The organism is Rhizobium sp. BR 314 (assembly GCF_047445805.1).
Taxonomy (GTDB): Bacteria; Pseudomonadota; Alphaproteobacteria; order Rhizobiales; family Rhizobiaceae; genus Rhizobium; species Rhizobium lusitanum_B.
The window spans coordinates 114,621-169,895 of sequence record NZ_JARWLA010000013.1 but is presented as its reverse complement, the minus strand read 5'-3'; the positions used below and the strand labels follow the sequence as shown (position 1 = coordinate 169,895).

At 57.9% G+C, this 55,275-nt stretch carries 56 protein-coding genes and 2 pseudogenes (1 of these 58 cut by a window edge); 26 read left to right on the top strand and 32 right to left on the bottom strand.

The genetic code is table 11. The features are described 5' to 3' along the window. The 3 genes from QD461_RS18280 to QD461_RS18270 all read left to right on the top strand — a co-directional run. Window positions 1-615: flagellin (locus QD461_RS18280; RefSeq protein WP_414089019.1), on the top strand; the 615-nt coding region annotated here is incomplete at its 5' end. A gap of 251 nt (window positions 616-866) precedes the next feature. Further along, entirely contained in the window at window positions 867-1,994 is a 1,128-nt protein-coding gene (locus QD461_RS18275) for a GNAT family N-acetyltransferase (protein WP_414089018.1), read from the top strand. Then, on the top strand, window positions 1,991-2,983 hold the full coding sequence (locus QD461_RS18270; protein ID WP_414089017.1) for a Rieske 2Fe-2S domain-containing protein: 993 nt from the start codon (window positions 1,991-1,993) through the stop codon (window positions 2,981-2,983). The genes QD461_RS18275 and QD461_RS18270 overlap by 4 nt, the downstream gene beginning before the upstream one ends. A 10-nt stretch (window positions 2,984-2,993) precedes the next feature. Here QD461_RS18270 and QD461_RS18265 read toward each other — a convergent pair whose 3' ends face one another. The 6 genes from QD461_RS18265 to QD461_RS18240 form a co-directional block, all read right to left on the bottom strand. Next, entirely contained in the window at window positions 2,994-4,145 is a 1,152-nt protein-coding gene (locus QD461_RS18265) for a hypothetical protein (RefSeq protein ID WP_414089016.1), read from the bottom strand. Then, window positions 4,142-5,440 carry a F390 synthetase-related protein gene (locus tag QD461_RS18260; protein ID WP_414089015.1) on the bottom strand — a complete coding sequence of 433 codons (1,299 nt, stop codon included), beginning with the start codon at window positions 5,438-5,440 and terminating at the stop codon, window positions 4,142-4,144. Before QD461_RS18260 ends, QD461_RS18265 begins: the two co-directional genes overlap by 4 nt. Next, window positions 5,437-6,261, bottom strand: a complete 825-nt coding sequence (locus QD461_RS18255) for an MBL fold metallo-hydrolase (RefSeq protein WP_414089014.1) — start codon at window positions 6,259-6,261, stop codon at window positions 5,437-5,439. Before QD461_RS18255 ends, QD461_RS18260 begins: the two co-directional genes overlap by 4 nt. Continuing rightward, window positions 6,258-7,241, bottom strand: coding sequence for an NAD-dependent epimerase/dehydratase family protein (locus QD461_RS18250; RefSeq protein WP_414089013.1), 984 nt, complete (start codon window positions 7,239-7,241; stop codon window positions 6,258-6,260). Before QD461_RS18250 ends, QD461_RS18255 begins: the two co-directional genes overlap by 4 nt. 5 nt (window positions 7,242-7,246) lie before the next feature. Next, entirely contained in the window at window positions 7,247-8,185 is a 939-nt protein-coding gene (locus QD461_RS18245) for a 3-oxoacyl-[acyl-carrier-protein] synthase III C-terminal domain-containing protein (RefSeq protein ID WP_414089012.1), read from the bottom strand. A 571-nt stretch (window positions 8,186-8,756) separates the two neighbouring features. Continuing rightward, window positions 8,757-9,155 carry a winged helix-turn-helix transcriptional regulator gene (locus tag QD461_RS18240; protein ID WP_414089025.1) on the bottom strand — a complete coding sequence of 133 codons (399 nt, stop codon included), beginning with the start codon at window positions 9,153-9,155 and terminating at the stop codon, window positions 8,757-8,759. Window positions 9,156-9,197: 42 nt separating this feature from the next. Between QD461_RS18240 and QD461_RS18235 the strand changes: the two genes are divergently transcribed. Further along, a complete protein-coding gene (locus QD461_RS18235) occupies window positions 9,198-10,172 on the top strand; it encodes an NmrA/HSCARG family protein (protein ID WP_414089011.1) in 975 nt (324 codons plus the stop codon). Window positions 10,173-11,164: 992 nt separating this feature from the next. After that, complete coding sequence (locus QD461_RS18230; RefSeq protein ID WP_414089010.1) at window positions 11,165-12,523, top strand: hypothetical protein; 1,359 nt, start codon at window positions 11,165-11,167, stop codon at window positions 12,521-12,523. Window positions 12,524-12,571: 48 nt separating this feature from the next. Here QD461_RS18230 and QD461_RS18225 read toward each other — a convergent pair whose 3' ends face one another. From QD461_RS18225 to QD461_RS18190, 8 genes are all read right to left on the bottom strand, one after another. Continuing rightward, on the bottom strand, window positions 12,572-13,144 hold the full coding sequence (locus tag QD461_RS18225; RefSeq protein ID WP_414089009.1) for a hypothetical protein: 573 nt from the start codon (window positions 13,142-13,144) through the stop codon (window positions 12,572-12,574). Further along, window positions 13,134-13,697 (bottom strand): hypothetical protein, encoded by a 564-nt coding sequence (locus QD461_RS18220; protein WP_414089008.1) that lies wholly within the window; start codon window positions 13,695-13,697, stop codon window positions 13,134-13,136. Before QD461_RS18220 ends, QD461_RS18225 begins: the two co-directional genes overlap by 11 nt. After that, on the bottom strand, window positions 13,694-14,287 hold the full coding sequence (locus QD461_RS18215) for a hypothetical protein (protein WP_414089007.1): 594 nt from the start codon (window positions 14,285-14,287) through the stop codon (window positions 13,694-13,696). The genes QD461_RS18220 and QD461_RS18215 overlap by 4 nt, the downstream gene beginning before the upstream one ends. 157 nt (window positions 14,288-14,444) lie before the next feature. Beyond that, on the bottom strand, window positions 14,445-15,176 hold the full coding sequence (locus tag QD461_RS18210; RefSeq protein ID WP_414089006.1) for an RNA polymerase sigma factor: 732 nt from the start codon (window positions 15,174-15,176) through the stop codon (window positions 14,445-14,447). Between the two features lie 37 nt (window positions 15,177-15,213). Continuing rightward, window positions 15,214-15,537 carry an amicyanin gene (locus tag QD461_RS18205; protein ID WP_414089005.1) on the bottom strand — a complete coding sequence of 108 codons (324 nt, stop codon included), beginning with the start codon at window positions 15,535-15,537 and terminating at the stop codon, window positions 15,214-15,216. A 7-nt stretch (window positions 15,538-15,544) separates the two neighbouring features. Next, window positions 15,545-16,063, bottom strand: a complete 519-nt coding sequence (locus QD461_RS18200) for a DUF4142 domain-containing protein (protein WP_414089004.1) — start codon at window positions 16,061-16,063, stop codon at window positions 15,545-15,547. Window positions 16,064-16,255: 192 nt separating this feature from the next. Continuing rightward, the gene (locus QD461_RS18195) at window positions 16,256-17,104 is read right to left on the bottom strand and encodes an EamA family transporter (RefSeq protein ID WP_414089003.1); all 849 of its coding nucleotides are present in this window, start codon (window positions 17,102-17,104) and stop codon (window positions 16,256-16,258) included. After that, window positions 17,101-17,715 carry a nitroreductase family protein gene (locus tag QD461_RS18190; RefSeq protein ID WP_414089002.1) on the bottom strand — a complete coding sequence of 205 codons (615 nt, stop codon included), beginning with the start codon at window positions 17,713-17,715 and terminating at the stop codon, window positions 17,101-17,103. The genes QD461_RS18195 and QD461_RS18190 overlap by 4 nt, the downstream gene beginning before the upstream one ends. Window positions 17,716-17,822: 107 nt before the next feature. Here QD461_RS18190 and QD461_RS18185 point away from each other — a divergent pair, with 107 nt between their 5' ends. Continuing rightward, on the top strand, window positions 17,823-18,761 hold the full coding sequence (locus QD461_RS18185; protein WP_414089001.1) for a LysR family transcriptional regulator: 939 nt from the start codon (window positions 17,823-17,825) through the stop codon (window positions 18,759-18,761). A 166-nt stretch (window positions 18,762-18,927) separates the two neighbouring features. After that, window positions 18,928-19,326, top strand: a complete 399-nt coding sequence (locus QD461_RS18180) for a DUF1236 domain-containing protein (protein ID WP_414089000.1) — start codon at window positions 18,928-18,930, stop codon at window positions 19,324-19,326. Between the two features lie 196 nt (window positions 19,327-19,522). On the opposite strand, the gene arr is transcribed toward QD461_RS18180, so the two are convergent. From arr to QD461_RS18155, 5 genes and pseudogenes are all read right to left on the bottom strand, one after another. Continuing rightward, entirely contained in the window at window positions 19,523-19,945 is a 423-nt protein-coding gene (arr, locus tag QD461_RS18175; protein ID WP_414088999.1) for an NAD(+)--rifampin ADP-ribosyltransferase, read from the bottom strand. A gap of 204 nt (window positions 19,946-20,149) precedes the next feature. After that, window positions 20,150-20,566 (bottom strand): type II toxin-antitoxin system VapC family toxin, encoded by a 417-nt coding sequence (locus QD461_RS18170; RefSeq protein WP_414088998.1) that lies wholly within the window; start codon window positions 20,564-20,566, stop codon window positions 20,150-20,152. Continuing rightward, entirely contained in the window at window positions 20,563-20,805 is a 243-nt protein-coding gene (locus QD461_RS18165) for a type II toxin-antitoxin system VapB family antitoxin (protein ID WP_184710316.1), read from the bottom strand. The genes QD461_RS18170 and QD461_RS18165 overlap by 4 nt, the downstream gene beginning before the upstream one ends. A 280-nt stretch (window positions 20,806-21,085) precedes the next feature. Continuing rightward, a pseudogene (locus tag QD461_RS18160) lies at window positions 21,086-21,760 on the bottom strand (hypothetical protein). A gap of 49 nt (window positions 21,761-21,809) precedes the next feature. Continuing rightward, window positions 21,810-21,923 (bottom strand): annotated as a pseudogene (locus QD461_RS18155) (hypothetical protein); the annotation flags it as partial. A 752-nt stretch (window positions 21,924-22,675) separates the two neighbouring features. Here QD461_RS18155 and hmpA point away from each other — a divergent pair. Both hmpA and QD461_RS18145 read left to right on the top strand, forming a co-directional pair. Continuing rightward, on the top strand, window positions 22,676-23,884 hold the full coding sequence (hmpA, locus tag QD461_RS18150) for an NO-inducible flavohemoprotein (protein ID WP_414088997.1): 1,209 nt from the start codon (window positions 22,676-22,678) through the stop codon (window positions 23,882-23,884). A 75-nt stretch (window positions 23,885-23,959) separates the two neighbouring features. Next, entirely contained in the window at window positions 23,960-24,433 is a 474-nt protein-coding gene (locus QD461_RS18145; protein ID WP_414088996.1) for an RrF2 family transcriptional regulator, read from the top strand. Between the two features lie 172 nt (window positions 24,434-24,605). Here the strand turns inward: QD461_RS18145 and QD461_RS18140 are convergent, their stop codons facing one another. The 3 genes from QD461_RS18140 to QD461_RS18130 all read right to left on the bottom strand — a co-directional run bounded on the left by QD461_RS18140 (window position 24,606) and on the right by QD461_RS18130 (window position 25,739). Further along, window positions 24,606-24,815, bottom strand: coding sequence for a hypothetical protein (locus QD461_RS18140; protein ID WP_414088995.1), 210 nt, complete (start codon window positions 24,813-24,815; stop codon window positions 24,606-24,608). Beyond that, complete coding sequence (gene rpsU / locus QD461_RS18135; RefSeq protein WP_184710306.1) at window positions 24,812-25,102, bottom strand: 30S ribosomal protein S21; 291 nt, start codon at window positions 25,100-25,102, stop codon at window positions 24,812-24,814. The genes QD461_RS18140 and rpsU overlap by 4 nt, the downstream gene beginning before the upstream one ends. Before the next feature lie 427 nt (window positions 25,103-25,529). Continuing rightward, window positions 25,530-25,739 (bottom strand): cold-shock protein, encoded by a 210-nt coding sequence (locus tag QD461_RS18130; protein WP_184710303.1) that lies wholly within the window; start codon window positions 25,737-25,739, stop codon window positions 25,530-25,532. Window positions 25,740-26,453: 714 nt separating this feature from the next. On the opposite strand from QD461_RS18130, the gene QD461_RS18125 reads away from it, so the two are divergent. The 3 genes from QD461_RS18125 to QD461_RS18115 are packed head-to-tail and all read left to right on the top strand — an operon-like array spanning window position 26,454 to window position 28,014. Continuing rightward, entirely contained in the window at window positions 26,454-26,783 is a 330-nt protein-coding gene (locus QD461_RS18125; RefSeq protein ID WP_184710301.1) for a PadR family transcriptional regulator, read from the top strand. 2 nt (window positions 26,784-26,785) lie between these two features. Then, window positions 26,786-27,169 carry a DUF1048 domain-containing protein gene (locus tag QD461_RS18120; protein ID WP_414088994.1) on the top strand — a complete coding sequence of 128 codons (384 nt, stop codon included), beginning with the start codon at window positions 26,786-26,788 and terminating at the stop codon, window positions 27,167-27,169. Beyond that, on the top strand, window positions 27,166-28,014 hold the full coding sequence (locus QD461_RS18115; RefSeq protein WP_414088992.1) for an alpha/beta fold hydrolase: 849 nt from the start codon (window positions 27,166-27,168) through the stop codon (window positions 28,012-28,014). The genes QD461_RS18120 and QD461_RS18115 overlap by 4 nt, the downstream gene beginning before the upstream one ends. Before the next feature lie 617 nt (window positions 28,015-28,631). On the opposite strand, the gene QD461_RS18110 is transcribed toward QD461_RS18115, so the two are convergent. After that, complete coding sequence (locus QD461_RS18110; RefSeq protein WP_414088991.1) at window positions 28,632-30,203, bottom strand: acid phosphatase; 1,572 nt, start codon at window positions 30,201-30,203, stop codon at window positions 28,632-28,634. 220 nt (window positions 30,204-30,423) lie between these two features. Between QD461_RS18110 and QD461_RS18105 the strand changes: the two genes are divergently transcribed. Further along, entirely contained in the window at window positions 30,424-31,608 is a 1,185-nt protein-coding gene (locus tag QD461_RS18105; RefSeq protein ID WP_414088990.1) for a cytochrome-c peroxidase, read from the top strand. On the opposite strand, the gene QD461_RS18100 is transcribed toward QD461_RS18105, so the two are convergent. Together QD461_RS18100 and QD461_RS18095 are read right to left on the bottom strand one after the other, a co-directional pair. Next, window positions 31,590-31,853, bottom strand: coding sequence for a hypothetical protein (locus tag QD461_RS18100; RefSeq protein ID WP_414088989.1), 264 nt, complete (start codon window positions 31,851-31,853; stop codon window positions 31,590-31,592). The genes QD461_RS18105 and QD461_RS18100 overlap by 19 nt on opposite strands. A gap of 433 nt (window positions 31,854-32,286) precedes the next feature. Continuing rightward, entirely contained in the window at window positions 32,287-32,598 is a 312-nt protein-coding gene (locus QD461_RS18095; protein ID WP_414088988.1) for an ArsR/SmtB family transcription factor, read from the bottom strand. 119 nt (window positions 32,599-32,717) lie between these two features. Here QD461_RS18095 and QD461_RS18090 point away from each other — a divergent pair, with 119 nt between their 5' ends. The 3 genes from QD461_RS18090 (at window position 32,718) to QD461_RS18080 (ending at window position 36,946) form a co-directional block, all read left to right on the top strand. Then, entirely contained in the window at window positions 32,718-34,133 is a 1,416-nt protein-coding gene (locus QD461_RS18090) for an MFS transporter (RefSeq protein ID WP_414088987.1), read from the top strand. A 479-nt stretch (window positions 34,134-34,612) separates the two neighbouring features. Continuing rightward, a complete protein-coding gene (locus QD461_RS18085) occupies window positions 34,613-35,941 on the top strand; it encodes an ABC transporter substrate-binding protein (protein ID WP_414088986.1) in 1,329 nt (442 codons plus the stop codon). 72 nt (window positions 35,942-36,013) lie between these two features. Next, window positions 36,014-36,946 (top strand): carbohydrate ABC transporter permease, encoded by a 933-nt coding sequence (locus tag QD461_RS18080; RefSeq protein WP_414088985.1) that lies wholly within the window; start codon window positions 36,014-36,016, stop codon window positions 36,944-36,946. A 91-nt stretch (window positions 36,947-37,037) separates the two neighbouring features. On the opposite strand, the gene QD461_RS18075 is transcribed toward QD461_RS18080, so the two are convergent. Beyond that, a complete protein-coding gene (locus QD461_RS18075) occupies window positions 37,038-37,163 on the bottom strand; it encodes a hypothetical protein (RefSeq protein WP_414088984.1) in 126 nt (41 codons plus the stop codon). On the opposite strand from QD461_RS18075, the gene QD461_RS18070 reads away from it, so the two are divergent. The 3 genes from QD461_RS18070 to QD461_RS18060 all read left to right on the top strand — a co-directional run bounded on the left by QD461_RS18070 (window position 37,162) and on the right by QD461_RS18060 (window position 40,645). Next, window positions 37,162-37,785 carry a carbohydrate ABC transporter permease gene (locus tag QD461_RS18070; protein WP_210325754.1) on the top strand — a complete coding sequence of 208 codons (624 nt, stop codon included), beginning with the start codon at window positions 37,162-37,164 and terminating at the stop codon, window positions 37,783-37,785. The genes QD461_RS18075 and QD461_RS18070 overlap by 2 nt on opposite strands. A 17-nt stretch (window positions 37,786-37,802) precedes the next feature. Next, complete coding sequence (locus QD461_RS18065; RefSeq protein ID WP_414088983.1) at window positions 37,803-39,569, top strand: glycoside hydrolase family 36 protein; 1,767 nt, start codon at window positions 37,803-37,805, stop codon at window positions 39,567-39,569. Between the two features lie 89 nt (window positions 39,570-39,658). Next, window positions 39,659-40,645 carry a LacI family DNA-binding transcriptional regulator gene (locus QD461_RS18060; RefSeq protein WP_414088982.1) on the top strand — a complete coding sequence of 329 codons (987 nt, stop codon included), beginning with the start codon at window positions 39,659-39,661 and terminating at the stop codon, window positions 40,643-40,645. A 662-nt stretch (window positions 40,646-41,307) separates the two neighbouring features. Here QD461_RS18060 and QD461_RS18055 read toward each other — a convergent pair. The 5 genes from QD461_RS18055 to alr form a co-directional block, all read right to left on the bottom strand. Continuing rightward, a complete protein-coding gene (locus QD461_RS18055; RefSeq protein ID WP_414088981.1) occupies window positions 41,308-42,378 on the bottom strand; it encodes an NAD-dependent epimerase/dehydratase family protein in 1,071 nt (356 codons plus the stop codon). Then, a complete protein-coding gene (locus QD461_RS18050) occupies window positions 42,321-43,532 on the bottom strand; it encodes a glycosyltransferase family 4 protein (RefSeq protein WP_414088980.1) in 1,212 nt (403 codons plus the stop codon). The genes QD461_RS18055 and QD461_RS18050 overlap by 58 nt, the downstream gene beginning before the upstream one ends. Window positions 43,533-43,957: 425 nt before the next feature. Further along, complete coding sequence (locus QD461_RS18045) at window positions 43,958-45,094, bottom strand: M20 family metallopeptidase (protein ID WP_414088979.1); 1,137 nt, start codon at window positions 45,092-45,094, stop codon at window positions 43,958-43,960. A 54-nt stretch (window positions 45,095-45,148) separates the two neighbouring features. Further along, the gene (locus QD461_RS18040; protein ID WP_414088978.1) at window positions 45,149-46,069 is read right to left on the bottom strand and encodes a DMT family transporter; all 921 of its coding nucleotides are present in this window, start codon (window positions 46,067-46,069) and stop codon (window positions 45,149-45,151) included. 97 nt (window positions 46,070-46,166) lie between these two features. Continuing rightward, window positions 46,167-47,327 carry an alanine racemase gene (alr, locus tag QD461_RS18035; protein WP_414088977.1) on the bottom strand — a complete coding sequence of 387 codons (1,161 nt, stop codon included), beginning with the start codon at window positions 47,325-47,327 and terminating at the stop codon, window positions 46,167-46,169. Between the two features lie 765 nt (window positions 47,328-48,092). Here alr and QD461_RS18030 point away from each other — a divergent pair. Genes QD461_RS18030 through QD461_RS18020 form a run of 3 tightly spaced genes read left to right on the top strand, consistent with a single transcriptional unit; the run spans window position 48,093 to window position 50,734 of the window. Then, window positions 48,093-49,070 carry an ABC transporter substrate-binding protein gene (locus QD461_RS18030; protein ID WP_414088976.1) on the top strand — a complete coding sequence of 326 codons (978 nt, stop codon included), beginning with the start codon at window positions 48,093-48,095 and terminating at the stop codon, window positions 49,068-49,070. 8 nt (window positions 49,071-49,078) lie between these two features. Beyond that, entirely contained in the window at window positions 49,079-49,951 is an 873-nt protein-coding gene (locus QD461_RS18025) for an ABC transporter permease (RefSeq protein WP_414088975.1), read from the top strand. Between the two features lie 9 nt (window positions 49,952-49,960). Then, entirely contained in the window at window positions 49,961-50,734 is a 774-nt protein-coding gene (locus tag QD461_RS18020) for an ABC transporter ATP-binding protein (protein ID WP_414088974.1), read from the top strand. A gap of 112 nt (window positions 50,735-50,846) precedes the next feature. Here QD461_RS18020 and QD461_RS18015 read toward each other — a convergent pair whose 3' ends face one another. Next, entirely contained in the window at window positions 50,847-51,692 is an 846-nt protein-coding gene (locus QD461_RS18015; RefSeq protein ID WP_184710265.1) for a LysR family transcriptional regulator, read from the bottom strand. A gap of 106 nt (window positions 51,693-51,798) precedes the next feature. Between QD461_RS18015 and QD461_RS18010 the strand changes: the two genes are divergently transcribed. The 4 genes in view from QD461_RS18010 to QD461_RS17995 are tightly spaced (at most 4 nt apart) and all read left to right on the top strand, a layout consistent with a single transcriptional unit that may run on beyond the window. Continuing rightward, window positions 51,799-52,956 carry a M20 family metallopeptidase gene (locus QD461_RS18010; RefSeq protein ID WP_414088973.1) on the top strand — a complete coding sequence of 386 codons (1,158 nt, stop codon included), beginning with the start codon at window positions 51,799-51,801 and terminating at the stop codon, window positions 52,954-52,956. Then, window positions 52,950-53,696, top strand: coding sequence for a gamma-glutamyl-gamma-aminobutyrate hydrolase family protein (locus QD461_RS18005; RefSeq protein ID WP_414088972.1), 747 nt, complete (start codon window positions 52,950-52,952; stop codon window positions 53,694-53,696). Before QD461_RS18010 ends, QD461_RS18005 begins: the two co-directional genes overlap by 7 nt. Further along, complete coding sequence (locus tag QD461_RS18000) at window positions 53,689-54,165, top strand: RidA family protein (RefSeq protein ID WP_414088971.1); 477 nt, start codon at window positions 53,689-53,691, stop codon at window positions 54,163-54,165. Before QD461_RS18005 ends, QD461_RS18000 begins: the two co-directional genes overlap by 8 nt. 4 nt (window positions 54,166-54,169) lie before the next feature. After that, window positions 54,170-55,275: the 5' portion of an FAD-dependent oxidoreductase gene (locus QD461_RS17995; RefSeq protein ID WP_414088970.1), read on the top strand. Its footprint extends 97 nt past the window's final position; only the first 1,106 of its 1,203 coding nucleotides appear in the window; its start codon is at window positions 54,170-54,172; its stop codon lies off the right edge, out of view.

Below are 55,275 nucleotides of genomic sequence, written 5' to 3'. Positions count from 1 at the left end.
GTTGACAAGAAGTCGGTTCAGGAAGAAATCGGCCAGCTGCAGCAGCAGCTGCAGAGCGTTGCCCAGTCGGCTTCGTTCAACGGCGAAAACTGGGTCATGGCTAAGAACGGTGGCTCGGCCTCGGTCGTCTCCTCCTTTATCCGCGGCACCAACGGCACGGTTTCGGTCAGCTCGACCAACTACAAGTTCGACACCGGCGCGACCGGTAACGTTCTGTTCGGCGCGAACAACGGTGCGATCGACACGGCATCGGGCATTCTCGGCAGCAAGACGTCCATTGGCGGCACCCAGTATTCGGTCTTCAGCCTTGACATCAGCAAGATGACCTCCGGCCAGATCTCCAGCGCCCTGAACATGGTTCAGACCGCTCTGAACTCGATCGTCAGCATGAACTCGCGCCTCGGCTCGATCTCGGCTCGTATCAACCTGCAGACGAGCTTCGCTTCCTCGCTCTCCGACTCGATCCAGTCGGGCGTTGGCAAGCTGGTCGATGCCAACATGGAACAGGAATCCAGCAAGCTGTCCGCTCTGCAGACGCAGCAGCAGCTCGCCGTTCAGTCCCTCTCGATCGCCAACTCCTCGAGCCAGTCGATCCTGTCGCTGTTCAAGGGCTGATGAGGAGCTTCGGCGTCTGCCGCCGAGTGACACGCAGAATAAAGATTTCACCGCGCCCTCCTCGAAGGCGCGGTTTTCTTTTTGGCTCTCATGATGATGGTCCAGGGCAAGTATGCTACAGAGTGAGCGAATACACGCTGGGTGTGCCACGCCATGATTCGGTCTTCGATCTTACTGCCAAGCTTGCCATTCTCAATCGATACCGCCCTCTTGCGATTGTTGATCGCGTGAGACAGTGACACAGTCCCGACATGGCCGCTATTTCCACGACGATGATCTCTACGCGCGCGACGGCATTTCAGGCTGAAGAGATGGTGCGGGCATTCAAGGCTCATCCGGCATCGGCATTGATCGGCAATCTGGATACGATCGTGACGATGGTCCGAGCCGGGTCGCAGCTCTTGCCACTCACGATCAATGATTGGCGACGGTCGCCAACCTGCTATCTTTGCTGTCCAAGCGTCGCCTATATCGACTATGCCCGCGAGGAGCTGCGCAATCTGGCCGAAAGCCCGGCCACGATGCAAATACTGAACGGCTTTCTGAGGCTTGCGATGCCCTTGATGCAAGCGACAGGGTTCGATCATCAGGTTCAGCCCAACAACTGGCTGATGGCAACCAACATCGGCTGCACTCTCGGTTGTCTCGAGATCCAGCAGGTGACACAGGAACTGCTCACGTCCCATCCGGGCAAGGCGATCGTCTGGCGCTCGCTGAACGACGTCAGCGATCGGCCAACAATTACCGACTTCCGTGCCTGCGGTTACGGGCTCTATCCAGCTCGGCAGGTCTACCTCTTTGACTGCCGCAAAGAGCAGGTGCGGGTCCACCGCGATGAAAGGCGCGACATGGCGCTTCTGATCCAGCACGACCTCACCGTCGTCGAGCACCAAGACATTGCGCCCGCGGATTTTCAGCGTATCGAGCTGCTTTACGCGAAGCTCTATCTCCAGAAATATACCAGCTTGAATCCTCAATACTCGGCCTTGTGGCTGCAACAGATGTATGAGGCTGGCATCCTGCAGTTTTGCGGTCTCCGCAATCGCGACGGGCAGCTCGACGGCATCATCGGCTTCTTCGATCGAGGTGACGTCATGTCGGCGCCGGTGGTCGGCTACGACACAACAATCGACGCGAAGGCTGGCCTCTATCGTCGCCTGATGGCGATCGGGTTGCAGCGCGCCAGGGAACATCGGCTGCTATACAACATGAGCGCTGGAGCGGCTTCATTCAAGCGGAACCGTGGCGGCGCTCCCGCGATCGAGTATAGTGCAATTTACAATCGACACTTGTCATGGAAGAGCCGTGGCGCCGCGGCAATTGTGCGGACCATACTGCAAAAAGTAGGCATCCCGATCATGAGGAACTACAGGCTTTGAGCGATCAGAAAATCGAAGGATGGGTCGCGATCGCCCAATCAAGGGCGGTCCGCAATAAGCCCCTGCGGGTATTGGTGGGGGGCAGGGCATTTGTCCTGTTCCGTGCGGATGGCAAGCTCCATTGTCTGGCGGATATCTGCCCGCATCGCTCAGCGCCTCTGTCGCATGGGCGTGTTGTCGATGGTGCAATCGAATGTCCCTATCACGGTTGGCGGTTCGATGGTGCCGGGGCATGCAAGGCCATGCCGGGCCTGGTCGGGGCGATCCCTCGGACACTTGTGCCATCCTATGGCGTTTGCGAGAAAGACGGGCTGGTCTTCTTTTCGGCACACGCCGTCGATGCGATCCCTTATACCACTGTGCTTGCTGCAGCCGATACGGTGTCGATGACGGTCGAAAGCCGGGTCACGTCGTCGCTGGCCGAAGTGGCTGAAAACATTCTGGACGCGACGCACACCCATTTCACGCATAGGGGGATTTTACGGGGGTTGAGCGCCAAACGTTACCGGGTGACCGTAACCGTGACCGGTGGCGACGGTTGGGTCGAGGCGCGCTATGTGGGCGAGCCGAAGCAAGAAGGGCTTGTCAGTCGGCTTCTTGAAGGCGAGCGCTCGATCAGCATCGGTCGTTTCCGCTATCCTGGCATCGCCGAGCTGGAATTCTGGGGTGCGAAGTCGATCAACCTGGCGACGACCTTTCACCTGCGTCAGGAAACCGACGACATGGTGCACGGCTTTGGTATTCTGTCTGGTCCGCGGCAGCGGAACTTCGGTTATCTGAAGGCGCTCTTATTCAAGCCGTTCTTCCGCATCGCCCTACGCCAGGACCAGCATATTCTTCACGCAGCTGAAAAGAACCGCAGGCTGTTTGGTCAACGCCGGCCGATGATTGGACCACTCGACATCATGCGCACGCATATCGATGCCATTCTCGCGGGACAGAGGCCTGACGTTGCTGAAAAGCCGACTGTATTGGTGATGGAACTCTAAGGCGGATCTTCTATCTGCCGAGTGGTTCGCCGTTCCATTCGATATCGGCAGTTGCTGCAGCTTTGAGCCCGGTGCGTCTGAGGGCTGCGACGCAGACTATTTCGGCCAGAGCCTGCAGTTGCGCTCGCAGCATCGATCGATCGCCGGGCCAGGCTGCGATATCGCCCATGCTGCGGAAATCGCCGAACCATCGCCGGAGCGCCCGGTCGCGTATAGCCGCCGGTAGACCGTAGCAAAGCATTGCGAGCGGCAGCGTCATCGCTCCGGTCAGCGACGCATTTGCCGAATGACCGGCAACAAGGGCTTCTGCGAGACCGTCCGCAGCGCCGAAATAGTGCAATCCGCTTGTCGCTCTTGGATTACACTCGATAACCGACAACCGGCCCTGGGCGTCATGACGGAAATCGAAGGAGATCTGGCCAGTCCACCCATTCGCGCCAACGAAGCCGGCCACGAAACGACGGATATGCGGGTTGCTAACAGGTTCGAAGGCAAGGCTTGCACCTTTACCGGCCCTATAGAGCGGCCGGTAAGCCTGCAGGGCCTGAATTTCTCCGTCTCTTGCCAGTGCCCAACAACACAGCTCTTCCCCCGGCAGGAAGGTCTGTGCCACCCAGGGATCGGTCCGCGAGGGCAGAATTCGGTCGAGTTCAGCGGATCTGGGCCTGATCAAGACGCGCTCTGCAAATCGCGACCAGACCGGTTTGAAGACAAGATCCTTACTTGCACTCCGACAGGCGTCAAGGTCGCTCGAATTGCGCAGCAGCGTTGTCTTCGGTGGATCTGCACCGAAGCCTGCCGCTATCATGGCAAAGCTATATTTGTCGTGCACGCGGGCGAGGAGTTGGAGGGGCGGTGCGACAAGCGGTATCACGGCGCCAATTTCGTCACGAGCAGCCGCCAGAAAGAAGATTTCCTCGCAGGTCGGAAGGACGAGATCGCAATCATAGTCTTTGACGACGCGTTCAACGGCCTTGGCATAGGTCTGAAGCGCATTGCGAGGCTCGGGCAGTCGAACGTAGGCGGCCTTGAAACGCGTCGCCCGCGCCATCGCAAAGCGATGGCTATCGGCAAGGATGACGCGATTGCCCGCCATGTGCAGCAGCCGCGCCCAGTGCAGAGCAACCGGTGCACGTGCGCCGGTAATCAGAACGGTCTTCATTCGCTGCTCCTTGGGGCATGCCACCGCCGCTCCACACGGCGCAGCTTAACGGCAGGCGGTAACAGGATCCGTTTCTCAGTCGAGATGTGCGGTTGGGTGCCGAGTTTCTGCAGGAGCCGCGCAAGCGCCATTTCTGCGGCAATGACAGCGCCCGGCGAGACCGTATCCGGCAATATCAACTGCAGCTCGTCAGGTCCGGTCTGGAGAAGGCGGAAATCGGTGATACTTCGATCTGAGTCCAGAATTGCGTTGCGAAGCACATCGGGCGTGACCGGAACAGACCTGGCACCCGGCGTCCGCGGAAGTTCGAAAATGTCATCGCAGCGGCCGATGACTTCGGCCACGGCACGCAGGGGCGAGCCACAGGAACAGGCTCCTGTCCGCATGCGCAACAGGTCGTTCATCCGGTAGCGGGCGACCACTTGTGTCCGGCGGGTAAAGTCGGAAACGACCGGTGACACGAGGTCACTATCCGGCACGGGCTGCAATTCGAAATGCATGACATCCTCGGCAAGATGCAAGGTGCCGTGAGCGCAGCTGGTCGCAAGCAGACCTTCAGTCGCCATGTAGATCTCACCGAGCTTTGTTCGGTAGCGTCTCTCGATGACTTCTCTGTCGACAGGATCCAGGATCTCGGCGGCGCTGAAGAGCCGTTTCGGCGCTAATGTGTGGTCCTGCTCAGCCAGCCAACGCAGAACTTTCGGCGGTGCAATGATGGTGTCCGGCGCAAAGCCGACAATCTCCGGCGCGATTGCTGCCACGCCTCGGCGCAGATCGAAAAATTCGAGATTGAGCCGCCTTGTCCGATTGGCTGAATCATAAAGCGCCGTGTGCAGCGGCAGGATCAGCGCGATCCGTGCCGTCTCGAAGGGAAAGGCGGGGAGCAGCTTGCCAAGCATCACGCCCAACCATTCGTATCGTTCGGCATTGGTGATGACGAACAGTCCGCGATTGCCGCTGGTTCCGGTGCTGGCGCCGATAATATATCCGTCTCGCTGTTGGTTGCTGTTGAATAGCCGCCAGCCTTCGGCACTTGACAATCCGGCGCTGTTGAACTGCTCGAACGCCGCCATCACGATCGATTTGTCGACGATCGGTAAGTCGTCGAGTTCGTCAACGTTTCGGTCGCGATAGTAGCCCGTCGAGCTCACGGTATGGCGCAGCCAGCTGCGGATGCGTCGTCGTTGCCATTCTTCGACGTCGGCCCGCGTCTTCATACGGCGCGTCAGCAGGCGCGTGCGCACAAATGACGCGATCAGCCGCAGAATGGGAACGGGCTGGCGGACAAGCCTCATGACCGCTCTCCGCCAAAGGCGGTGGGATTGGATGGTTCGTGGCAAAGTATGACCCTGCCGCCTTGCGCGGCGAAGCGTCTGACCTTCTCCATCGACACTGCCGCCGCATCGCGGTCGCTGTAGATCAGCCGCGCTGGCCCCGACGGAGCGCGCTCTTCGTTAACCGCACGAAGCAGCCATTGCGTATCGGTTGCGTAGAGCAATGCCGGCGACATGTTTGGCCAAAGCAATCCGAAATGGCCGAGTGCATGACCGGGCAGCGGCACGGCAAGACAAGAGCCATCCGCAAAGAGATCGTAGCCGTCCCCAAGAGCATAGGGGAGGGCGACCGATGGCCGGCTATCGACAGAGATCAACCGATCGCGAAAATCCGCGGGAAGCAACTCCGGAAAAAAGCCGTTATGCAATTGCTGCCGGTAAGTCATGGCGGACAGTCTCGCGTAGGCCGCTCCATCTGCGAGGAACCGAGCTCTGGGAAAATCACAAAGGGCGGCGATGTGGTCCGCATGAAAATGCGTGACGATGATATAGGTGACATCCTCCGGTCCGATCCCTTGGTTTCCCAGAGTGGCGACCGGGGAGGCCTCCTCGATAAGGCGAGGTCTCAGAATAGCGTTATAGAGCTTCATGGCCCGGGAGCGCTCGCGGCCCTCGGTGATGCGTTTGGTGTATCCCGTGTCGATCAGCACTGCTCCAAGCTGGGGATGGCGCCACAGTCCGTAGCGCACCGCGATGTCGATGAAGGTCCATCGTCCGCCACGCAGGACCAGTCGCTCGGGCGCGCGTATGACGGCACCGTTGATAAACAAGGGACCGCTCATCGCCCGGCACCTCCGCGGAAGGTTCGAGCCAGCCCTTCCGCAAAACGGATCTGCGGCCGAAAGCCGATTTCCCGCCGCGCCGCCGAAATATCGAGCGTCTGCGTGAAGGCGAGAATGCCAAGAGCATAGGCGGTAATGACCGGTTCCGGCCTGTTGCGCTGCAGCCGGGCTATCGCCTCCGCCAAGCGCGCCGCACTTAGCGCCAACGGCCAGGGGATGGTTTGCCACCGAACCGCAATTCCAGCCTTTGCCGCGACACTTTCGATGATGAGGCGCAAGGGCAGGGCTTCATCTCCAGCGATATTGTAGATCCGCCCGGCGATTTGTGGCGAGGCTTCTATCGCGCAGAGGATCGCCTGCGCGACATCGTCGACATGGGTGAGGTTGGTGGACGCGCGGCCACCACGCAGCAAAGGCAGCGGACCCTTTGCCGCCGCCCTGATCAGCCTTGGCAGTAGCGCTACGTCGCCAGGTCCGTAGATGGCGCGGGGCCGCAAGATGATCGGGGAGAGATCGGACGCCGCAAGCACATCGCTCTCGGCGATTTGTTTGCTGTGGGCATAGGCGTTGACAGGTTTGGGAAGCGGGGCGTCCTCGTGTAGGTCCGCCTGATCACAAAATCGGAAGGTGACGCTCGGCGACGAGATGAAGACGAAACGGCGTACACCTGCTGCCCGCGCCATCGCCATCGCATGGCGGGTGCCCGCAACATTTGCTTGCTGGAAAGCCTCTCTCAAACCCCAGGCCGACGAGAGCCCGGCCGCATGGACGAAGATATCGGCACTGCCGAGCTCATTCAGTACGGATTCACTTGGCGATTGAGTGACATCGACGCTGACAAACCGCGTTCCACCTGTCTCGAGATCACGACCCTTATCGGTATTTCGGCCAAGGCCGACCACGTCATGGCCAAGCTCCCGCAACAGGGTGCAAAGCCTGCCTCCCAGAAATCCCGTTGCGCCGCTGACGATCACCCGCATGGAAATCAAACGATCATGGCAAGGCCGCCGAGCGAAAGTCCTGCCGACGTGCCCAGCATGAGCATCTTCATGCCGTCGGTCAGCCGGCCCGATGAGCGAGCGATATCGAGGGCCGTCGGTATGGAGGCTGCGATTTGGTTGCCGTGGTCACGCATAATATTGACAATGCGCTGCTCACCGAAGCCACATCGATCGGCCAGATGCGCCAGGGCGATGGGACTTGCCTGGTGCGGAATGACAAGATCGACGTCGTCGCGTCGCCATCCGGCCGCAGCAAGCAGACGTTCGAGAAATTTCTCGAAATAGGAAATCGTATGGCGGAAGAGCGCGCGCCCATCCATCTCAAATACAGCATGGCGCGCGAAGGCCTCGGGATCCTTGTGAAAATCATATCGCGTCCCGCCTGCGCCCAACGCACAGTCTTCATAGCCGGATGGATAGGTTTCCATGCGAGCGGCGAGAATACCAGCAGGCCCGTCTCCCGGAGCGAACAGGGCAGCTGCGGCCCCATCCCCGAAAAGGGCCGCAACAAGCGGATCCGTCTGCCATGGCAGGCCACGGGAGGCTATTTCCGAGGAGACGACCAGGCAGCACTTGTAGCTGTCGCCGGCAAGGAATGAGGCCGCGATGTCGCTTGCCGTTAGAAAGCTAAGACAAGTCGAGTTGACGTCGAAGGCGGCGCAGGCCCCATCCGGGATGCCAAGCCGTCTCTGCAACAACGGCGCGGTTGCAGGGATGGACTGATAGGGAACGGCGGCCGCGAAAATCAAGAGGTCGACATCGCTCGCCGCATAGTTGGCAGCTGCCAGCGCTCGCTTAGCCGCCAATTCACCGAGGTCGATCTGGTCTTCGGTCTGACAGACGTGGCGTGATGCGATCCCGACATGCTGTTCGGTCCAGCCTGGAGCCTGTCCAAGACGGGCGTCGATCTCTGTCGACAGCAATCGCGCTTCCGGTACGGCGCACCCGGAGCCAACAATCTTCATTCCTCGAAATGTGGAGGGCATCCATCTCCTCGGTGTCAGCAATCAGGTTTCGTTGCTGTATCACATCTGTGCGGCCAAAACGCCCAATTTTCACCGCGTCCACAACTGCCGCAGGGATTGAGGACCTGAACTTGCTGAGCGACGATACCCATGCGGCCTGCTTGTCAAAACCAAGAAACATTGGTCAATCAGATGAAATGGGATCGGGCAACCCCGAGGGGCGACGCGGCGTTCGGTGGTCGCTTATGGGACTACGAAGTGCATCCTATTGATTTATCTAGGGCGCGATTGCGGTTTTCACCGCGTCGCTCGCCGGCTCCGAGCGTGGTTTTGAGGCCTGGTTTGGGTGAGACGATTGCTTCTCTTGTTGTGACCAGCTGTGTATCAACACGACTATGGTGACACGGTAGATCGCTGCGAGGACCTCCACATGGTCGGATAGGGCCGCCTATGCGAATATGCTTAAAAAGCGTCGGTCACCTCATGGGAGATCAAACCTCAAGCTCTCGCCGCGCACTCCGAAATCACTCTATCGTTGCTCGGCATCATCGTAGACGCGCCGATTTTCTTCAATTCTGGGCGAATTTTCCATGAGCCAGGAGTTGATACCCTCCAGGGCGCGTAACATTCCCGACCCCATATCGGTCAGTTCGTATTCGACTCGTGGCGGTACCTCAGGGAAGTAGTAACGGGCAACAAGGCCATCTCGCTCCAGATTTCGCAGCGCCAGCGTCAGCATGCGTTGCGTGATCCCGTCAATTTCTTTTTTGAGTGCGGAGAACCGAAGCCTCTCTGCGCCGGCACACGACAGATGCCAAAGAACTTGAACGGTCCATTTGTCCCCGAGCCGTCCGCAAATACTGTTCGATGGCAACGGCTTGAAACCGCGTCCACCCTCAGGCTGTTCGTCCGATGTAGCAATGACCATTTCTTCCAAAGCGTATCATCCTTGTGCCTGAGGCTACGAAATGTGCTGTCTTCCGATGCGAATCAATTCGTATATATGGATAGCCCTTGTTCTGAACGAGGGTATCCCATGACAAATCACAGACGTCCGATCCTGGTTTTGGGGGCGACGGGCCGGCAAGGCGGATCGGTTGCCAAGGCACTCCTAAAAGCGGGCTGGAATGTCCGCGCTCTTGTTCGTGATCCCATGCATCCTGTGTCGGCGTCGCTGCGGAAACAAGGTGTCGAACTGGTGCGCGGGTCGTTAGACGGCACCGACATATTGGCCGCTGCAATGAAGGATGCTTACGGCATCTTCAGCGTCCTGCCGTCCAATCTGTCAGCGGAAGACGAAGTCCGGTACGGAACATCCATCGCTGACTTGGCAGTAGCGAGCAATATCCATCACTTCATCTATTCCTCAGGGGCAAGCGTCGGCGACAAGCCGACCGGGGTTCCGCGTTTCGACGCCAAGCCACGTATTGAAGCGCATATCCGCACACTGCCGCTGATGGCGACCATTGTGCGACCGCCGATATTCATGGAAATGCTCGTTCGCCCCGGCTTCGGTCTGGATCAGGGCCGGCTGACGTCTCTGATCCGACCGGATCATTCGATGCAGCTGATCGCGGTGGATGACATCGGGAAAATTGTTGTCGCACTGTTTTCAGACAAATCGCGCTTCGTGGGGACTACTATAAGGATTGCTGGTGACCAGGTTACAGGAAACCAGCTCGGGGCTGCTTTGACTAAAGCCGCTGGCCGCCCTATCGCCTATGCACGGTTTCCAGATGAAGTATTGGCGGCCAACACTGACCTCGCACACATGGCGTCGAGCCTGGAGAATGGACCGCTCGCAGAGCCTGTCGATCTGAACCTCATGCGCGAACTTAATCCAGAACTACTCTCATTCAGCTCCTGGCTTACTGGCCTCGATCGTAAGACGCTCGATGCGGCGTTCGGAAGATATGGCGAGCTGGATCAGTCTACCCGGCTTTAGAGTCGTGGGCAGCTGAAAGCGCGCTTTGGCATCTCCTAACCTGCAAGCGGTAAGCGATCGGGCTTGCGCTAAATTGCGTTGCCAACCTTGAAATCCTGCAGGGCATAGTGAATTTGCTCGAAATTTGGACCAGCGAGCGCTGAAAATTTCTGGAGCTATGGCTCAATGCGGCGGGGTGTCGATGAGCCGTTCATGTGCGAAACCGGCACTTTTGCGGCTCGTGTAAGTAAATATGCGATTCTGCCGGCCTCAGACGCCACGTTGGAGAAAAACTTCACTCTCCATCAGACCAAGGTCCGTGTTCAACGCAGATTTATCCGGCTAGTGGGTGATCGCCCCGATCGCCGATACCACTGCCACCCGTCGGCGGTCCGCCCTGCCATCAGACTAACCTCTGATGGCAGGGCAAAAGCTTTAACGCTTGATCGCAGGCCTCATTTGTGCCGGCGATTGGCAACATAGTGGCCAGGTCTGGGTCGAGAGCCTTCTGGTATTGCCGGATTGTCCGGAAACCCGCCCCGCCGACTGTGTGCCCCCTCGCTGAGCAGGTCATTGTCTCAGCTAGGCCGAGTCAGAACTGGCGATAGTCCCAAGCACAGTGCGCTCGATCCGCTACACGTGCGAGGCAGTTGTCAGTTATGGTCGATAAAGCCAAGGCTTGCGTCTGAACGCGAGATGCACGCGCCTGCTCGACTTTAGTTGAGCCCGCCCCGTGGCTTTATGAATCAACTGCAGAGTTACTCAAGCGTGCTTCAATCGGCCTGAAATGGGATCACTATTTCGCGCCATTGATCGTATGAAAGCCTGATAGCGGGTTAAAGCATTGGAAGGCGCGGAGTTTGCGCTCTCAGCGTATCGAATCCTCGATCGGCCTCGGCGGCACCGGTCCAATGTTTGACCTGTAGATGCACGAGTTCCAATGGACACTTCTCTCGACCTGTAGATCACAGATTGACTTGGCGATCGGCGGTTCGATTGCTACTATCAGTTTTATGACGGCTCTCTCTCACGCCAGCCCGCTGATCCGGCCCCTGTTTCGGCTGCCATCGCTGACGTTGCAACTGTTATGGCGCTTCTGGCCGCAGCTGATGGCACTCTGGTTGCTTGGGCTGATCGGAAACGCACTTCTCAATGAACTTGCCGTCATGATCGGCCGGCTGAATGCATTGGCGGGTTTGTCTACCCTGGCTCTTGTCGTGCTTCTCAAACTAGTGATCATCGTCGGGCTTTTCGAAACCGTGCGGCCCGGATTACCGGCACTTGATGCTGCCTCGCGCGCCGCGGCCGCCCGACCCGAAGCTGAAACAGGAGAGACGGTCACAAAGCCGGGTTTTACGTCGATCCTTGCGCTGACGCTCGTGCCGTTCTTTGCTTACTACGCAGCCTGGGGATTCCTGGGTGATACGGTCAGAGAGTATTCCCGACTATCGCTCGACCTGATGCTGGCGGGAGAGGAGTACGCGCCGCTGAAATTCGGCAGTAGTGCCTGGTTGCTCATTTCGGTTGCAGTTGCCTGGGCAGTTCGGCGCTTCGCAAAGTTCATGCATACGCGATCAAAGGGTCCAATCTGGGCGATCGTCATTGTGGTTTGCGAGGCGAACTGGGCATTTATCGGTCTCTACGTTGTTTCCACCTGGGAGGGCGATATTCGCTCCTGGGTTGCCAGGCTTCCAGAAACGGTCGGACATTTCCTCGGCTTTCTCAACCCGGTTGGCGATGCCGCAGCGGCCACCGCTTTTCCACCAACTGCGGAAGCCGCTTCGATTTCTCTTTCCAAGCAAATGCGCGGGCTCTTCCTATACGCGCTCTATCCCGTCGTTTGGCTAACTCTTGCTGCCTTGGTCTACGGCTATGACATCAATGGAGAACGACCGCTGACGGAAGGTCGCATGGCGCGCGCCGTTTCGCGCTGGGAGGCGCTGCCGAAAGCAATACGCGACTTCATCTCGCACTTCATCGCGGGAACGGCAAAGCGCTATCGCGCCTTGGCCGAAGGGGTTGGCCTGACCCTGAATTCCGGAGTGGGACTGACGCTCAGCGTCATTTTGCTTTATCGGGTGCTGGATTGGGGGGCGGCATGGGCCTGGTATGGCATATCCCGATTGATCGGTCCTTATGATCTGCCTTTGTGGCAGATGATCGCCCAGGCCATCACGCTATTCTTCGGCACCCCAAGTTCGCCGGGTGATGGCGTTCTCATCATGCCGATCAAGATTTGCCTGCTTGCTGCTGCGCTGGAGATCGGTTTTGCGCAAGGACGACAATGGCGGCGAAGCGGCAACGGAACCACAGAGCCGGATGATTTCAACTCTTCCCGGCCCCAAGCGTCGAACCGTGCCGGAATAAACTAGGTAGAGGCCGATGCCCTTTGAAAGCCGCGCCCGCTTTGTGGCGTCGTGCTAGTGCGGGCGCAGTGGAAATGAGATGGCGTTTGGCCGTGTTGAGGCAAAGCTGAGCCGCACCGACAATAGGGGGATCACATCGGCCGGCACGACGAACTTTTCCTCGATGAGCGTGCCGGCTCCCTTGGCGGGAGGTTTGCGGGATGCCGCATCGCAGCCGTCGGCCAGCGTTGCCTGCGGATCGAGATCTCGGCTGATACTATCGGATAGAAGAAAGTTGAGCGGCAGCCATCGCCGCCCGCTCGGATCTGTGAGGGTCAGCTGGCACTCGCTCCAGGAACTGCCGATCTCTTCTTCGGCTTGTGCGGTCATCTGCAGGATCAAAAGCCGCATTTGCCCCGGGAAGGTGATTTTCGTGTCGCGACCGTCGCCGATCAATCTTGTCTGGCTGATGGACCACAGGGCTCCGGCATAAGCCTGTCCGCTGATGCTGCTGTGCACTTGCAACTCGTTTCGCCGAACATATTCCTTGGCATTGCGCCATGCATCCACGGCGTAATTGCCTGCCAGCAGCAAGGGCAGGCTCGCCACGGATACCAGCCAAAGCCGTCGTTCCCGTCTAGATACCATTGTCGCCAATCTCCGCCCGATCGCGCATCTCAACGGTGTCTTGATCGAGTTTTACGTGAATTTCGGAGGCCAGTTGCGGTGACGGCTGTTTGGAAACGATCAGTGTCATGTCATGCGCATCTTCTTCGGGCAGCTCGAATATCATTATGCCGGCGCTCGACAGCCCCGGCTGAAGCGTCTTGGTCGACGCGAGGCGAGGGGCACCATCGGCACGGTGGCTCTGTCGATAAAGACGCCCGGAAGCACCCTTGATCGCTGCAGCCTGGATCGTCATCGTTTCCCGTTTTGTCTGAAGCTCGACGCCGGCGATCACCCAGACGCCGTCGCTCTGTCGTTCAATCGGCCTTCCGTAGCGCGTGAACGCCAGTATCCTGGCGCGTATGATCTTGTCGACCTTGATGCTGAAGGTCCTGCTTGAGAGGGTATCCTTCTGCTGGCCCACCGTCTCGATCGGGCCTGTCAGAAGAGCATAACTTGGCGTCGTCGATTGCAGGAACGCCAGCAGCAGCGCGCTGAGGCCGATCAGCAACAGGGAAAGGAGCAGCCGCATCAAGGAGGCGCTCCTTTAGCGGCGACAGCAATCGGCAGATCGACACGCGCTTTGTTGGTGGGATTGAACCAACCGGGCGCGGCATAGAGGTTATCCTTGGGCTTATATGTCGTGCCGACGACGGTGACTTTCAGGACCTTGGGCAGTGCCTGTGTTGCCGGCAGCTCCCAAACCGCCTGAACGGTTTCAGGCATCATCGGTTGAAGATCCCAAAGCAGCTCGCGATCCCGAACGAGATAGAATTGTGGTATGGGTGCGTTCGGAATGTTGTCGAGTTTGATTGCATCGCGATAAAGGTTCGAGCTCTCTGCGGTCAGGTTCTCGAGCGTAAGATCGACCGTCAGCGCTTTCTTGCCATCAGATACACGGAGCCCAGCCATTGTCGTGGTGGCAAGGCTTGCGGAATTGAGCGTGACTTTCCACTGACCGCCATCGACGGCGGCGCCAACTGCTGTCTGCGGCACGTCTTCTCCCGTGCGGGTCTCGTAGATCGATAATCCCATGGACAGCGCACCGGCCAGAAGGCCACCGATCCCGGCGGCAACGCGTGCATAAAGCGCCTTGTTGGTCTTCCTGATGATCGATTGCTTCATCGCTGCATTCACTTGGAGCTTAAATATGCCACCAGGAATCGAAGATTTACCAGGCAACAATCTCTATGTGGCACATGCGTGCGATACGGCAAGGGTCAAGTCTGCAATCCGGTCCAATTCAAGAAGCTGGCGGTGCCTGCCGCAATTGCAGCGTTGCCTAATCCGTCGATAAAATCATGTTCGACCGCGTGTCTCTCAATTGCCTGACGACGCGGTCCGCCATCGCAGCGCATCGCGCTCCGTCGAACGGGAATAGCTGCGTGAACGCTCCCACCAACTGCTTTTCGATGGCGCCTCGCATCATCTTGCGCGCCCGGTGTAGTCGGGTCTTGGCAGTCTCCGGCTTGATGCCGAGATACGACGCGGCTTCTTCGGTGCTCATGCCCTCGACGTCCCGCAATACGAAGACCGCGCGGAATTCGTCAGGGAGCCCATCGATTGCCCGCTCAAGCAGACGGCGTGTCTCGCTGCGGGAAAATTCAGCCTCGGGGTCAGCGACGAAAAGCGAGGTCGGAAATTGCAACAGCTCGCCTCGCCGAGGTTCCGCAGTCATGTCGATCTCCTCCAAACCGACGCTTGGCCGGCGGCGTCGGACACGCCCGAGCGCCTCGTTGAGTGCGATCCGGGTGAGCCAAGTCGTAAATTGCGCCTCATCGCGAAACCTATCGAGGTGGGTAAAGGCATGGACATAGGTTGCCTGGACCACGTCCTCCGCTTCTGCATCATCGTGGACGATGGCGCGGGCCGTTCTAAACAGGCGACGATTGTGCCGTTGCACGAGGATGCGTATAGCCAGCTCGTCACCTGTTCTGGCATGGGCGACGACATCGGCATCTGATAGAGCTGCCATGTCCGGTATGTGCTGCGCCGCGGCGGGAATACGAACCATGGCCACTCCAACATAGTTCAGTGAATGCGAGACCAGCCTATGGCTGAACATCGAGCGTGCCCGTCATCATCGGATGAAAGCGGCAATAGAAATCCACTTTCCCCACCTGTTTGACCACCATGCTTTTTTGCGACTTCGGCGGCAGGTCGATATCGAAGCTCTTGTCACGCGCGGTTGCACTGTGGCGGAATATATCATCATTATGCCAGGTGATCACGTCGCCGATATGCAAAGGCGGCACCGTGCCGAATTGCATCTGGGCGATGATGATATCGTGATTGGCGGCTACCGCATTTGCGGGGCCTCCAACCACGAACCCTGCAAATGCCAAAACGGCCAAAGCGCGAAGCGTTGCGGGCATGGCGGGCCTACTTGACCATCGCTGCAAGATGCTCGGCATGCGCCTGATGCTCCTTGAAGAGCTTCAGGCCGGTCTGCAACAACGCTTTCAGCTCGCCATTCCGGGCTGATGGGATCAGCAGGGTCTCGAGCGCGCCATTGACCTCCTTGTGATAGGCGACTTCATTGTCGACATAGGCCTTGTCGAATGCGGCTCCATGGAGCTTGGAGAGGTTTGTCCGCTCAGCCTTGGCGGCAGACGATAGAGACTTGCTGGTATCGTTGTCTTCTGGCTTCACCTTCAATTTTTGCAGCAGGGCAAGCGCTTGTTTGTTCACGGCCGTATGGTCGCGTTCCATTGTCTCGGCGAACTGCCGAACCTCGGCGTTCTTGCTCATCTTGAGCGCCTGTTTGGCGGCGGCGATATCGATCTCACCTGCCGTATAGGCAATATGCGCGATCTGCGGATCCGTCGGCTTGTCAGCGGCGATGGCCGTGGTCGCGAGGGTTGCCGCCATCGCGGTTGCCGCTAGAAGTTTCTTGAACATGTTTGGCCTCCTATCTTCCATGGAATACTCCAGACGTTCCGGCGCCTGAAACAGCCATTAGATGCCGTGGCCAGCAGAAGGTTCCCGAAAATCTCTGCTGATCGCCATCACAGCGGCCTCTCACTCGTTAAATTCTGGCGATTTGTCTGGTCCTATGGACCGAGACATTCTTCCGCTGAGCGGCGCTGACCATCAGGCGCTTGCGCGCTGACTTAGCCAGATGCTTCCGATGACAAGCCCGATGCCAGCAATTTGAGGTGCGGTTAGGGTTTGCCCGAGGAATGCCCATCCGAGCAGGACAGCGGTCAGCGGGCTGAAGAACAGGAGAGAGGATGCGGCCGAAGGCGCTAGTCGTCCGAGCCCGCGGAACCACAAGACATAGGTCAATGCGGCCCCGATCAGCCCCAGCCAGACGAGCCCGAGCAAGTTGGAGGCCGTCGGGATGGGAATGGCGTGATCGAAGACGATAACAGCGGGAAGCAACAAAAGGCCACCGGCCGTCAGCTGCCAGGACGTAAAGGTGAGCGGCGACACCGGCGGTTGCCATTTGCGCGCCAAAGTGCCTCCCAAAGCCATGGAGGTTGCGCCCGCCAAACCGGCAGCGATGCCAATCGGATCCAAAGCAGCGTTGGGGGTCAGCACAAGCAAGGCCACGCCACCCATGCCAATTATGGCGCCGGCAATTGCGAGAGGTCGCAGCGGGCTCGACAGGATAAATGACGCCAGGAAGACGACAATCAACGGCTGAGCCGCGAGAACCGTGCCGGCGACACCGCCTGGAAGTCTGTAGGCTGCGACGAACAGCATGCTCAGGAAGATCGCGATGTTCAAGGCGCCAAGGACAAGGGAGCGCCACCACCAGTCTCCCCTGGGGAGCTCGCGTACGATGGCAAGCAGGATAAGTCCGGCTGGCAACGCTCTCAGCATGGCGACCGACATCGGTGAAAAACCCTGCAGAAATTGGGTGGTCACGAGATAGGTGCTGCCCCAGACAACCGGCGCAAGGGCGGTTGATGCGAGATCTGAAGTGTTGGTTTTCATGATAGCTGCAGAACCTCCGAGAGCGGACGGCGCGGCTTCTGGGGCCAGTTGCCGGAGGCCGCGCGCCCCACGGCAAGCAGCATCACCGGCGTCTCGCCAGGAGCCAGGCCAAATTCTCGGACGACGCCATCCGCATCAAAGCCGACCATCGGGCCCGTTGCGAGACCCAATGCTTCGGCAACATAGATCAAGGTCGCTGCACCGAGCGTGGCAGATCGGATAGCTTCATCTCGGGCCGCCTGCGGATCGGCATATTGCGCCCTTGCGGCGTCCTGCCATTTCAAAGCCATCGCCTCCGGCATGTGACCGGCTTCGACGAATGGCCGCAGCCTGCCGGGAAGCGAGGTGTCATCGGGGCGTTCTCCGCAGATGATGAAGGTGACGGCCGCATCCGAGACTTTTGCCTGGTCGAATGCCAATTTGCGAAGCCTGGCTTTCGCTCCGGGCTTTCGGACGGCGATAAAGCGCCAATTTTGAAGATTGTAAGCGGTTGGTGCGCGTGTCGCCAGGCGGACCAGATTCTCGATTTCCGCGTTCGTCAATGTGTGATGCGGATCGAAACGGTTGGCCGAGACACGACGCTCGATAAGATTGATGGTTGGGTTTGGCATTGCTTCGAACTCCGGGGAAAATTGCCTCCGCCCTTAGATATTGAGTTCGCTCTTGGATGATAATGCGGTAATTTTGAAAGAGATTGTTTGCCGGAGGAAAAGAATAAATGGATCGCTTTACCGCTCTTCAGGTCTTCAAGACTGTGGCGGACCTCGGAAGCTTCGCCGGAGCTGGGCGCAAGCTTGGTCTGACGCCACCGGCGATAAGTAAGAATGTCGCAGAATTGGAGGCCCATTTAGGGGTGCGCCTGATTAATCGGACGACGCGCCGTATGGCACTGACCGAAGAGGGAAAGATCTACCTTGAATATGTCACCCGAGGGCTTGAATCCTTGGCGGAGGGTGAGGCCACGCTTTCATCGGTCAAGTCATCCCCGTCCGGAACGTTACGCGTCAGTGCGCCCATGACGGTGGCACTTGTTCGCTTCTCCGAAGCCATTCCGGCCTTTCTCGCTCGTCATCCGCAATTGAAACTCGATCTTCATCTCGACGACCGCCGTGTCGACCTCGTCCGCGAGGGGTTCGACGTTGCAATCCGCGGCAGCAGTGCGCTTGATGATTCCAGCTTGATTGCCAGAAAGCTGGCAACGATGCCGCATGTCCTTTGCGCCGCGCCGGCCTATTTCGAGCGATACGGCAGGCCCAAGACGCCGTCAGACTTAAAAGCGCTGGATCAGATTCGCTTTCCATTCGGTGGGAATGCCGACGTCTGGGAGTTCAGCAAGGATGGGCGGACCGAACGGATTGCCGTCGATGCGCGCTACTCCGTCACATCGAGCCTTGCCGTCCGCGACGCGCTACGCGGCGGTTTCGGGGTAAGCCTGATCCCGCTCCCATATGTCGTGAATGACTTGAAGGCCGGAAGACTGCAATCGGCTTTGGATGATTGGACCACCGCCGAGACGACGCATTATGCGGTCTATCCCTCTCGTCAGCACCTTGCGCCGAAGATCCGTGTTTTCCTTGATTTTCTGACCGAACAGTTTGGTCGTGATCCCCAATCGGATCTCGAAGCCAACTCGCTTATGGGTATCGCCAATCTTTGACCGACCCTCCAAGCGATATCGGATGGAGCTTTAGTCCGAATTTTCGTGGGACCAACGCCCCAAGACATCCGACTGAAGCCCAAGCAAAGGAACAGATCGCGACGTAGTCCTGTTTCACTGACAGTTCCGTCGATGACGGACGAATAGAAGGTGAAAGGAAATTGTTATGAAAACGAAAGTACTTAGTATCGCTGCACTCTCGCTTGGCCTGGCCGCCGGCTGCGCCTTTGCCCAATCGTCGACCGTTACCGGCGCTGCTGGCGGCGCTGTCACTGGAGCCGTGGTTGGCGGACCTGTCGGAGCCGCTGTTGGCGGCGTAGCAGGGGCCATCGTCGGTACTGCCATCGATCCGCCGCCGCAGAAGGTCGTCACCTATGTCCGCGAGCAGCCGCTGCCTGAAGAAGGAACGGTTGTCCGCGAGCGGGTCGTTGTTGGCCAGCCTCTGCCGGGCGCGGTCATCGTGCGAACCGTTCCTGAGAATCCGCGATACGCCTATGCGGTTGTCAACCACCAGCGTGTGATCGTTGAGCCGTCATCGCGCAAGATTATCCAGATTCTCAACTAACAGCCACTTTTGGAGAGCGGAAAACCGCTCTCCAACCCCCTTTTAGGCATTCTGAACCTCGCTCTTAAATATGTCCGGTATGACCCAAAGTGGCTTTCACAGGATTGATCGGGACATGCCTGAGATTGCTGGCAAGTTGACCGTCTCCATCTAACAATCAGATCGCGTCGTGAGCACAAGTCCGTGTCGCCTCGTATCAGTTAATGATTTCGCCTCGTTGGTCTGAACGCAGTGCGCTCAGTCGTTCTCTCCATACCTGCAGTGCTTCAGGCGTCAATCTGGTCCAATAGGTAATTTCGCCAATGATCTTGAGCGCTGCGCTGCTCCGATACGATCGAGTAGGGTTGCCGGGAAATTTCTTGTCGGTCACGTTCGGGTCGTTCTCAAATGCCCCGGTTGGCTCTACGACGTAAACACGCGGGACTGCGCAGCCTTCGGTGAGTTCAGCAGCGATTTCAGCGGCAAGCCCGGCACCATCCACAATGCTAGTGAAGTAGATGTGGTTCATCACCACTTCAGGACGATAGTTCGACCGGTATCCTGCAGTGAGGAAATCACCCACACGCAAATCAGCGATTGTGCCATGAAAGAAAGGTCCCTCGTCCAGCACTTCGGCCATCGTGATCGTCCTTCTCTTGTGCGTCTGCTTCAAGTCAGAGAGCTAAGCGGTGCCGAAGTCCCCGTTGGTGTCGAGAGCGGCTTTCCACAAAGCAGATGAGGGATGTTCGCTTTCGGTGCACCCAGACCAAAGGCGCCTTGATGCCACGCCGAGTTTTCTCATAGAATTCACCGGAAATCGGTATGTGGCTCAGTTTGAGGCGGCTCAGCGCTCGTTGGACAACGCGCTCTTAAGATCGGTTTCAACAAAATCATGACCCTTGAACAGGATCGGCATGTTGAGAGTATCGGCACAGGCATAAGACAAGCAATCGGCAAAATTAAGCTGAGCGGGATGGCCTTTTCCCTTGCCGTAGAGGGCGAAAGCTTCGACTGCGCGCCTGGCGACCGCATCGGTAATCGGAGCCACAGTAATTTTGGCTGCTTGCAGAAAGGAGTCGAACATCTCTTGGGCATCCAGGACCTCCAGGCCGAGAATGCGCGCTAGGTTGATGGTGGCTTCGAGCCGAACATGCGCGCCGGTTTGTCGGCGTGTGGCGCCATCGATCGCGGTAAGGTAACTGTCGGCCTCCGGCTCGTCGGCGAGGATGGCGACGAACGCTGAGGTTTCGATGAACATCATTGACCCCAAAGTGCGTCGCGTTCTTCTTTCGTCAAGGGCGGGGCGGGCGGAAGCTTCGCCTTCGTCAGCGCGCGGGCACGGATTTCTGCGACGTGCTGCTTTAAGGGGACAGCTTCGTCAGCCCGCTCAATTTCGTGCTGCAATGCAAGCTTGATAGCCGCAGTGAGGTTGAGAGCGCCCCGTTTGCGCATGACGGTCTCCGCTAGGGTGCGAACTTCCTGATCCCTGATACTGAGCATGCTGTCCTCACTGTCATGACAGTCAGTGTATATACGCAGGTACACCATTTGTCCATACGCGGCGGGAGCCAGGTTCACGGTCGCTTCCCGCTGTCTGGTCCACTTGTGGGCTCCATCTTATCGTGCGATCAATCACAGCGGTCTCCGGAGGTCTGCATTGCCGTTGGACGGGTGTGCCGACCCCTTCCATAAGCCTGTCTTGTCGAGGATGAGCAGCGTGTCGGATGTCTCCTCATGGATCGTTCGGGCTGTTTGAGTTGCAAACCTGCCCTCGTCGCCCTCATGCGAATCTCAGCGCATCGACGGGATCGAGCCTAGCTGCGCGCCTGGCCGGAAAGAGGGTCGCGAGGAAAGAGAGGGTAAGCGACATCAGGACGATGGAGACAGTTTCGATTATGTCCATGCGCGCCGGCAATTGGTTCAGGAAATAGAGTTCCGGATTGAACAGTGTCGTCCTCGACAGCCACGAGAAGAACTGGTGGATACGTTCGACATTCATGCATACGATGACGCCAAGCATGACGCCCGCGATCGTGCCGGCGACGCCGATCGACGCTCCGGTTCCCCCACCGACCCGGCCGATTGCGAGCACCTGCCCCTCTGTCAGCGGAACTGCACGGCGCACGCCGGCAATGCCGTTGATGCGCACGGCAATCCCCGCTTAGTCATCGAGGCCGCTTTCGATCGGCTGTACGATCAGATGGCCGTTGATGCCGAGGAGGCGGTCGAGCAGCTCGGCGCGAAAGCCGTTCATGACAGCCATAACGATGATCAGCGTCATCACACCCAGCATGATGCCGATGAACGAGATGATCGAGATAATTGAGATTACGCGTTCCTTGCGCTTGGAGCGCAGAAAGCGCCACGCGACCATCCGATCGAAGGCCGAAAACGGCCTTGCGCCCTTGTTCCAGGCGGCTCTGCTCTGCGGAGGCTCGCTGAATGCTGACCGCATTTTCAAATGGTAAGGCGCGGCCGTCACCGTTTTTGCGGCTCTTGACCTCGACATAATTTGCGCCAAGGCCGCGCGGGCCGACAATCACTTGCCGTGGCAGGCCGATCAGGTCCACTCCGGTGAATTTGCCGCCGGCGCCGCCGTCCGTGTCGTCGCAGAGAATATCGCCACCGCTAGTCTGACGCTCGGTATAGATGCTGTTGCTGGCCCAATTTCAGTCAGAGGCGCCCAGTTTCGTGTTGACGAACGGTGCGGTCGACGCGGGCCAGATGATGCTGTTATCGTTGCGGCTCTTTCCGGATACCAAGGCATGGGCGGACGGGAGATCGCCAGAAGTCGCTGCTCCATTTCGATCGACTATCTTCAAAGTAGGTTGCACCTTCTTGTCACTCTGTCGTGCAACCATCCGCGGCATAGTGGATACTGACGTCGGTGGCAGCAATCCACGCGTGGAGATCGGCAAATGTACGCCAGCCCACGTTCCTGTGGTGTGGCGAATTGCCCGTTGGTGCTCTGGAGCGGCGGCAGAATGGATTTTCACCGGAGGAGGCTCTCAAGGATCTATTGCGTAAACAAGCAGGCTCGCGAGAGCCGTAAGTGGATGTCGTTAATTTACCCATGGTTCGCTCTCAACTGATTACCGAGACGCAACACAAGCGATATTCGACACAGGCCCGCATAGAAGCCATTCAGATGTGAAGCTACTGGACACGATATCGGGCTGCAATTGCGCTCGAGGGACCGGAGGCACGATTTCGAATTTTTCCAACTTGGTTCCGCGGTCTCAATGTCCCGCCGCAATGGTCTACGTGTGACAGAACCGCACAGGACAGGCTCGAGCCTAAAACATATATTGTGGATATATGTTTTAGGACATACATGAGTGCCGCCACCATCAAATCATGGAGATCGGAAATGGCTAGAGAATTGAGCGCAGCGACCAAGGCAATCGTGAAGGCCACGGTGCCGGCGCTAGCGGCGCATGGCACGGACATCACCGCTGCAATGTACCTGCTGCTTTTCAAGAATGAGGAGGTTCGCAAGCTATTCAATCAATCGAACCAGGGCGAGGGCGGCGGTCAGACGAAGGCGTTGGCGCAGGCGATCCTCGCCTATGCGCAGAATATTGATAACCTTGCCGTCCTCGGGCCCGCTGTCGAGCGGATCGCACAGAAGCATGTCGGTCTGCAGATTCAGCCACACCATTATCCCTATGTCGCCAATGCGCTGCTTGCCGCCATCAAACAGGTCCTGGGTGAGGCTGCGACCGACGAAGTACTCACGGCTTGGGGCGAGGCCTACTGGTTCTTGGCGGATATCTTGATCGGCAGAGAAAAGCAGGTCTATGAAGCGCTGAGCTCAGCGGAAGGTGGATGGAATGGCTGGCGCCGCTTCCGTATCATCGGCAAGCAACGCGAGAGCGATATCATCACCTCTTTCGTTCTGGAACCGGAAGACCATGAAGCGGTCGTCCGCCATCTCCCGGGCCAGTATTTGACCTTCCGAATCGCAGTGCCGAGAAAGGGAGAGTATCGCCGCAATTACAGCATCTCTTCTGCACCAAATGGCAAGACCTACAGAATTTCCGTCAAACGCGAGCCGTCAGGGGTCATTTCGAACTATCTGCATGACAGCGTGGTGGAGGGCGATGTGCTCGACGTTGCGCCACCGGCCGGTGATTTCTTCCTCAAGGAAGATACGACGCGGCCGATCGTTCTGCTGAGCGGCGGCGTCGGCCTGACGCCCATGATCAGTATGCTGGAGGCCATGGCGGCAAAAGACGGAAATGCGAGTGTTTACTACGTTCACGGTGCCGAGGATGGCAGGGTCCACGCGATGGGCGAGCATGTGCGCAAGCTCATCTTCGGTCGCGAAGGAATGAGATCGGCAATCTTCTATCGGACACCGCATTCCGAAGACCGGAAGGGCGTTCATTACGATCAGGAGGGCTTTGTCACTCTTGAGTGGCTCGCCGAAAACACGCCGCTGAAGGAGGCCGACATCTATCTCTGTGGGCCGAAGCCGTTCCTTGCCGTTTTCGTCAACGGATTGGCAAAGGCTGGTATCCCCAACGACAGGATCCACTACGAATTCTTCGGTCCTGCCGACAATCTGGCAGCGTAAGGCGAACATCAGGCGGTTGGAACTCGCCCCGCCGCCTGGTTGCCACTATGCTGCAATGGAATCGGGAGAGAATCCATGCGGCTGACAGTTTATTCGGACTATGCGTTGCGGTTGATGATGTATCTCGGCCTGCGCAAGGGCGGAAGCCTGTCGACAATCGACGAAGTGGCCGCAGCTTACCATATCTCGAAGGCCCATCTGATGAAGATCACCCATGAACTCGGCCAGAAGGGCTTGATCGAGACCATACGGGGACGCCAGGGAGGAATGCGTCTCGCCCGTGAGGCAACTGCGATCCGGGTCGGGGATATTGTCCGCGCCTGCGAGCCGGATTTCGCATTGGTTCCTTGCATGGAGCCTGAAGGCGGCAAGGGCTGCGTTGTCCTGCCCGCCTGTATTCTCAAGCGCGCGCTTGCAACGGCAGCCGCAGCCTTTCTCGAGGTCCTCGACGGCTACACGCTGGCAGACCTTGTCGGGCCTGCTATCGCGCTCCGGCAACTTCTGGGCATTGAGAATTCCGGCGCTCTGGGGAGTGCGCTGAAACCGTGAATAGTCCCGGTTTGCAGTCCTGCCTCTATTGATCGGCAATTGTCATTGGTTCGAAGGCTGCTGTGACAAGCGCTCACCGCGGCCTTTGTGGCCCTAATGGCCAAATATGGCGCCGTCCTTGGTTACAGCTTTCAGCGAGCGATTGACTTGCCAAACTCCGGCATCCGACCGGCTATACCTTCTTGCCTGTCTTTTTTGTTTTTGGCGCTGGCGAAGGCTCTGCCTCTTGCGCCAACCGGAGCGCACGAAGCCTGTCTGTCTTCTTTTGCCGAGCAGACGCCTCGTCGGCCAGGATATCCTTGGCAATCGACGTCGTCTGCTCGGACTTCGCCTGTGCTGACAGCTTTTCAGGCTTGAACAGATTGTCTTGCGTCTTTGTCATGTTTCCTCTTTGTTAGCGGAAGCACTTGCAAGCGACGGCGGGCGTCCACGACCCAGCCCCATGACTTTCTTCTTAGGCGCGGGTAACAGGCCTTCGCGCTGAGCCTGCTTGCGGGCAAGCTTTCGGGCGCGGCGGATTGCTTCGCTCTTTTCACGGGCGCGCTTTTCGGATGGCTTTTCATAGGCGCTGCGTGCCTTCATTTCCCGGAACACGCCTTCGCGTTGTAACTTCTTTTTCAGGACGCGGAGCGCCTGTTCAACGTTGTTGTCTCTGACCAGAACCTGCAAAGTTTCTCCTTACTCAGCTCGCGCTGCGCCAATTTCTTTGTACGGATTGAAGTTGAGTTGATCCAACTCGATTTGAATACTGGTGGTGCTTCGGCTTGCTCTCGCTAAAGCGATTATGGCGACGCATGCAAGTCGATATGGTCCTGACGGATATTCCGCTCGTAACTCTCATTTTGGAAGCGGACACGGTAGTGAACAACGTCTTATGTGGGCGGCAGGACAGACACAATAGTTCCGGCGTCAGTCGGTTGGGCGTTTCCAGAAAATCCAGGCTTCAAAACGACGCCGCCGCCCGGCTGGTAACGACCGTGTCTCAAGTCGTTCTCCGTTCGGAATGAAACATAAAAGGCCGGGACGTATCCCGACCTTCCTCGGTCACGATTTCAGCGCGCACGTATATCAACGGTTGCGCGAAGCCGTCAAAAACTTATACGGCCCGAAGATTGTCAGCCGAGCTCTTGCCAGATCTGCGATCCTGCACGATGTCGTAAGAGATCTTCTGGCCGTCGTTGAGCGAGCGCATGCCGGCACGCTCTACCGCGGAAATATGGACAAAAACGTCCGTGCTGCCATCATCAGGCTGAATGAAGCCGAAGCCTTTTGTGGAGTTAAACCACTTTACAGTACCAGTGTTCATAACGATTTCCTTTCGTAGTAACCGTTGTTGCTCCCGCGATACCTTGCGGGGATTGATCGATTATTTGAGAGGAATCCGTCGAAGGCGCCAAGGCTCCTCGACGACGTCACAAGCAATGGTCGATGCCTCTGATATAGGTTTAATTTAAATTTTGGCAACAGCAATTTCGCAGAAGGTTCTTGCCGGCGGCAAGGTTTGTCGGGCCGCAGCACGTCCGGCGGCTGATGCTAGGTTGGGTGGCGTGGCTATGGCTCTCTGTCGATCAACGTCCGACAGGCGACTACGTCTTCACCCTCGCTGACTTCGGCCGCCATGTGTTGAACGAAAGCGTGTCGCCGAGTTCGATGAAAAGAGCAGTCTCTCCACTGGAGCTCTTGCAGCGAAGAAGGGCAGGGGAAGCGGGTGAATTATCTGGCCAGCATCGCCTTGGTTGTCCGTCTTGCCAGTGGCCCGAACGCTCGCGACGGGACGACGCTGCGCCGACGCCGCGCCGCATGATTAACGCCAGAGGTAAAGCCCGATCCTTCTGGCGAGTGGCAGCTATCTGCCCGTTGCGACGCGATGCCTTCGTCCGTCCTTGCCGATTCCAATGGCATTCGCTTTTGCAACGGATTGCTGAAGAAATCCGGACAGCTTTTGCAGGCTTGACGTTGCTACATAGTAACGCTATATACTGGTACTCAGTCACGCTGAATAGTCATCTAAGGAGATGCCATGAGCAAGCAAATGACAGAGATGCTCAAGGGTACGCTGGAGGGCATGGTGCTCGCCATTCTGTCTGGCCGTCAGGCGTACGGCTACGAGATTACGACATGGCTGCGGGAGCAAGGTTTCTCCGATATCGCCGAAGGAACCGTCTACGCGCTGCTTGTCAGGATAGAGCAGCGTGGTCTCGTCGAGGTGGAGAAGGTTCCATCCGAGAAGGGGCCGCCGCGCAAGGTGTACTCCCTCAATGTCGAGGGGCGGAAATATCTCGAAGAGTTCTGGAGGAACTGGCGGTTCCTCGCAGATCGACTGGAACAGCTCCATGAAGGAGGAAGATAGACATGGCTGCAGGATGGATAGAGCTCATCACCGGAACGCTCGAACAAAAGAAGCAATACCAGCGGTCCAAAGCGAGGATCAGCGCGCTACCCGCGAACTATCGGGCGGCCGCCGAGGCGCTGGAGCGGTATCTGATGTACGTTGGAGGGATCGCCAAAGGCGAGGTCGCGGCGCGGATGTATCACGATCTTGCCGACCTGTTCGAGCAGAGCGTAGCGAACGGCACGCCGGTCCGAGATATCGTTGGAGCAGACCCGGTTGAATTCGCGGAGACGTTCATCGCGAACTACTCGGATGGCCAATGGGTCAAGAAGGAGCGTGATCGGCTGACTATGGCTATCGATCATGCGGCCGCAGGAACGACGTTCCATACGGATGACGAATGATGATCCAACCATCCTTCGCTGAGGGCCGCACTTGGCGACCAAATGTGACAGCGGAATGGACAGGTTTGCTTCCAGTTGAAGATACAGCCTTGGCCGTCTCCGACCTCGGCGGCCATAGCGTACCTGTAGTTTATCTCAATGGCTCATTTGCCGACCAGTCGCGATGGCGCAAGGTCGTGGCCGACCTCGGACCCAACTGGCGGCATATCCTGTATGATGAGCGCGCACGTGGCCGTTCCAAGCGTTCTGCAGATTATTCCTTCGAGGCGTGCATTCGCGACCTCGATGCCGTCCTGGGTGCCAGAGGTGTGAATCGCGCGCTGCTGGTGGGGTGGTCCTATGGGGCATATATCGGCGTGCAATGGGCAGCTCGGAACCCGGATCGCGCTTTGGGCGTCGTGGCAGTGGAGGGTGCGTTTCCTTGGGGCTGGATCGAGGCAGCCGGGCACGAGAGGATCCGCACTTTGTTTCGGTGGATGCGGTTATTGTTGCCAATAGCCAGTCGACTGGGCGTTGCGGCGCACATGAGCGCCGAACAGCATGCCGAGATCACCATTGAGAATCATAAGGTTGCTGCCGCCTTCGATCCGGTGCTCGACGATATAAGAGTGCCCGTCCGATACGTGCTTGCCACCGGTGCCAGTCTCTGCGGTTGTGAAGAGGAATTCAGGGCGATGCGCGAAAGCATCATCCCTGCGCTCGCCCGCAATCGGTACCTTAAGGTTAGTGCGAAGGTCGCCAGCAATCACCGGACGATCCTGCACAAAGACTTTCGCGCAATCGCCGAGGCCGTGCGTGAGATTGCTTCAATGCCACCCATTGGGGCCTTTGGCGCCAGCCGCTAAACAGTTGACGATGAGATCGGATCCAGCATCATGGGCCTTGATGGCAAACTTGATGCTGAAGGCGTTAAGCATTGCGGAAGGAAGGCAAGCGATGCGATGGTACTTCCAATCGGCGCGGTGCTTCCACGCGGCCAATTGAAACTTGCCGCCCTTTATGGCCTTGACCACCATGCTCAGCTTTTCATGGCGGGTTGCCCATCGGTGGGCAGAGCATGCTGTGCGAGCTGTTCCAGCAATAGGAATTGCTGATGGAGCGCGGCGATGGGTTCCGATTCAATTGGCGGGTCGCCACGACGCTTCTGACGGCGGAAAATAGCCAAATCCAACGGTGGCGCATCGACGAACTATCGTGGATACTTTAGCATCCCAACGTGACTTTCGTTTCGGATGGGGAGTTGTCTGTGGCCGCTACCGCGATGATCCGACGCCTGAACATCTCCGTCTATTAGTATCACCCCATTGTGGTGGCGCAGCCGTGATCGCCGAGATCAAATCACTCGCATGGACTTCAAGCGGAAAGCACTGCTGCTTGCAGTAGCGACAGTAGAGCGGCGGAGGCGATATGGTCACGCCTCCTTCCGCCGCTCACACCACATATGCTGTGCCGATACCCGGTCTTACTTGTCCTTCAGTACGAGCGCGCTGGTCAAGTCGCCGAGCGGCTTTTGTTTATGGGCAGCGACGGAAGCGTCTCGAACGGTGATGCCGCGGAGGGTCGGCAACTCGTAGCGGCGTGTGATGAAGCGCAGGATGGAGGTCGTGTCCATCGGCGTGTGATCGACATAGCCGTGGCGTGCATAGGGCGAGACGATAATGGCCGGAATACGCGAACCGGGACCCCAACGGTCACCCTTGGGCGGCGCGACATGATCCCAGAGTCCACCATTCTCGTCATAGGTGACGACGACAAGCATATGCGGCCATTGCGGGCTCTTCTCAAGATGCCCGATCAAGTCGGCAATATGGGCGTCACCAGCATCGATATTGGTGTAGCCTGAGTGTTCGTTAAGATTGCCCTGAGGCTTGTAGAACGACACTTGCGGTAGCGTTCCGGCGTCGATTGCCTTGATGAACTCAGCCCCGGCGAGACCGCCATCCCTCAGATGCTCGGCTCGGGCAGGCGTGCCGGGGGCGAAGTTGGCATAATAGTTGAATGGTTGATGGTGATATTGAAAGCTCGGCACCGGGTCCTTGTTGCCATGGTCAAGCACATCCTGCCAGGCACCTCCGTACCAGGCCCACGTCACATGCTTGAGACTAAGCATGTCGCCGATGGTGGGCTCGGTCTGCGCCGGTAAGGTCGTTGGCTTGCCCGGATCGGCAAGCGCCTTGTCTCCATCCGCAGCAGGACCATTTCCGCTAGGTTGATAAGGAGGCTGCATGGTGTTGACGGCATAGAAATCGGGTGTGAGATTGCCATCGCTGACAAATTTCGGGATGCCATCGATTGCCGATTTCGGTGAGTTGGGGGCGGCCTTCAACGTTACCCCATCTGCCTCAACCGCCGCAATGGAAGGTTTGGCAGCACTTGTGTCGGCATTCGCGTAATATGGCGCGCAGGCGCAGATCAGCCATTGATGGTTGAAGAAGGAGCCGCCGAAAGCGCCCATGAAGAAGTTGTCGGCCAGTACGTATTTCTGCGCGACCTTCCACATAGGCATCTTCGAGCCATCCCAGAGGCTCATCGTCAATGCGCCTGAATCGGCATAGGCGACGAACTTGTCGTTTCGGCCGCCGTTGATCTGCATCTGGTTCTGGTAGTAGCGGTGCCATAGATCGCGCGTGATCGTATTCATGGCGATGTTAAAGCCCTTGGGATCATCCGCGCGGAATGGGCGATTGGGCAGGTGCTCGGTCGCAGCCTGTGTTATTGGTGGCGTCACGCCTTTGGCAGTGAGGCCCTCCCAGATCGGTGGTAGTTCCTTAAACGGCTTGCCGTCCCGGTCGCGCTGGATCCGTGCGCTTGCCGGCGCCTTCGAGACACCGTTAGCGCCTGGGAAGTTGCCATAGAGATTGTCGAAACTGCGGTTTTCCGCATAGATCACGACGACGGTGTCGATCAGCTTCAGGTCACTGGCGGCTTTCCCGTTTGGTCCGGTCTTTGTGTCAGAACTTCCGGCAAAAGCAGGGCCAAAAACGGCCACGGAAAGACCTAACGCACTGATGGCTGCAGCAGTGATCGACTTCATTTGGATTTTCCTCTCCAGGATTTCGGTGGATGCGCCTCCACCTCAATGAGGCAGCATATTCTGGCGGGTAGCCAAGGCAAGTGCTAATTGAAACAGGTCCAAAACCCGGCTAACGATGACGGCCGGATGATATGTGACATTGTGGTAAGGGATAGCGACCATAGCGATGCAATTGACGCCGCATAGGGGACAATGGCTCAGGATTGGCGGTGTCGCCGCAATGTTGCTGTTGACGACCTCGGTCCAATTGGGTCAGGCCCTGTCGCGCGACGAGGTGCGACGACAGACATCAGCGCTGGCAGCACTCGGCAAGGCTCTCTTCTTCGATCCATCGCTATCGGCATCAGGCAGAACAGCCTGTTCCTCCTGCCACGACCCTTCCCATGCATTCGGGCCGGCTAACGATCGCTCGGTTCAGCTCGGCGGCGGCGATCTGAATCAGGTGGGGTTGCGGGCGGCGCCCTCGCTCAAATATCTGCAGGTCGTCCCGCCCTTTAGCGAGCACTTCTTCGAATCCGAGGATGAGGCGGACGAAAGCATCGACAACGGACCGACCGGCGGTCTGACCTGGGACGGTCGGGTCGATCGCGGCAGTGAGCAAGCCAAAATTCCACTGCTTTCCGATTTCGAGATGGGCAATAAAAGCGGAGTTGAGGTCGGTCGCCACGTGCTAAAGGCGGGCTACGGCAAGGCGATCGCTGATATCGCGGGGCCGAAGGCTGGCGGCGACCCAGCGATTGCGTTTCGCACCGCGCTCAAGGCGCTTGAGGTGTTTCAGCAAGACTATAAGACCTTCTATCCCTACTCGAGCAAATATGACGCAGTGTTGGCCGGCAAGGTCGCGCTCACCCCTCAGGAGGCAAGAGGGCTTGAATTGTTCAATGCCCCTGACAAGGGCAATTGCGCGTCCTGTCATGTCAGTCAGCGCGGACACGACGGCACGCCGCCACAGTTTACCGACTATGGGCTGATTGCCATCGGAGTGCCCCGTAACCGCGATATTCCTGCCAACAAGGATCCGGCATTCCGCGACCTTGGTTTGTGCGGACCTTTGCGCACTGACTTTATCGGACGTCAGGAATATTGCGGGCTGTTTCGTACGCCAACGCTGCGCAATGTCGCCCTGCGTAAGGTTTTCTTCCACAATGGCGGTGTTCATTCGTTGCAAGACGCAGTGCGCTTTTATGTCGAGCGGGAGACCCATCCGGAGCGTTGGTACCCACGAAAACCCGATGGCAGCCTCGATAAATATGACGATCTGTCGGAGGAGGCGAAAGCCAACGTCAACATAGATCCCCCCTTTGATCGCAAAGCGGGCGAAGAGCCAGCGCTTTCTTCAACTGAGATTGATGATGTGGTTGCCTTTCTTGCCACGCTTAGCGATGGTTACGAGCCGCCAAAGTGAGACGGACGCCCCGTGCGTGGCCGCTGCGCCTTTGATTTCGTGGCGCCGTTTGACCTCAGGTCGAGAAGGCCAAGGACGGAATCGGCACCTTTGCCCGAAGCGTTGATCTTGCCGTCGTCACCGATCTGAAGCTCGGCGCCATTGGCGAAACTAAGAGACCAGCCATCATCTGAAATGGTTCGGCGCCTGTCCGTCAGCTCGATCCCTGCTGCCGAAACCACTGCAATCACTTTGTCAACGTCCATGCTCGTGCTCTCCCTGTTGCTCCACTTTACTCATCCGAAACCTGAGCTGGCTCACTTCATTCCCATCACCGACCCAAACAGCCTCTCGCGAGATCGTCCTGAGGGAACGCGGACTACCTTCAGACCCACCTTACCAAAACTAATTGAAATGAGCTCGACATCGTTACACACTTCGCTGGTCGGTAACGATGCACTTCCTTTCGCACTTCGAGGGCGCCGTCCCAAATTTGCCCTGCCGTAAACTCGGCGGGGAGCTTGGGATTCCGACTCTTTGCCTGCGCCCTGTCGTCTCTAGCCTGATATCGGCGACCAATGCTGGGGTCTCAGCCCCAGCGCGTGGTCCACAATAGACGTGCGTCATTGAGTTCGGCTCACGAATCTCTGCGGAACTGGATCGCAAACCAACGGTGCGGTAGCGGATCTGGGTGCTTGCTTATCGTGCCTCTATGCGCATTGAGCTTAGCAGCGCATCGATCAAGCCCGGGAACCGCGCATTCAAGTCCTCGCGGCGGAGAGATAACAGAAGCTCTCGGCCCGAAGGTTTTTGCCAGACGACGCCACTTTCACGCAGCGCGCGCCAATGATACGTCAATGTCGACTTCGAAACACCCTCAAGGATAGAGCCGCAAGGATGCTCTCCCCCGTCGGCGAGTTTTTTCAGGACACGTAGACGCGTCGGATTGCCGAGCGCCGCCAGCACGTTTGCAAGCTCGATCTGGTCGCGAGATGGGTGAAAAGGCAACATGAGATATAATTGTCCAAATGTACGCGTATTGTCAAACTATTTTTTAATGGTACGTATATACGCGTACAATCGTACGTGCCGCGCTGAAGCCGGCTTGCTAGACCTGTCTGGGGATTTTCATGGATGCTTATAATCAAACGCGATCTCATCACGGCCAAACTGGCCTTGGCTGGAGCTTGGTGCTTCTTGCCTTCGCCCAGCTCATTACCTCTCTCGATTTCAATATCGTCTATGTTGCGCTGCCGGAGTTGGGCGCCAGGCTCGGATTCACCAATCAGTCCCTGCAATGGGTCGTCAGTGCCTACGCATTGACCTTTGGCGGTTTTCTGCTCCTTGGCGGTCGGGCAGCCGATCTTCTTGGTCGACGCACCATGTTCATCGGCGCATTGCTGATTTATGCCCTGTCGTCGCTGCTCGGCGGACTAGCAACAAACTCAACTCTCATTATCGCTGCTCGCGCGCTCCAGGGTATGGGCGGAGCGCTTCTATTTCCGGCCACGCTCTCTCTGATCAACACGATCTTCAAGGAGGGGACGGCGCGCAACAGAGCGCTTGCCGTGTGGGGTGGAGCCGGCGCCAGCGGGCTTACGCTCGGGTCGCTTCTCGGCGGTTTTCTCACTCAGTCGTTTGGTTGGTCCTCGGTATTTTTCGTCAATGTACCGCTGGCGCTGATCGTTGTCCTCGGTGCGATCGTCGCAATTCCAAAAGATGCTGCCGGAAGCCTAAGCGGGCGATTTGATATTGCCGGAGCCGTCACCGTGACAGGTGGTGTCACCCTTCTCGTTTTCTCCCTCATTCAGGGACCCTCATATGGTTGGAGCGCGCCTCTGGTTCTGGCCTCCGATGCCTGTGCCGCCCTCCTGCTTTTGGCGTTCATTGCCGTTGAGGGCCGTAGTCGAGAACCGCTCATGCCGCTTCGATTGTTCGCCAATCGCAGCCTCGTCACGGCCATGCTGATCACCTTCATCTTCATGGGCACTTTCAGCGCACTGCCTTATTTTCTAACTGTACTCTTTCAGAGGGTCATGGGTTACGACGCGCTTCAGACCGGGCTTGCCTTTCTCGTTCCGTCTTTGTCGATTGCACTTGGTACCCAGATCGGTGAGCGGTTGGCGACAAAACGCGGGACGCAATACACTCTCATGATCGGTCTCATCATCGGTGCTGCCGGTACCGCCATCCTTGGTCGTTGCATCTATCCGGGTGGTGGTTACCTTGTACTCGTCCCCGGGCTGATCGTTGCCGGTATAGGCCAGGGTATGACGTGGACGGGCATGTGGATTGCCGCTGCGGCCGGTGTCGACGCGAAGGAACAGGGTGTTGCATCCGGTATGGCATCGACCAGCCTTCAGGTTGGTGGCGCCGTCGGTCTGGCGGTGTTGGTTGCGATCGCAGGCTCTTCTTTTGATGGCTCCGCTGTGGGCATGTCACACCTTAGTATCGTTGAAGGAACGCGAAATGCCATCTATGGGGCAGCTATCGGAATATGCGTTGCGCTTGTCGTCGCGCTATCGGCTCGACGGTCCGCTGAGTAGCAAAAATCATTGTCGACTTCCGGGTAGAAGGGCAACTGCTGCCCTCTCGAACTGAAAGCCCTGGTCGTCCCCCCTTGTCCTCCGCTCCTCTGACAAGAGGGGGCCATCTGGATAGTCGTCTGCGCCAAGATCCAGGTCCTCAGCTCGCCCCAGCGGCGCGTTTCTCGCCGTCAGCACAATGACAGATGTCACGCTGCTTGCGCGATGCAGCTGATAGCCTGACAGCGAGAAACGCGCCCATCTTCGACCAGCGAGGGTCGTATCGCCCTATCACCTCCCCCGTCATTTTCTGGTCAGACATAAGTCTCGTCCATCGAATTTTCGACTGCTCGATAAACTCACTTGATCGAGCCGCATTTCAAACCTCCTCAGCATGGTATTGCAAATTTGCAAAAATAAATTGCAAGAAAATTGAAATGTGCTATCGAATATCGGCAGCGCCGGACATTGCAACGGCGCTTGCGGTCGGGAGGAGGACCATGGCCATGAGTTTGCAGGGGAAAGTTACACGCCGAACCTTCGGCAAGGCAGCGATTGCACTGGCAGCGACAATGACCTGGACCAGCATTGGCTGGGCGCAAGATCTATCCGGGGAAATATCAGTCTGGACCTGGAAAACGCCGGGCGAGGGCCTCAAGGCCGCAGTGCCAGCGTTCAACAAGAAATATCCGAATGTGAAAGTCACCATCGAAGACGTCGGCAATCCGGCGATATGGGACAAAATCACAACCGGTATGGCGGCTGGCGGCATTGGTTTGCCCGATATCATGAACATTGGCATCGACTACATGGGAAACTATGTTGAGACGTTTCCCGATGGCCTTGTCGATTTAAATGCGCTCGGCGCCAAGGATCTGGCCGGCAAGTTTCCAACTGGCGTCTGGGCGAGCGGCTCCGGTGCGGATGGCAAAGTGTACGGCATTCCCTACGAAGCGAACACGGCTGGATTTTTCTATCGAAAGGACCTGTTCGACAAGGCCGGCATCGACATTTCCAAGATCGAGACCTGGGATGACATGCTCAAGGCCGGCGTGACGCTCAAGCAGAAGACCGGCGTGCCGATGTTCGGCACGGACAAGGCGGCGACCAGGCAGGAGGCGTCGAATCTGTGGCAATTGCTGGCGGCCCAGCAGGGTAGCTTCTTCTTCGATGCCAAGGGCGATATCGCCATGAATGATGCTGCAGGTGTGCGTGCGCTGACGATCATGAAGCAGGCCAATGACGCCGGGATCATGGCCGACATCCCCGGTGGCTGGGATTCGACGATCAAGCAGGTAAAGGGTGAGATCGGGGTGGCGGTGTTGCCCGTCGCCTCATGGATGGCGGGCGTCATTCGAGCTCAGGCACCCGACATGAAGGGTAAGTGGGCCGTCCGCCGCCCACCGGCGGTTGAGTCCGGCGGGTTGACCGCGGCCGTCACCGGCGCCACTTATCTTTCCATCAACGCACAGAGCGCCAACAAGGACGCTGCATGGGCCTTCATCAACTTCGCCCTCGGCACGCTTGAAGGTCAGAAGCTCGTCTACGGTGGTGGCGGTCTGTTCCCGGGTTATAAGCCGTTGATCGAAAGCGCCGATTTTGTCGCTCCCGATCCATATTATGATGGCGAGAAGGTCAACCAGCTGTTCGTGGACGAACTGGCGCAAAAGACGCCTGCCATCAATTTCACGGGAGATTATGCGCAGGCGCTGAAGGCCTACATGGATGCGCAGACCCAGGTATTGCTGAAGGGCGTCGATCCGAAACAGGCGCTCGATGCGGCAGCAACGCTAGTTGCCGGCCAGACCGGCCGTAAAATCAAGCAATAATGTCTTCCGGCGCCCGCACCCACCCGGCGGGCGCCCGTTCCACCGCACCTCTCAGGCACCGGTACCCTCGTCATGACCATCGACAGAACATTCGCAATGGATAAGAGATTTGTGGTCAGCCGCGCGGTGGTTAAACCAAAAGGTCAATTTTTCCGGCGATTGACCCCATATCTCTTTCTAAGTCCGGTCTTCATTCTCTTTATTGCGTTCAAACTCTACCCATACGGCTATGCATTCTGGCTGAGCTTCACGAGCAGACGTGGGGGAAAAGTCACTTTTGTAGGGGTGGACAATTATCTCCGGCTACTTGGCGATCCTCTGTTTCGCAAGGCTCTCTCCAATACCGCGACGATTCTTGCCATTCAGGTGCCGATCATGCTCGTGCTCGCCATTGCGTTGGCCGTTGCATTCAATTCTATCCTGCTGAAGCTTCGCAGCTTGTGGCGCATGACATATTTTGTGCCGATCGTCATGGGATTGGTTGCCTACGGTATCCTACTTTCGATGCTGCTGAACAATCAGTACGGCCTCGTCAACTATGCGCTCAATGCCGCGGGATTGCCGCGTATTCCATGGTTGGCGGATCCGTTCTGGGCGCAAATATCGATCATGCTGGCGCTGACATGGCATTATACCGGCCAGAAGGCCATCATCTATCTCGCACAGCTGCAGACTATCCCGTCGGATCTCTACGAAGCTGCAGCAATTGATGGCGCCAGCGGTTTTCAGCAGTTCCGGCATGTAACCCTTCCCGGACTTAAGCCGGCCATTATCCTAACGACCGTGCTGTCCAGTATCGGTACCTTGCAGCTTTTTGACGAACCCTATGTCCTTACCAATGGTGGACCTGACAATGCGACACTTACCATCGGCATGTATCTCTATCTGAACGGGTTCAAGTATTTCGATTTTGGCTATGCATCCACGATCGGCTATGCGCTGACCATTATCATTGGTGTTGTCTCATTCATCCAGTTTCGCTTGCTCGGAGATGCTCGCTCATGATGGTCGGTTCTCAATCCAACTTTGGCCCTACGCGCTCGATCGCCCTCAATTTGGTCATAGCATTGGGCGGTCTTTTTATGGTCGCGCCATTTTATTGGTTGCTGATCGCCAGTACCCAACCAGGCACGTCATTCTTCAGCAGTCGGCCCATATTGCTGCCCGGAACGAGCCTTTGGGCGAACTTGTCACGGCTCTTCAGCGAGACTGAATTTGCCATGGCGATCGTCAATTCAACGGTTGTCGCTGCGCTCTACACATTCTTCGGCATGATCGTCTGTTCCATGGCAGGCTACGCTTTCGCCAAATTTCGTTTCGTCGGACAGAGCTTTTTGTTTGGTGTCGTTCTGCTGGCATTGGCATTGCCGTCGCAGGTGACCCTCGTGCCGCTGTTTCAGATCATGGTAGCGCTCAAATGGCTGAACACCTATCAGGCCCTGATCCTGCCGAACCTGGCCCTGCCATTCGGAATTTTCCTCATGCGGCAGTCGATGACATCGATTCCGGACGAACTCATAGAGGCAGCTCGCATGGACGGTGCCGGTGAAGTTCGAATCTTTGCGCAGATCGTAATTCCTGTCGTGCGGCCGGCACTGGCGGCGCTCGCGATCTTTCTGTTTCTGGCTCAGTGGAACGAGTTCGTCTACGCGCTGATCGTGTTGCGCGAAAAGCATGCGTATACGATTCCGGTCGCACTGGCGTCCATGCTGGATTCCCGCGGAACCGATTACGGCGCGCTGCTGACAGGAACCATGCTTTCGGTTCTCCCGGTCCTCGGGGTTTTCCTCCTTCTCCAAAGACACTTCGTGGCCGGCATGCTTGCCGGCGCCGTCAAACAGTAAAACTCAGGAGCTTGTCCTTGATACTCGAAGAATTCGCATCGGATTTGGTGCGCCTTAACGGAACCTGGGCCGGCGCATTGGTCGACATCTCCAAGGATGCGCACCTGGCTGAAGAAGGCAGGTCGAACGATCTCAACGTCTTGAAGATTATTCCCGGTGAAAGTGATGTGTTTCGTGTCGCCATCCGGATTCCTCTCGAATGTGCGGAAGGATACTGGTATCCGGCCGGGCTGCACGAGCGGCCGTTGATGCCGGACTGGAAGGGGACAGATACGATCGGCATCGTGTCATCCTCACCACTCGGTTGTCTCTACGACGGCGACGGTCGAGCAATGCTTGGTTACGCGACAGATTGGCTGGTGAAGGACTGCCAGCTGCAGTTTGGCGTCTCGGAAGAGGAGATGGCCTTTGTCATCCTCATCCAGCGCAAGCGCGCGGTCGCTGGGGAGCCTCTACAACTCGCTTTGGCCGATCGAGGCGATACGCTTTCCAGGACCATCGCCGGTTTGCGCCAATGGCAGACAAAGCGTGTTGGCAAAGTGGGTCGCAATCTGCCGGAAGCCGCCAAGGCACCGGTTTACTCCACCTGGTACGCCTATTCCCAGGCAATCGATGCAAGTCTTATCGAGGCTGACGCTCTGGTTGCGCGCGACATCGGATGTCGTGCCGTTTTCATCGATGATGGCTGGCAGAAGATGGCCAATGGTCGCTGGTATGCGGGATGCGGCGATTGGCTGCCCGATGCCGGCAAGTTTCCCGATTTCAGGGCGCATGTGGCTCGGCTGAAAGCTCTTGGCATGTCGGTCGTCGTCTGGGTAGCTCCGCTGTTGCTGGGCAATAAAAGCGATGCATTTTCTCATATGGCTGTCTATGCTCCGCATCACGCGCCTCGTCTGCGCGCAAACATACTCGATGTGCGTTTTCGCGAGGTGCGCGACTTCTTCGTGTCGAGCTGTCTGCGGGTGATCGAGGATTATGATCTCGACGGACTGAAAATAGACTTTCTGAACGATGCGACCGTCTATGTCGGCACTCGAGGTCGCGGCGACATCAATGACGTTGGCGAAGCGATGCAACAGACGCTCGAGCAGCTTTGCTGCTCGCTTGAAGAGCGAGGGCGCGCCGACGCGATCATTGAATTCCGTCAACCCTATGTGAATACAGCTGTGGCGGCTTATGCGAATGTGGTTCGCGCTTTCGATTGCCCTACCGATGTGGTGGTGGGGCGTCGTGCGATTATCGATACGCGCATGACGTCAAGCGCCGTGGTTCATTCCGACCCGTTGGTCTGGGATCGTTCAGGAGGTGCCCAAGCGGCGGCACGCCAGATTCTGGCGGGATATTTTTCGGTGCCGCAAATATCCATGCGGCTGACCGAGCTTCCCTCGGACCAGCGCGTGGTGATCAATCATGTTCTTGCTCATTGGGAGCGAACACGGGATATCGTCATTCATGGGGAACTGGATGGCGGACTTCCTTCTGCTGGCTACCCCGTCGTCCAATGTGTCGACGGCGCGGGAAATGGCGTCATCGGTGTCTATAGCGACACAATCGTGGATCTGGATTGCTCGGTATTCAGGCAACTGACCTTGCTCAACGCGACCACCAAAAGCAAGCTTGTCCTCCGTTTGAGCGGAGCACCGGCGGAGGTGATCGTCGACGTGAGCGATATGGTCGGGGCTCGCGTTCGGATAGCGAGCCACCGGCTCGATCAGGGGTTCTGGCTCGTTGATGTTCCGCCTTGCGGGATTGCCGTGCTCGATATACGGAGGGTGGACGAATAGATGAGCTCAGAGGAAGTCTGACTGCTGGAATGAAGGAAAAGCCGACCCCAAAACCACGGAAAGGGCGCCCCAGCGCCAGCAATGTAGCATTGGCGACGGTTGCCGAAATGGCTGGCGTCAGCGAAGCAACCGTTAGTCGTGTGCTCAACAGGCGCTATGGGATAGCGAGTGCTACGCGGCAAGCAGTTGAGGACGCTTTGCGCAAGTCCGGCTACGAACGGAGCACGCGCGGCAACATCGTTCTCATCCTGGTGCCGGGCTTGGCGAGTTTCTTTTTTTCCGATTTGTGCGACGCGTTCGCCGTCGAGCTGGGTCGCGCCGGATTAAACACCATCGTCGGGCCGGTCTATCCCGGAACCGTTCAGGAGCGTGATTATGTCGAGTCCCTGGTTCACCGCGGTATCGCTGCGGTGGTGTTCCTTTCGGCAAGCAATACGCTCGTGAATTCCGATCCTGTCGCGCATCAGTTGCTGCACGAACGTGGTGTACCTTTCGTCACCTTCAATGGGGCGTTTGCCGGAGTTGAAGCGCCAGTCTTCTCTACAGACGACCGGCGTGCGGCGGAACTGGCAGTCGGACATCTCTATGATCTCGGCCACCGCAGAATCGGCATCTGCACCGGCCCCGAAGGCAATATGCCCGCCGACCGAAGGCTTGAGGGCTTCCTGACGGCAATGAGGCGCCGGAATATCGCCGGCGTCGAGAAGCTTTGGGTAAGGCAGCCCTACGGGACTGAAGGAGGTCGGCGCGGAGCGGAGATGCTGCTCGCCGAGGGTGTCACAGGGATCGTTGCGGCCAGTGACGAGATGGCACTTGGCGCCATCAGGCATATCACGCGGGAAGGCTTGCATGTCCCGAGCGATATTTCGGTGGTCGGCTACAACGATTCACGCTGGCTGGATTTTACGGATCCTCCGCTTACCAGTGTGCGGCAGCCGGTGGATGATATTGTTAGAAGCATCACATCCACCCTCAATGACATTATCGCCAACAGATCCTATGGTGTTGGTGAAATTCTGCTTGAGCCGGAACTGCGGGTCCGTGGTTCTACTGCCCCGGTGCCACCGGATAGGTGAGTGTTGTCGCTCTGGTCGCGGAGCTGGAGGCGGCCGTTCAGAAAACCAAAGACTCTCCGAAATCCTGAAGGAAACTCGAGGCTCAGGTCAAAGGTGATCGCCTCGACTACGCAATCGTCGGTCAGATCAACGCGAGACCCGACCTGCTTGGCGTCGGGAGTGCAGATATCGCGATGACTGGCTGCGGTGTTGGGCCGAATGCGACACTTTTCGAGTTTCATCCGGAGAATATCAGCCAGCAGGCGCTGTCGTCGCTGAGAAATCACCGCGAACCCGGGATGCCACGCCAGAAAATGGCGGTAATCCCGGCTCCGTCTTCATGAACGACTGGATCGTTGCTATCATGAGAATGACAAAAGCATCGAAGCGTCCAGGGCCTCAACCAGGTCCGGCGACAGGCAAGTCGGGAAGTGATGACGTGGGAAACGCTCTTTCTCCCGCAGGCACAATAGGTTCTGATCAGTCTCTACTTGCCGCAAATCCGGCATCAACTCGTTTGCGGAGATTAACAAAGGCCGAGAAGATTGCGCCCTTCTGTCCTGTCGAACACCGTGCGGAGCCAGTCCGCCGCGAAGTCCTTGACTGGCCGGAAAAGGGTGAGGCTCACGGCGGCGGGCCGCAACATCGGTGTGTAAGCTCGAACTTATATCGGCAAATCCACACTATATGCCAAGGCGCTGCTGCCCATATTGCGACTGTTGTGCTCGCAGATACTCCAGCATCCGCGCGATCCCCTCGTGTAGATGGACCAACGGCGCCAGCCCGTAGGAGCGTTGCAGGGCCGTATCACCGCAGCGGTAGAAGACACCTTCGGGATGGTTCGACCGCCCCGTGACCGTCGGCTGCCAGCCGATCCGCTGACTGATGGCCTCGGCCAATTCGATGAAGGATATTGCAATTCCGGTGGACAGATTGAGGCTGGCACCGTCGGGAAGCAATTCCTTCGTTTGCCAGATGAATTCGATGCAGTCGGAAATATGGATGAAATCACGGCACTGACGGCCTGAACCCCAAACAAAGACCTCCGCCGCGCCTTGCTCTGCAAGCAGACGGCGACATATCGCCGGGAAAGGGTAAGCCAAATCCTGATCCTCGCCGTAGCCGCTGAACGGCCTGTATGCGATGGCGCGCTGGCCATAGCGCTCGACATAGAGGTTCATCAGATATTCGCCGGTCAGTTTCGCCCAGCCGTAGCTGAGGTCCGGCATACCGATGGCCGCGTCGAAATTGATCATCTCCTCCGACAGCAGTCGATGATTGTCGACGGTCTGCAGTGATACAGGATAGGCAGCACTAGAGCTGAAGAATATCACCGAACCCGGTTTGGCGCGTGCGGCCCACTGCCATAGCTTCGCATCGACAGCCAGATCTTCGGCGACGTCGAGCGCCTGCGTCTCGAGCGTCACGCGACCGCCGACCAGCGCGGCCAGATGGAAGACATAATCAAAATACTCCGGCGGGCGAGCGAAGAATGCGCGGCAGTCTTCCTGGAGAAAGACCAAATGGGAACGCGCAAATGACCGCCACAGATCAGGATGAAGCGCGCCCGTCCCCATGACCAGGGGATCGACGCAGACGACATCCAGTCCTTCCGCGACAAGCCGCCGGATAAGATGTCGACCAACGAAGCCGCAACCGCCCGTCACCAAAGCACGTGCCATTGTCCATCCCCCAACTAATGCGCAAGAAAACCGCTGCGCCCCGTATAAATGTCCACTATTCGGCGCCTCCATTCCGCCCTGCTCGGCGCGATGCGTTGGCCAAGGGCAAACGCACCCTCGCTCAGTCTTCGCATCAGGTGGTCGTCATCCGTCGCAGCCAATTTCTCGGCCAGCGAATCCGCATCGCCGCTTTCGAAGACCAGACCGGCGCCGTTGTTTTCGACCTCCGTCGCAATCAGCGCATTGCTGCTGACAATCACCGGGATGCCGGACATCAACGCCTCGGCTGCGACCAGACCGTAAGGCTCAGGCATACGCGACGGCATGACGAAGACGCGCGCTTCGCCGGCAAGCCTCGTTACCTCCTCATCACTTAGCCAGCCGGGCACGAAGCAATGCGGCAGAGCGCGCTGCATCTCCCCAAGCAACGGTCCGCGACCGATGAGTGTCGCCGTCCTTCCGGTCTTGTTGAGCGCATCCGCCAGTGTTCGCACTCCTTTCTCCCAGCACATGCGGCCGAGAAAGATGGTGCGGTGGTTGCGCCATGCTTCTACCGGTCCCCGCGTCAACGGCTCAGTCGGTGTGCGCAGCGTCGTAAAATGCTGGAGAGGGCCGGAGCGCAGATGCGCCTCCATGTTTTCATGCGCCAGCACGATGCCGATGCGGCCCCAAAAATCCTCGCCGACATTCCGCTGCGTCAAAGTACGGCGGAAACGCCAGAGCTTGTGGAAGTAGTTGCGCTTGTCGCAATTGCTCGTCAGACATGCGGCGGACAGCGGCTTGACATGGCAGACATCGCCGCTGCGAAAATCGATAAGTCCTCCGTTCGGACAATTCAAGAAGAAGTCATGCGCGGTGACAATGACCCTGGCCTCATGTTTGGCAAGCGCATAAAAGATCGATGGCGACAGGATCTGCGACCAGCCATGGACATGCACGACGGTCTCCTCCGCCGATTCCTGAAGCAATCCTTCCATCGCCTCGTAGGCGCGCCGGTTGTAATTCTTTGTGAAAACATCGGTGAAGGTCGGACCTTCCCGAAGAGGACGCTCGCCAAGCGCAACTGTCCGGATGCCGGAAAACTGCGGCTTGAGGCCTTCACCGTCATCGCCGACCAGCACGGCGCAAGTCAGACCAGCATCCCTGCTTGCCTCAAGACATTGCAACGCCACCTTGGTCGCACCACCGCGAACGGTTGAAACATCATTGACGAGTATGAGACGCATGAGATTCGAAACTTGCCCCCCTTATGTCTCTGGCCCGGATGAAAGATATTGGTGTCTCCCATCACAGGCCCGACAGATATAAAGCGACCTAACCCCGTGACATTTCAATTCATCCATTCGCAGGAGGGCATCCTGCTTTCAGGTTGAATCACGCCGTTGCAGGCTGTTCCTCGCCGACCGACCGCCGCGCGCCAGGTGGTACCTTGCGCGGCGGTGCCCGTTCTCGCATCTACTGTGGCTGGAACGGCCGAATTCAATGAGCCACAATCGGCATCTGCAACAGTGATGCGGCCATGAATACCTGCTGTCTCAACAGGCTTCCCGCGAAAGGATGCCAATCTGCGATCATTCGGTATCATGTCAGAAGCGGTGAAGCCGCACCGAGAGTTGAAATCCCATCCAGAGCGGCGAAACGGTTAAACAGCCTACTTCAAATAGGATTCTGCGATGGCTCTGTAGATCGCAATAGCCTGATTGAATTTCTCGATCTCGACAAACTCGTCCGTCTGACCGCTCATGCCGAGCTCTCCCGGTCCGATGATCACAAATGGCGTTTCGAAGGCCGAGGTGTAGATCGTCGCATCGGAATAGTAGGCCACACCCGATATCCGAGGAGCCTGCGATCGGTTTGCAGCGCAGGCCTGCAGGCAGGTTTGCGTGAATGGATGGTCGATGGCGGTCTCGACGGACGGCTTGAAGTCGAGGATCTCCAAATCCAGCCCTAACGGTTCCAGCAGATCGATTATTTCCGAGGGAGTGGTTCCGGGGTGGATCCTCACGTCGATGTCGACGAAGCAGCGATCAGGCGTCACGTTCACCGCCGCGCCTCCATGGATCGTCCCGATCCGGATTGTCGGCTCCGGTAGAAGCGGATGATCCGTGCAAGGCAGTCGGACGGACTGAATCTTCGGAAGAACGTATGCCATCTTCATGATCGCATTGTCGCCGCCATCACCCGAAACATGCCCGACACGGCCGAAAACCGTTGCGCGTAACCACAGGACACCCATTTCGGCAATGATGAGCTCAAGGGATGAGGGCTCGCTGACCAAAATGGCTCCCGCCTCGGCGAATGTCCGCCGTTCCACAAAGCGCTTCGCACCGAGACAGTTGGAGCTCTCACCAGCGGAGAAAGCGAGCAGCAGGTCACCGGTCAGCGGCGTTCCCGTGGTCGCGATCTCAAGAAGCGCGGCCGTCATGGCGACAACGCCGCTTTTCATATCCGATGCGCCGCGACCATATAGACGGCCGTCCCTGATATGACCACCGAACGGCTCCTGCGTCCATCCGGTGGTTCCGACTGGGACCGTATCGAGATGAGCGGAGAAGACGAGCGGAGGCTTTGTGCCGGCGCCGGGCAGGCGCGCCAGGAGATTGGCCCGTCCCGGCGCAAACTCATCCAGTTCCACTTGGACTCCGGCGCGGATCAATTCCGCCTCGAGGCTGCGCGCCACCTCGATTTCCCGGCCTGGTGGATCGCAGCTTTCAATCCTCACAAGTTTGGACAGGAGATCGAGTGGCGTGTCGCATGTTCCGGACGTTAGCTTGTCTTCGATATACATCGCAATTCACCTCTGAACTTGTTCGATCGATTAAAAAAACGGAGGTGGGCGACTTCACCGCTCCTGCACGGTAAGTTGAAGTGACGGCCGGAGATATGCGGAACGGTTGCGCTCCTGTCGCCTCGCGGCGATCGCGATATAAGCAAAAACCGCGGTCATGATGATCACGCCGCTTACCATCGTTGTTGGCGTTGGCTGTTCGCCGAAAGCCAGCCATACCCACAAAGGAGAAAGCGGACCCTCCAGCGCATTGATCAATGCCGTTTCCTTTGCCGGCAGCATGCGGGCGCCGATGGTGAATAACGTGAAGCTCAGAGCCACCTGCAGGAAGGCGAATAGTGCGAGAAGCGCCGCATCGTGCCAGGAAATGGCCAGTGAAGGAGCCAATGGCAGCGCGATGGCCGCTACGAAGACATTGGCCAGACAAATATAGGGGAGAAGCGAATATCCCGGCCTGGCTCGTATGGCCAGAGCCACAAAAACCAGCGCCGCCGTCGAGGCAAACGCGAGGAGATCTCCGCCAATTCCATGGCCTTGGCTTGAGGACGACAGCAAGAGAGCGGCTCCGAGAACGACTGCTAGCGCGCAAAGGACCGTGACGCTGTCGAGCCGCTCGCGGAGCCAGAAATAGGCGAGCAATGCAGTAAGAATGGGCGCAGTGGCGTAGATCAAGGCGACATTTGCAACTGATGTGAGCGCGAGAGCCGGCAGAAATGTCGCCATGCTGGCCGCAATGCCGAGCGATACAACGAGCCCGTGACGGACATCTCCTCGCGGCGCTGCAAATCCTTGGCGCTGATGCGCAATGAGCGCGTAACATGCCAAGAACACCGCGGCAAAAATGCTTCGCCAGAACGAAGTCGTCCATGGATCGAGGGCGATCGCGCGGAAAAACAGTCCGCCCAGACTCCATGCGACGGCTGCGGCGCCAACGAAAAGAACGCCTTTCAGATGGTTTGAGAGGTGTGAAGGCATGATGACGCATTTCTCCTTTCGAGCCTTCCGGTCAGAAGGCCGATCGTGTGGAATGGTGGATGGATTTGCGGCGAGGGCTAATGGCCGCCCGCAAGCATCATGCGACCTTTTCGATCACGGAGCCCGTGTCACTGCCGCGACGGCCGACCATGCTGGCGACAGCACCCCATTCGATGGCGCGCTCGGGATAGTCGCGCGGGCAGGAGGCACCAAGCCGAATGGCAACTTCCTGGCTGCTCACGCCCGCCGCAGCCGCGAGTTCGTCAATCCCGAAATCATCATAGAGGAAATCAACTGCGCCACCGCGCTCGCGGGCGAATTCGGGCACATCCGTCAAGTCTACCGTGGTGTATTCCATCGAAATGCGACCGACGACAGGAGCGATGTATTGTCCGATCTTGACGTTGAGCTTGTTTGCGCAGGCCCACGGAAGTCCGTGCTTGTACCCGATGCCGACAATTCCCAGACATGTGTCCCGCCTGGTCCGGAAGGTCGCTCCATATCCGACAGCCTGGCGGTGGGGCACGTTTCGGATGTCGACAAGAGGTGCCCGGAGCCGAGCAACCGATCGCAACGGGTTCGGATAGATGCGGGCATTGTTCAGGCCGTAGAGGGCCGAGCCGATCCGCGCGATATCGAAATGATAGGCTCGGCCGAGCCATAAGCCAGCCGACGCGCTGAGGCTCCTGCTTGCTTCGGGAAACATCTTCGCCGCAGCGATGAAGCGATCCCGTTGCTGCTTGTTCGTGAGATCGTGGGCATTGTCGCTGCACGCGAGATGGCTGAAGATACAGGATGGTGGATTGTTCTGGAAAACGCCCGATGCCTTGAGATCCTGCAAACCATCAATGTTGAGGCCAAAGCGGGAAAAGCCCGTCTCGACATTGAGGAAATAGGGAGCCGGAGCGGTCGCGTCCGCGATCCCCACCAGATCTTCCCTGCTGTTGACGACGGCAACAAGATTTGCCTCACGGTAAACATCTCGAGACTTCACCACGTCGCCTGAGAAAACGACAATCCGGGCGTTCAGCACCGCTGATCTCAGCGATAGCGCTTCATCCAGATTGGCAACGAAAAACAGATTGCAGCCGGCATGGCTAAGTGCTTTGGCGACGCTGGTCAGACCGAGACCATATGCGTCGCTTTTCACGACGGCGGCAATCTCGGTGGCCTTGCCGGCTATGGTGTGCGCATGCCTGTAGTTGAATTCTATGGCGGCCAGATCGACTTGAAAGACTGCACTGGGGATGATCGACATGTTTTCCATCCTGTGAAATCGCAGCGGGTTTGGTTCGACCCTCCCAAGTCGTGGCCACGCCGGTGAACGACCGGCGCTGTTTCCAAGCGTTATAGTGCCCTTGAATCCCCTTTTGAGATTGTTTTTCAGGCGCTTTGCAAACCCCATGCTCGACAACGGAGCTAAGCATTTGCACGTAATTTATGCATCTCTACATTGAACATTTTATGTCAGGCGCGCGGCGAAATTTTGAATATCAATGATTTACAAATTGATGAATGGTAATATCAATATGTCGTTTATTCTATATTTTCGATGATATTTCCTAAAGTTGCGTGAGTCATAGCAATATATACATGAATAGTTCTACGTATGCGCCTGATGTTGTTTATTGTATATTTGAATTTAGTCGTTTACATCGGAAATATGACTATAAACGTGTTTTTTGTTGCGGGATTTCGATGCGATCGCCTTTGATGGCCTCGGAAACTGACAAATCCTGGTTGTGTTTCCTACAAATAAGGGTCGAGGCAATTTCTTTAGTTGCCTATTGTTTGGTCACATACATTCGGAATGTAGAGACAAGACAGGGGCTTATAAACCTCGGTCGTTATGCCTTCGGCTATCGACAGGCTGTGGAAGATCTAACCCGATTAAACGAATTCGCGCATCAATCGATAATGAATTTTCGTTAAATATTTCCCGCCACTTGTGGTCCGATCAGAGGTGTATCCAGCGACATCCTGTCGGATCAGGCACGCCAGCAAGAATAAGGGGGATCAAAATATGCTGTCGAAAGTCATTACAAGTGCAATAATTGCGGCCTCATTCCTTGTGACAACCGCATCCGCTTCAGAAAACAAGCCGCTGACCGTCGGCATGACGACGTGGGTCGGCTACGGCCTCCTGCATCTTGCCGACCAGAAAGGCTTCTTCAAAAAGAATGATGTCGAGGTTTCGCTCGTGACGGTTCAGGATAAACCATCCACCTCCGCCGCGATCGCCACCGGTCGCCTCGACGGCTGGTCGACGACGGTCGACACCTTCATTTTCTACAATGCGCAGAAACTCGGCATCAAGCAGGTGCTGGCCGTCGACTTCTCCAAGGGTGGTGAAGGTATCGTTGCCACGAATGAGGTGAAGTCCGTTCAGGATCTCAAGGGAAAGACGCTTGGCGCCGAGGAAGGTTCGAGCACCTACTTCTTTCTCTTGAATCTGCTTGCCGACAACCAGATGACGACGAAGGACGTGAAACTGCAGTCGATGCGGGCCGGAGATGCGGGGGCGGCTTTTGCGGCCGGTCGCCTGGATGCTGCGGCGACATGGGATCCATGGCTCTCGAAAGCCAAGGAGCGTGGCGGACATATCCTGGCAAGCTCCGCCGATAAACCAGGCCTGATCGTGGACACTGTCGCGTTTCGCACAGATGTGATCGAAAAGCGCCCTGACGACATCAAGAATTTCATCAAGGCCTATTTCCTGGCTTATGACTACTGGAAGTCGTCACCCGACGAAGCCAACGCCATCATGGCCAAGGCGCTGGGCGTCAAGGACGAGGAATTCAAATCGTCACTTGCCGGGCTCGAATTCGTCTCGCGGGAGGAGAACGAAAAGTATATCGGCTCCGGCACTTCTCTGGGCGAGATCAAGAATGTCACCCAGCGTGGTGTCGGCTTCTATACGAAGGCTGGGCTCCTGAAGGAAGCCCTCGATGCCGGCAAGGTCGTCGATGCCAAACCGCTGGCCGCAGCACTCGGAAAGTGAGGCGTCGAATGACCGTCGATTCAATAAAGGAACAGATTGGGGTCATGAGCGGCCCCCATGATGGCCGCTCGGTCAGGAATTCGAGGGCTCGTGGCCTGTTTGCAATCCGCAAGCCGCTTTCCAGGCCCGTATCCCTGGCGCTTTCGGTCGCATTTTTCCTCGTCCTTCTGGCCGTGTGGGCATTCGTCTCGGCCACTGGCCTGGTCAGCGACTTTTTCCTTCCCGGCCCTGTCCAGGTTATAGGCGCGGCCTGGAGCCTCTATGTCGACAAGGGCTTCCTTGGCGATATCGCTGTCAGCATATATCGCGTGCTCGTCGGTTTCGGCCTTGCCGCCATCGTCGCCGTACCTCTCGGCCTGATGATGGGATCGGTCCAGTTCTTCCGATCGCTTCTCGAACCCTGTCTTGCGTTTACGCGCTACATGCCCGCCACCGCTTTCATCCCATTGCTGGTGCTGTGGCTCGGGATCGACGACGGGCAGAAGTTCTCCGTCATCTTCGTCGGCACCTTCTTTACGCTGACGCTGATGGTGATGGTCAGCACGCTGGCGGTTTCCGTTGCGCTGATCGAGGCGGCGATCATGCTGGGGGCCACCCCCATGCAGATCATCTTCAAGGTGATCCTGCCGGCGGCGAAGCCGGCAATCTTCAACGATCTTCGGATCGTCCTCGGCTGGGCCTGGACTTACATCGTCATAGCCGAGATTGTCGCAGCGTCGAGTGGCGTCGGCTACATCATCCTGAGCGCTTCGCGTTTCATGGACACGGCTACGATCTTCGTCGGCATCATCTCGATCGGCCTCATCGGTCTCATCAGCGACATGATCTTCAATGTCGCGGGGCGTTATTTCTTTCCCTATCTCCAGCGCGGGCGGTCCTGAGGAAAAATCATGTCTGACATTATCGGAATCCATCGCGTCACCAAGACTTTTGGAGACGGTAAAAGCAGGGTCACGGCCCTTGAAGACGTGTCCCTGACTATCCGAGACGGCGAGTTCGTCATCTTCCTCGGGCCTTCGGGCTGCGGAAAGTCCACGCTACTACGGATGATCGCTGGTTTGAGCACCCTGTCGGCCGGCAACATCTTCATTGATGGCCGGCCCGTCGACGGACGCGATCCGTCCGTCGGCATGGTCTTCCAATCCTATACCTCCTTTCCCTGGCTGACTGTCGAAGAAAATATTGCTTTCGGCCTCAACCTGGCGCGAACGGACCGTCATACATGCCGTGAAAAGGTGAGCCGCATCCTTGAGCGAGTATCGCTGACGAAATTCGCCGCGTCCTACCCATCGCAATTGTCCGGCGGTATGCAGCAGCGTGTCGCCATTGCAAGAGCATTGGCGATGGAGCCTAAGATCCTGTTGATGGATGAGCCGTTTGGGGCGCTCGATGCGCTGACACGCGTCGAGATGCAGACCTTCCTGCTGGATCTCCGATCCCAGGATCGAAAGACGGTCGTATTCGTTACGCACGACATCGATGAAGCAATGCTCTTGGCCGACCGGATCGTGGTGTTCTCTCCGCATCCCGGTCGTGTCGCCGAGATCATTGAGGTGGATATTCCGCATCCACGCACCATTGAGCAAACCGAGCGTCCCGATTTCACGCAGCTGCGGCATAGGCTCAGGCACCTGCTGTTCTCCATGGCGAAAAGCGCGGCCTAAATCAGGACGATTTGAGCGCTATTCGACCTTCACCCTGAGCAGTGCCTATCCAAGAATTCAAAGCGGGATGGCGGAAGCTATGAGAGATTTCCGTCAACCCGCTCTGATCACACTACGCATTCATCAGCGCATCCGCCATGACACGCGCAAGAGCCTTGGCGGCAAGGCTTGGCTGCTTTCGGGAATATTTGATGCTGAGCGTGGTATGCGGCAGGAGCGGCAGCATTGCCGTGTCGTCCAGTATCCGTACACCGTTGGTCGCATCGCCCTCCGTCACGACCGAGATTGCAAGACCGGCTCGCACCACTGAGAGAACCCCTTCGAGGCTCGTGCAGGAAAACTTGCATTTCCACGGAATGTTCTGGGCATCCAGTACGGCAGTCGCGGTTCTGCGATAGGCGCAACCACCATTCACCGCGGCGAGCGACACCACCCCATCGACCGGCGGCGACCAGGTCGGCCCGGCAATCCAGACGATCCGCTCGGTCCTCAAGATCTCGCCTGTGCTGCCGCCGACTTCCCGCACCAGCGCGAGATCGAGATTGCGGTCTTGCAGGTCACGCAGATGGTTGGCGCCGAGGCCGGCGCGCATTTCCACCGCGACGCCGGGCTTGTCGGCCATAAAGCCGCCGAGGGCCTCGGTAATCAACCCGAAGAGATAATAGTCGTCCGGAACGCCGATAACGACGGTTCCGCTCAAGAGCTGCGGCTTGAAGCTCTGCTCCAACTCGTCGACGGACTGCAGTACCCGCGCGGCATGGGGAACAAGATCGCGGCCATCCGCGGTCAGCCGGCAATTACGCGTCGTTCGCTCGAAGAGCTGTTTTCCCAGATGTTCTTCGAGCCGCGCGATCTGATGGCTGACCGTGGATTGGGTGATGTTGAGCCGCGCGGCCGCCGCCGAGAAGCTCTTGGTGTCGGAAACGGTCAGGAAGCAACGAAGTAGGGATGTGTCCATGGCGCTCGACTGTATTTATTGCCGTTGTCGATTATTCCATGACAGATTATCGCTTCTTTGAATGAAACGGAACGGCCATTCTTCAATGATCACCGGAGGATGGCTCATGCACGCAACAAATTTACGACAGGACGCCGGCGCGGCCGGACAATTCGATCCGATTACATTTCTGCAGGCGATCGTCGCGATTGACAGCTGCGATCCGCCGGGAGGCGAGCTGGATGTCGCCAGAGAGGTTCACCAACAACTTCTGGTTCTGGGCATCGAATCGGAACTTGAGGAATTCTTGCCGGGTCGGGCGAACGTACTCGGAAGGGTCCGTGGATCGGGCGAGAAGCAAGGCCTCGTGCTGTCCGCCCATATGGATACCGTGCCGGCCGGCACCATGCCATGGCGGAACGATCCGTTCTCTGCCACAATTTCGAACGGACGTCTCTACGGTCGTGGCTCATCTGACATGAAGAGTGCTCTGGTCGCAATGATCTCCGCGGCGGCGAGTCTTGCAGAGCGCAAGAGCCTGTTGAAAGGCGATGTGATCCTGGCGTTCACGGCGGGGGAAAGCGCGAACCTTCTCGGCGCCCGACGCTTCATCGAGCGCGGACTGAAGAACGAGATAGGAGCCTTCCTGTGTGGCGAGCCAAGTGGTCTCGACATTGTTATTGTCGAAAAGGCGGCGCTCTGGCTTCGGGCAACCGCTACGGGGCGTCTCGGCCATGTGTCCGGCGACGCGGGTATCAACGCCATCACCACCATTAATGGATTTTTGGCGCGCCTTACTGAGCTTGAATTGAACTGCGTGGCTCACCCGCTTCTCGACGGACCGACCATTCGTGTCGGTCGCATCGAAGGGGGCTCGGCCGTTAACCTGACGCCTGATCGCTGCTATGCAGATTTCGACATCCGACTGCCTCCGGGTGCCGATCATCTCGCGGTCATTCGACAAGTCGAAGAGATTGCGCCGGAGACGGTCTCGATCAGTGTTCTGGACTTCAAGCCGGCTGTGGAAAGCGGGTCTAACGAGCCATTCGTGCGACTCTGCAGTGAGGTCTGCACTCGGCACATCGGCCGCGAGCCAGCGCTCAAGGGCGTGTCCTACTACAGCGACGCGACCGTTCTTCTTGAGGGGCTCCATGTGCCCTTTGCGATTGTCGGGCCTGGGGATCTCGGTCTCAGCGGCCAGCCGGACGAGTCGGTATCCGTCGATAACGTGCTGAAGGCCGCGCAGATCTATGCTGATATCGCGGAGGCATGGCTCTCATGCTGATGAAGACGCCGTCACGCCCTAGGATCGGCATCACGCCCGATCTCAACGATCTCGACGCGCCGGAGACCGAATATGTGGTTCGTCGCAATTACGCCGACGCCCTTTTGCGCCACGGCGGACTTCCTCTCATCCTGCCCTATGTGGATGACGTCACGCCCTATCTTGAGACAATCGATGGTCTTCTGGTCACGGGCGGAATGTTCGATATCGACCCCGCTCTCTACGGCCAGGGCGCCTCGCTAAGCTGTGTCACGAAGCCGCTCCGGACCGCATTCGAAAAGGCGCTGATCGAAGGAGCACTCGGGTTGGGAATTCCTCTTCTTGGAATCTGCAATGGGATGCAGCTCTTGGCAGTGTGCCTCGGCGGCCAACTCGTCCAGGACATCCCGAGCCAGGTGCCAGGCGCGCTGGAACATAAGCCGGATCAGCCGGCATTTCGTGCGCAGCACGAAATCACAATTGCCTGCCAGCCCCGCTGCCTTCGGGCGGTTGCGCCGGGAAGATATTGGGTCAACAGTGTTCATCACCAGGCCGTTCAGCCCTCCACGGCATATCGGCCGATCGCCGTCGCGTGCGATGGTGTGATCGAAGCGATCGAGGCCGTCGACCATGGCTTTGCCGTTGGCGTCCAATGGCATCCCGAATATGCGGCAGGCGAAGCGGATGCACCGATCTGGCGGAGTTTCATCGACGCGGCGACGGAATTTTGTCTCACCCGATCGCCGGTGCTCCATGGTTGAGACACCGGAACATCGTCTGCAGGCCATGGGATTGCGACTTCCTTCGATATTGAAGCCCGCCGGCAACCTGCTCGGCTTCAAGATCGACCAGGGTCTGGTCTTCGTGTCCGGGCAACTGCCTCTCGAAAACGGCCAGTCGCGCCATGTCGGGAAAGTGGGCGCATCAGTTGCCACAGAGGAAGGTAACAAGGCGGCAGCGTTGGCGGCATTGAACGTCGTCGCCCAGCTTAAGCTGGCGACCGGCGGCCATTTGTCGAGAGTGCGCGAGATCGTCAAACTCTCGGGCTTCGTGAACTGCGCGCCGGATTTCGTCGACATTGGCGCCGTCGTTGACGGCGCATCCGACCTGCTTGTGTCAGTATTCGGCGAGCAAGGGCGGCATGCACGCTTCGCGATCGGGGTTCAGTCACTGCCGCGTGGGGTGCCAGTCGAAGTCGAGGTGATCGCCCGCCTCTCCAACGAGGAATAGCCTGATGTCCGAGATCGTCATATTGGGTGCCGGTGTCGTCGGCATGACGTCTGCCTACGCGCTTGCACGGAAAGGGCACGCCGTCACGGTCATCGACGCGGCCAACGCTCCGGCTGAAGCAGGAGCGAGCTTGGGGAACGGGGCGCAGCTCAGCTATTCCTACACGGATGCGCTCGCCTCACCATCTCTGGTCCGAAACTTGCCGAAATACATGCTCGGCCTCGATCCGGCATTCCAGTTCCGGCCGACGCTCTCGCCCGGTTTCTGGTCGTGGGCCGCCGCCTTTCTAGCAAATGCGACCAGGGCCAAATTCGAGGCCAACACGATCGAAGTGCTGAAACTGGCCATGGAGAGTCGGCGGGCCTTCGCCAAAATCCGTGATTTGCTGGACTTCGACCATCGTGCGACAGGCAAGCTCACGCTCTATTCCAGCCCGCAGGCCGTGCACAGTGCAGGGGCTCTCAGTCGGTTAAAGAACGCCCACGGAGCCGGACAGGTCATGCTGTCGCCGAAAGAGGCGCTCGAACGCGAACCTGCCCTTGCGTGTTACGGGCATTCCTTTGCCGGTGCTCTGTGGTCGCCATTTGACGAGTCGGGGGATTCGCAACGCTTCTGCCTCGGCCTGCGACATCTGCTCGAGAACCAATATGGCGTGACCTTCAGCTTCGGCACAAAGGTTCGGGCCTTGACGAAACGGGCAGGCAGGCTCGTCGCCATAAGAACCGAAAAGGGTGAGCGGGCCTGTGATCGGGCGGTCCTGTCACTCGGCGTCTGGAGCCGGGACGTCGCGGCAACGGCCGGCATCATGCTTCCGGTCTGGCCGATGCAGGGCTATTCGATGACGATCCCCGCGACGGCGCATGCGCCCATCGCCAGCATCACCGACAGCGCCCGCAAGATCGTCTTCTGCCGGGTTGGCGATCGGCTGCGCATCGCTGGCCTGGCCGACATCGGCCCCAGCAACGGACAATTTGATCCGTCCCGCTTCAATAGGTTGGTGGAGACGGCAAGAGAGATCTTTCCCGACGCCGGCGAGTATGCTGCCGACAAGACTGCCTGGACCGGCTTCCGACCAATGTCCCCCGATAGCCGGCCGATTGTCGGCCCGAG

What these genes read in the sequence shown, in the direction of transcription:
- QD461_RS18275 (WP_414089018.1), top strand. Translation starts at nt 867, where the DNA reads ATGGCCGCTATTTCCACGACGATGATCTCTACGCGCGCGACGGCATTT.
- QD461_RS18265 (WP_414089016.1), bottom strand. Translation starts at nt 4,145, where the DNA reads ATGAAGACCGTTCTGATTACCGGCGCACGTGCACCGGTTGCTCTGCAC.
- QD461_RS18260 (WP_414089015.1), bottom strand. Translation starts at nt 5,440, where the DNA reads ATGAGGCTTGTCCGCCAGCCCGTTCCCATTCTGCGGCTGATCGCGTCA.
- QD461_RS18255 (WP_414089014.1), bottom strand. Translation starts at nt 6,261, where the DNA reads ATGAGCGGTCCCTTGTTTATCAACGGTGCCGTCATACGCGCGCCCGAG.
- QD461_RS18250 (WP_414089013.1), bottom strand. Translation starts at nt 7,241, where the DNA reads ATGCGGGTGATCGTCAGCGGCGCAACGGGATTTCTGGGAGGCAGGCTT.
- QD461_RS18240 (WP_414089025.1), bottom strand. Translation starts at nt 9,155, where the DNA reads ATGGTCATTGCTACATCGGACGAACAGCCTGAGGGTGGACGCGGTTTC.
- QD461_RS18230 (WP_414089010.1), top strand. Translation starts at nt 11,165, where the DNA reads ATGACGGCTCTCTCTCACGCCAGCCCGCTGATCCGGCCCCTGTTTCGG.
- QD461_RS18225 (WP_414089009.1), bottom strand. Translation starts at nt 13,144, where the DNA reads ATGGTATCTAGACGGGAACGACGGCTTTGGCTGGTATCCGTGGCGAGC.
- QD461_RS18215 (WP_414089007.1), bottom strand. Translation starts at nt 14,287, where the DNA reads ATGAAGCAATCGATCATCAGGAAGACCAACAAGGCGCTTTATGCACGC.
- QD461_RS18210 (WP_414089006.1), bottom strand. Translation starts at nt 15,176, where the DNA reads ATGGTTCGTATTCCCGCCGCGGCGCAGCACATACCGGACATGGCAGCT.
- QD461_RS18205 (WP_414089005.1), bottom strand. Translation starts at nt 15,537, where the DNA reads ATGCCCGCAACGCTTCGCGCTTTGGCCGTTTTGGCATTTGCAGGGTTC.
- QD461_RS18200 (WP_414089004.1), bottom strand. Translation starts at nt 16,063, where the DNA reads ATGTTCAAGAAACTTCTAGCGGCAACCGCGATGGCGGCAACCCTCGCG.
- QD461_RS18195 (WP_414089003.1), bottom strand. Translation starts at nt 17,104, where the DNA reads ATGAAAACCAACACTTCAGATCTCGCATCAACCGCCCTTGCGCCGGTT.
- QD461_RS18190 (WP_414089002.1), bottom strand. Translation starts at nt 17,715, where the DNA reads ATGCCAAACCCAACCATCAATCTTATCGAGCGTCGTGTCTCGGCCAAC.
- QD461_RS18185 (WP_414089001.1), top strand. Translation starts at nt 17,823, where the DNA reads ATGGATCGCTTTACCGCTCTTCAGGTCTTCAAGACTGTGGCGGACCTC.
- QD461_RS18180 (WP_414089000.1), top strand. Translation starts at nt 18,928, where the DNA reads ATGAAAACGAAAGTACTTAGTATCGCTGCACTCTCGCTTGGCCTGGCC.
- arr (WP_414088999.1), bottom strand. Translation starts at nt 19,945, where the DNA reads ATGGCCGAAGTGCTGGACGAGGGACCTTTCTTTCATGGCACAATCGCT.
- QD461_RS18170 (WP_414088998.1), bottom strand. Translation starts at nt 20,566, where the DNA reads ATGATGTTCATCGAAACCTCAGCGTTCGTCGCCATCCTCGCCGACGAG.
- QD461_RS18165 (WP_184710316.1), bottom strand. Translation starts at nt 20,805, where the DNA reads ATGCTCAGTATCAGGGATCAGGAAGTTCGCACCCTAGCGGAGACCGTC.
- hmpA (WP_414088997.1), top strand. Translation starts at nt 22,676, where the DNA reads ATGGCTAGAGAATTGAGCGCAGCGACCAAGGCAATCGTGAAGGCCACG.
- QD461_RS18145 (WP_414088996.1), top strand. Translation starts at nt 23,960, where the DNA reads ATGCGGCTGACAGTTTATTCGGACTATGCGTTGCGGTTGATGATGTAT.
- QD461_RS18140 (WP_414088995.1), bottom strand. Translation starts at nt 24,815, where the DNA reads ATGACAAAGACGCAAGACAATCTGTTCAAGCCTGAAAAGCTGTCAGCA.
- QD461_RS18130 (WP_184710303.1), bottom strand. Translation starts at nt 25,739, where the DNA reads ATGAACACTGGTACTGTAAAGTGGTTTAACTCCACAAAAGGCTTCGGC.
- QD461_RS18125 (WP_184710301.1), top strand. Translation starts at nt 26,454, where the DNA reads ATGAGCAAGCAAATGACAGAGATGCTCAAGGGTACGCTGGAGGGCATG.
- QD461_RS18120 (WP_414088994.1), top strand. Translation starts at nt 26,786, where the DNA reads ATGGCTGCAGGATGGATAGAGCTCATCACCGGAACGCTCGAACAAAAG.
- QD461_RS18115 (WP_414088992.1), top strand. Translation starts at nt 27,166, where the DNA reads ATGATGATCCAACCATCCTTCGCTGAGGGCCGCACTTGGCGACCAAAT.
- QD461_RS18110 (WP_414088991.1), bottom strand. Translation starts at nt 30,203, where the DNA reads ATGAAGTCGATCACTGCTGCAGCCATCAGTGCGTTAGGTCTTTCCGTG.
- QD461_RS18105 (WP_414088990.1), top strand. Translation starts at nt 30,424, where the DNA reads ATGTTGCTGTTGACGACCTCGGTCCAATTGGGTCAGGCCCTGTCGCGC.
- QD461_RS18100 (WP_414088989.1), bottom strand. Translation starts at nt 31,853, where the DNA reads ATGGACGTTGACAAAGTGATTGCAGTGGTTTCGGCAGCAGGGATCGAG.
- QD461_RS18095 (WP_414088988.1), bottom strand. Translation starts at nt 32,598, where the DNA reads ATGTTGCCTTTTCACCCATCTCGCGACCAGATCGAGCTTGCAAACGTG.
- QD461_RS18090 (WP_414088987.1), top strand. Translation starts at nt 32,718, where the DNA reads ATGGATGCTTATAATCAAACGCGATCTCATCACGGCCAAACTGGCCTT.
- QD461_RS18085 (WP_414088986.1), top strand. Translation starts at nt 34,613, where the DNA reads ATGGCCATGAGTTTGCAGGGGAAAGTTACACGCCGAACCTTCGGCAAG.
- QD461_RS18080 (WP_414088985.1), top strand. Translation starts at nt 36,014, where the DNA reads ATGACCATCGACAGAACATTCGCAATGGATAAGAGATTTGTGGTCAGC.
- QD461_RS18070 (WP_210325754.1), top strand. Translation starts at nt 37,162, where the DNA reads ATGGCGATCGTCAATTCAACGGTTGTCGCTGCGCTCTACACATTCTTC.
- QD461_RS18075 (WP_414088984.1), bottom strand. Translation starts at nt 37,163, where the DNA reads ATGGCAAATTCAGTCTCGCTGAAGAGCCGTGACAAGTTCGCCCAAAGG.
- QD461_RS18055 (WP_414088981.1), bottom strand. Translation starts at nt 42,378, where the DNA reads ATGGAGGCGCCGAATAGTGGACATTTATACGGGGCGCAGCGGTTTTCT.
- QD461_RS18050 (WP_414088980.1), bottom strand. Translation starts at nt 43,532, where the DNA reads ATGCGTCTCATACTCGTCAATGATGTTTCAACCGTTCGCGGTGGTGCG.
- QD461_RS18045 (WP_414088979.1), bottom strand. Translation starts at nt 45,094, where the DNA reads ATGTATATCGAAGACAAGCTAACGTCCGGAACATGCGACACGCCACTC.
- QD461_RS18040 (WP_414088978.1), bottom strand. Translation starts at nt 46,069, where the DNA reads ATGCCTTCACACCTCTCAAACCATCTGAAAGGCGTTCTTTTCGTTGGC.
- alr (WP_414088977.1), bottom strand. Translation starts at nt 47,327, where the DNA reads ATGTCGATCATCCCCAGTGCAGTCTTTCAAGTCGATCTGGCCGCCATA.
- QD461_RS18030 (WP_414088976.1), top strand. Translation starts at nt 48,093, where the DNA reads ATGCTGTCGAAAGTCATTACAAGTGCAATAATTGCGGCCTCATTCCTT.
- QD461_RS18025 (WP_414088975.1), top strand. Translation starts at nt 49,079, where the DNA reads ATGACCGTCGATTCAATAAAGGAACAGATTGGGGTCATGAGCGGCCCC.
- QD461_RS18020 (WP_414088974.1), top strand. Translation starts at nt 49,961, where the DNA reads ATGTCTGACATTATCGGAATCCATCGCGTCACCAAGACTTTTGGAGAC.
- QD461_RS18015 (WP_184710265.1), bottom strand. Translation starts at nt 51,692, where the DNA reads ATGGACACATCCCTACTTCGTTGCTTCCTGACCGTTTCCGACACCAAG.
- QD461_RS18010 (WP_414088973.1), top strand. Translation starts at nt 51,799, where the DNA reads ATGCACGCAACAAATTTACGACAGGACGCCGGCGCGGCCGGACAATTC.
- QD461_RS18005 (WP_414088972.1), top strand. Translation starts at nt 52,950, where the DNA reads ATGCTGATGAAGACGCCGTCACGCCCTAGGATCGGCATCACGCCCGAT.
- QD461_RS18000 (WP_414088971.1), top strand. Translation starts at nt 53,689, where the DNA reads ATGGTTGAGACACCGGAACATCGTCTGCAGGCCATGGGATTGCGACTT.